The 41,329-nt window shown below is 38.3% G+C and carries 43 protein-coding genes and 1 other RNA gene; 4 read left to right on the top strand and 40 right to left on the bottom strand.

Annotated features, from left to right (window positions below):
• Positions 1 to 84: 84 nt before the first annotated feature.
• The 15 genes from FC64_RS02035 to ccpA all read right to left on the bottom strand — a co-directional run bounded on the left by FC64_RS02035 (position 85) and on the right by ccpA (position 9,900).
• Positions 85 to 720, bottom strand: a complete 636-nt coding sequence (locus tag FC64_RS02035) for a TIGR01906 family membrane protein (protein ID WP_057906310.1) — start codon at positions 718 to 720, stop codon at positions 85 to 87.
• Positions 707 to 1,498: a TIGR01457 family HAD-type hydrolase gene (locus FC64_RS02030; protein WP_057906309.1), complete on the bottom strand. Its 792-nt coding sequence runs from the start codon at positions 1,496 to 1,498 to the stop codon at positions 707 to 709. Before FC64_RS02030 ends, FC64_RS02035 begins: the two co-directional genes overlap by 14 nt.
• The gene (locus FC64_RS02025; protein WP_057906308.1) at positions 1,488 to 2,087 is read right to left on the bottom strand and encodes a YutD family protein; all 600 of its coding nucleotides are present in this window, start codon (positions 2,085 to 2,087) and stop codon (positions 1,488 to 1,490) included. Before FC64_RS02025 ends, FC64_RS02030 begins: the two co-directional genes overlap by 11 nt.
• A 95-nt stretch (positions 2,088 to 2,182) precedes the next feature.
• Positions 2,183 to 3,187 carry a class I SAM-dependent methyltransferase gene (locus FC64_RS02020; protein WP_057906307.1) on the bottom strand — a complete coding sequence of 335 codons (1,005 nt, stop codon included), beginning with the start codon at positions 3,185 to 3,187 and terminating at the stop codon, positions 2,183 to 2,185.
• A 69-nt stretch (positions 3,188 to 3,256) separates the two neighbouring features.
• Positions 3,257 to 3,544, bottom strand: a complete 288-nt coding sequence (locus FC64_RS02015; RefSeq protein WP_057906306.1) for a hypothetical protein — start codon at positions 3,542 to 3,544, stop codon at positions 3,257 to 3,259.
• Entirely contained in the window at positions 3,534 to 3,983 is a 450-nt protein-coding gene (locus FC64_RS02010; RefSeq protein WP_057906305.1) for a competence type IV pilus minor pilin ComGF, read from the bottom strand. The genes FC64_RS02015 and FC64_RS02010 overlap by 11 nt, the downstream gene beginning before the upstream one ends.
• Entirely contained in the window at positions 3,970 to 4,233 is a 264-nt protein-coding gene (locus FC64_RS02005; RefSeq protein WP_057906304.1) for a hypothetical protein, read from the bottom strand. The genes FC64_RS02010 and FC64_RS02005 overlap by 14 nt, the downstream gene beginning before the upstream one ends.
• Complete coding sequence (locus FC64_RS02000) at positions 4,214 to 4,510, bottom strand: hypothetical protein (protein WP_057906303.1); 297 nt, start codon at positions 4,508 to 4,510, stop codon at positions 4,214 to 4,216. The genes FC64_RS02005 and FC64_RS02000 overlap by 20 nt, the downstream gene beginning before the upstream one ends.
• An 18-nt stretch (positions 4,511 to 4,528) precedes the next feature.
• Positions 4,529 to 4,633, bottom strand: a complete 105-nt coding sequence (locus FC64_RS07310; protein WP_081035611.1) for a prepilin-type N-terminal cleavage/methylation domain-containing protein — start codon at positions 4,631 to 4,633, stop codon at positions 4,529 to 4,531.
• On the bottom strand, positions 4,623 to 4,937 hold the full coding sequence (locus FC64_RS01995) for a prepilin-type N-terminal cleavage/methylation domain-containing protein (RefSeq protein ID WP_057906302.1): 315 nt from the start codon (positions 4,935 to 4,937) through the stop codon (positions 4,623 to 4,625). The genes FC64_RS07310 and FC64_RS01995 overlap by 11 nt, the downstream gene beginning before the upstream one ends.
• The gene (comGB, locus tag FC64_RS01990; protein WP_057906301.1) at positions 4,937 to 5,968 is read right to left on the bottom strand and encodes a competence type IV pilus assembly protein ComGB; all 1,032 of its coding nucleotides are present in this window, start codon (positions 5,966 to 5,968) and stop codon (positions 4,937 to 4,939) included. Before comGB ends, FC64_RS01995 begins: the two co-directional genes overlap by 1 nt.
• A complete protein-coding gene (gene comGA, locus FC64_RS01985; protein WP_057906300.1) occupies positions 5,961 to 6,944 on the bottom strand; it encodes a competence type IV pilus ATPase ComGA in 984 nt (327 codons plus the stop codon). Before comGA ends, comGB begins: the two co-directional genes overlap by 8 nt.
• Before the next feature lie 108 nt (positions 6,945 to 7,052).
• On the bottom strand, positions 7,053 to 7,976 hold the full coding sequence (rbsK, locus tag FC64_RS01980) for a ribokinase (protein ID WP_057826896.1): 924 nt from the start codon (positions 7,974 to 7,976) through the stop codon (positions 7,053 to 7,055).
• A gap of 102 nt (positions 7,977 to 8,078) precedes the next feature.
• Positions 8,079 to 8,810 carry a YebC/PmpR family DNA-binding transcriptional regulator gene (locus FC64_RS01975; protein WP_057906299.1) on the bottom strand — a complete coding sequence of 244 codons (732 nt, stop codon included), beginning with the start codon at positions 8,808 to 8,810 and terminating at the stop codon, positions 8,079 to 8,081.
• A gap of 85 nt (positions 8,811 to 8,895) precedes the next feature.
• The gene (gene ccpA / locus FC64_RS01970; RefSeq protein WP_057906298.1) at positions 8,896 to 9,900 is read right to left on the bottom strand and encodes a catabolite control protein A; all 1,005 of its coding nucleotides are present in this window, start codon (positions 9,898 to 9,900) and stop codon (positions 8,896 to 8,898) included.
• Positions 9,901 to 10,180: 280 nt separating this feature from the next.
• On the opposite strand from ccpA, the gene FC64_RS01965 reads away from it, so the two are divergent.
• Positions 10,181 to 11,284 carry a M24 family metallopeptidase gene (locus FC64_RS01965; protein ID WP_057906297.1) on the top strand — a complete coding sequence of 368 codons (1,104 nt, stop codon included), beginning with the start codon at positions 10,181 to 10,183 and terminating at the stop codon, positions 11,282 to 11,284.
• A 50-nt stretch (positions 11,285 to 11,334) separates the two neighbouring features.
• On the opposite strand, the gene FC64_RS01960 is transcribed toward FC64_RS01965, so the two are convergent.
• Positions 11,335 to 11,823: a hypothetical protein gene (locus FC64_RS01960; protein ID WP_057906296.1), complete on the bottom strand. Its 489-nt coding sequence runs from the start codon at positions 11,821 to 11,823 to the stop codon at positions 11,335 to 11,337.
• A 44-nt stretch (positions 11,824 to 11,867) separates the two neighbouring features.
• The gene (locus FC64_RS01955; protein ID WP_235804828.1) at positions 11,868 to 12,290 is read right to left on the bottom strand and encodes a DUF948 domain-containing protein; all 423 of its coding nucleotides are present in this window, start codon (positions 12,288 to 12,290) and stop codon (positions 11,868 to 11,870) included.
• Between the two features lie 253 nt (positions 12,291 to 12,543).
• Between FC64_RS01955 and FC64_RS01950 the strand changes: the two genes are divergently transcribed.
• Complete coding sequence (locus tag FC64_RS01950; RefSeq protein ID WP_081035614.1) at positions 12,544 to 13,395, top strand: mechanosensitive ion channel family protein; 852 nt, start codon at positions 12,544 to 12,546, stop codon at positions 13,393 to 13,395.
• A gap of 39 nt (positions 13,396 to 13,434) precedes the next feature.
• Here the strand turns inward: FC64_RS01950 and cbpB are convergent, their stop codons facing one another.
• The 3 genes from cbpB to FC64_RS01935 all read right to left on the bottom strand — a co-directional run bounded on the left by cbpB (position 13,435) and on the right by FC64_RS01935 (position 16,455).
• Positions 13,435 to 13,902 (bottom strand): cyclic-di-AMP-binding protein CbpB, encoded by a 468-nt coding sequence (cbpB, locus tag FC64_RS01945; RefSeq protein WP_057906293.1) that lies wholly within the window; start codon positions 13,900 to 13,902, stop codon positions 13,435 to 13,437.
• Between the two features lie 135 nt (positions 13,903 to 14,037).
• Positions 14,038 to 15,390 (bottom strand): glucose-6-phosphate isomerase, encoded by a 1,353-nt coding sequence (locus FC64_RS01940; RefSeq protein WP_057906292.1) that lies wholly within the window; start codon positions 15,388 to 15,390, stop codon positions 14,038 to 14,040.
• A gap of 195 nt (positions 15,391 to 15,585) precedes the next feature.
• Positions 15,586 to 16,455 carry a GRP family sugar transporter gene (locus FC64_RS01935; protein ID WP_057906291.1) on the bottom strand — a complete coding sequence of 290 codons (870 nt, stop codon included), beginning with the start codon at positions 16,453 to 16,455 and terminating at the stop codon, positions 15,586 to 15,588.
• 263 nt (positions 16,456 to 16,718) lie between these two features.
• Between FC64_RS01935 and FC64_RS01930 the strand changes: the two genes are divergently transcribed.
• The gene (locus FC64_RS01930; protein ID WP_057906290.1) at positions 16,719 to 18,947 is read left to right on the top strand and encodes an LTA synthase family protein; all 2,229 of its coding nucleotides are present in this window, start codon (positions 16,719 to 16,721) and stop codon (positions 18,945 to 18,947) included.
• A gap of 80 nt (positions 18,948 to 19,027) precedes the next feature.
• Here FC64_RS01930 and whiA read toward each other — a convergent pair whose 3' ends face one another.
• From whiA to trhA, 19 genes are all read right to left on the bottom strand, one after another.
• On the bottom strand, positions 19,028 to 19,969 hold the full coding sequence (gene whiA, locus FC64_RS01925; protein WP_057906289.1) for a DNA-binding protein WhiA: 942 nt from the start codon (positions 19,967 to 19,969) through the stop codon (positions 19,028 to 19,030).
• Positions 19,970 to 19,984: 15 nt separating this feature from the next.
• Entirely contained in the window at positions 19,985 to 20,977 is a 993-nt protein-coding gene (locus FC64_RS01920; protein WP_057906288.1) for a gluconeogenesis factor YvcK family protein, read from the bottom strand.
• Positions 20,974 to 21,861, bottom strand: coding sequence for an RNase adapter RapZ (gene rapZ / locus FC64_RS01915; protein ID WP_057906287.1), 888 nt, complete (start codon positions 21,859 to 21,861; stop codon positions 20,974 to 20,976). Before rapZ ends, FC64_RS01920 begins: the two co-directional genes overlap by 4 nt.
• Positions 21,862 to 21,929: 68 nt before the next feature.
• Positions 21,930 to 24,758 (bottom strand): excinuclease ABC subunit UvrA, encoded by a 2,829-nt coding sequence (uvrA, locus tag FC64_RS01910; RefSeq protein ID WP_057906286.1) that lies wholly within the window; start codon positions 24,756 to 24,758, stop codon positions 21,930 to 21,932.
• A 15-nt stretch (positions 24,759 to 24,773) separates the two neighbouring features.
• A complete protein-coding gene (uvrB, locus tag FC64_RS01905) occupies positions 24,774 to 26,777 on the bottom strand; it encodes an excinuclease ABC subunit UvrB (RefSeq protein WP_057906285.1) in 2,004 nt (667 codons plus the stop codon).
• A gap of 141 nt (positions 26,778 to 26,918) precedes the next feature.
• Positions 26,919 to 28,646, bottom strand: coding sequence for a phospho-sugar mutase (locus FC64_RS01900; protein WP_057906284.1), 1,728 nt, complete (start codon positions 28,644 to 28,646; stop codon positions 26,919 to 26,921).
• 74 nt (positions 28,647 to 28,720) lie between these two features.
• Complete coding sequence (lgt, locus tag FC64_RS01895) at positions 28,721 to 29,554, bottom strand: prolipoprotein diacylglyceryl transferase (protein ID WP_081035609.1); 834 nt, start codon at positions 29,552 to 29,554, stop codon at positions 28,721 to 28,723.
• A gap of 15 nt (positions 29,555 to 29,569) precedes the next feature.
• Positions 29,570 to 30,508, bottom strand: a complete 939-nt coding sequence (gene hprK / locus FC64_RS01890; protein WP_057906283.1) for an HPr(Ser) kinase/phosphatase — start codon at positions 30,506 to 30,508, stop codon at positions 29,570 to 29,572.
• Between the two features lie 69 nt (positions 30,509 to 30,577).
• Positions 30,578 to 30,922, bottom strand: coding sequence for a phage holin family protein (locus tag FC64_RS01885; protein ID WP_057826879.1), 345 nt, complete (start codon positions 30,920 to 30,922; stop codon positions 30,578 to 30,580).
• A gap of 14 nt (positions 30,923 to 30,936) precedes the next feature.
• Entirely contained in the window at positions 30,937 to 31,263 is a 327-nt protein-coding gene (locus FC64_RS01880; RefSeq protein WP_057906282.1) for a PspC domain-containing protein, read from the bottom strand.
• A gap of 15 nt (positions 31,264 to 31,278) precedes the next feature.
• The gene (locus FC64_RS01875) at positions 31,279 to 32,379 is read right to left on the bottom strand and encodes a PDZ domain-containing protein (protein ID WP_057906281.1); all 1,101 of its coding nucleotides are present in this window, start codon (positions 32,377 to 32,379) and stop codon (positions 31,279 to 31,281) included.
• A 12-nt stretch (positions 32,380 to 32,391) separates the two neighbouring features.
• Positions 32,392 to 33,511, bottom strand: a protein-coding gene (gene prfB / locus FC64_RS01870; protein ID WP_235804827.1) for a peptide chain release factor 2 whose coding sequence is annotated in 2 segments (ribosomal slippage) — positions 32,392 to 33,438 and positions 33,440 to 33,511 — 1,119 coding nt in all. Because the reading frame shifts where the segments join, the coding sequence is not laid out codon by codon here.
• Between the two features lie 113 nt (positions 33,512 to 33,624).
• A complete protein-coding gene (locus FC64_RS01865) occupies positions 33,625 to 35,148 on the bottom strand; it encodes a sensor histidine kinase (RefSeq protein WP_057906279.1) in 1,524 nt (507 codons plus the stop codon).
• Position 35,149: 1 nt separating this feature from the next.
• The gene (locus FC64_RS01860) at positions 35,150 to 35,866 is read right to left on the bottom strand and encodes a response regulator transcription factor (RefSeq protein ID WP_057906278.1); all 717 of its coding nucleotides are present in this window, start codon (positions 35,864 to 35,866) and stop codon (positions 35,150 to 35,152) included.
• A 79-nt stretch (positions 35,867 to 35,945) separates the two neighbouring features.
• Positions 35,946 to 36,314, bottom strand: a transfer-messenger RNA (tmRNA) gene (gene ssrA, locus FC64_RS07305).
• Between the two features lie 79 nt (positions 36,315 to 36,393).
• On the bottom strand, positions 36,394 to 37,791 hold the full coding sequence (locus FC64_RS01855) for a L,D-transpeptidase family protein (protein ID WP_202987236.1): 1,398 nt from the start codon (positions 37,789 to 37,791) through the stop codon (positions 36,394 to 36,396).
• Between the two features lie 213 nt (positions 37,792 to 38,004).
• Positions 38,005 to 38,682, bottom strand: coding sequence for a ribonuclease H family protein (locus FC64_RS01850; RefSeq protein ID WP_057906277.1), 678 nt, complete (start codon positions 38,680 to 38,682; stop codon positions 38,005 to 38,007).
• Between the two features lie 80 nt (positions 38,683 to 38,762).
• Positions 38,763 to 39,098 (bottom strand): ArsR/SmtB family transcription factor, encoded by a 336-nt coding sequence (locus FC64_RS01845; protein ID WP_057906276.1) that lies wholly within the window; start codon positions 39,096 to 39,098, stop codon positions 38,763 to 38,765.
• 95 nt (positions 39,099 to 39,193) lie between these two features.
• Positions 39,194 to 39,823: a PAQR family membrane homeostasis protein TrhA gene (gene trhA / locus FC64_RS01840; RefSeq protein ID WP_057906275.1), complete on the bottom strand. Its 630-nt coding sequence runs from the start codon at positions 39,821 to 39,823 to the stop codon at positions 39,194 to 39,196.
• A 166-nt stretch (positions 39,824 to 39,989) separates the two neighbouring features.
• On the opposite strand from trhA, the gene FC64_RS01835 reads away from it, so the two are divergent.
• Complete coding sequence (locus FC64_RS01835; RefSeq protein WP_057906274.1) at positions 39,990 to 40,475, top strand: DUF1836 domain-containing protein; 486 nt, start codon at positions 39,990 to 39,992, stop codon at positions 40,473 to 40,475.
• A gap of 89 nt (positions 40,476 to 40,564) precedes the next feature.
• On the opposite strand, the gene FC64_RS01830 is transcribed toward FC64_RS01835, so the two are convergent.
• The coding region (locus FC64_RS01830; protein WP_202987235.1) for a mucin-binding protein at positions 40,565 to 41,329 on the bottom strand (765 nt) is incomplete at its 5' end.

Raw genomic sequence — 41,329 nt, 5'->3', positions numbered from 1 at the left:
TTATCTTGTTTTGTTAAACGCATAAAAAAACACCCCAAATCCTGGATTTATTTTGTTCAAGATTTGGGGTGCATATCATTGTACTCATCTTGCTTTTTTTAATTCACGTTTACCATACCAAATTAGCCCCAATCCAGCTAAAATCCAAACCAAAAATGCCCAAAGAAAACACGCTTCAAAAAAGTTTTCTGGCAACGCCTTTATAATCGGATCAGTTTGCGGATTGAAAATCCAGTCACGATTTCGAAATAAAACCTCATGAAACAAAATAAAAATTCGATTGAAGGCAATCATCAAAATGAAAATGAATGTTCCTAACAAGGTTAATGCCATTTTAACAGGCAATATCAGTTGCCACATCTGTCGTTTCCTTACTCTATTAGTAATTACAACTCCTGCTAATCCTCCAAAAAGAATCAAAATTAAATTATTAAATTCAATTAACCGCTTAACATCTGCAAAATGGGTCAATCCCTTTGAAGATAAAGCAAGACTTGTTTGCCAATGATGGATCCATCCACATTGAAGGTAGCTGATTAGATAACGATAATTAATCATTAATTCATAATTGCTCAACCCCACGAGCCGTCCGAGGTGGTCACGCACGACAAAAAAATGATATAACCCTGTAAAATTGACTGTTATAAAAACTGAAAGAGATATAATTGCGATTCCAATCGTAATCATATCTCTTAGTAAAATCAAATTATTTTTCTTCATCAGATACTTGCCATTCATCTAACGAATCAATTTGATGGGTTGGTTGGATCTTTTCGCATGCGACTTCTTCCTTAGTTGATAATCCAGTGTAGACGATAATTGTATCCATTCCAAAGTTGATTCCTGCCATGATATCTGTCCGGTAATTATCGCCAACCATCGCAACCTGATCTTTAGGAAGATTCATCTTTTCAAGCGCTTTTTCCATAATAATATTTTCGGGTTTTCCAACATATGTTGCCTTTTGTTGGGTAGCATATTCAATGCATGCAACAACTGCTCCGGCACTTGGAATCATTCCCCGTTCACTTGGCAAATTCGAATCTGGATTTGTTCCGATAAACTTCGCGCCGTTCCGGATTGCAAGCGTTGCAAGTTCGAGTTTATGGTACGTTACATCAGTATCCAACCCAACAACAACATAATCAGGATCCTGTTCATTAAACCGAAAACCACGATCCAGCAAGGCCTGTTGTAATCCTAACTGACCAACCGCATAAACCTGCCGTTTTTGTTTATCTAAATCAGCAATATAGTCCGCCGTTGCAAGAGCAGAAGTATATACATTTTCCTTTCCAACGTGAATATCATAGTTCTTACTTAAATTTTCAACAATTTGTTCCGGTGTCCGAGTACTATTATTTGTTACAAATAAAAATGGGATTTCGAACTTTTGCAGCCGTTCAACAAACCGTTTAGCTGCCGGGATTCGTTCTTTTCCACGATAAATTGTTCCGTCTAAATCAATCATGTATCCTTTATATAATTTATTTGACATTTTGATCTCTCCGCTTACTATTAGTATTATTTTTCTTCTTTCGAATTACAAAATGGCGACTTCCTTGACGACGGTTCTTGGATTTAACCGTCTGAATCTTTGATTTCCGGTTATTATAATTCGAATTTTTATCTAAACGCTTACGATTTGGATTTGTTCGTGACCGTGAATTTTTCCGTCGCTTCTTTTTCCGGGTTGCTGGAGCAGGAAAACTGTCATGGACCTCACAGTTCTTCAAAATAAAATATGCACAACCAAAATTACAATATTCATACAAATAGTCTTGCAAATGGCTGATTTTTTGTACTGGTTGAACTTTCCGCTTATCATCATAAAATCCACGTAATCGTAATTGGTCATATCCCATATCGCCAACAATATAATCAAACTTGGTTAAAATTGGACTGAAACGTTCACGCAACTTATCAACCTGAAAACCTTCATGATAGTTTTCAACCAATTGATACTTGCATCCATCAATGATCACATCCGTATCATTCGGTGTAACGACCGTACTTGCATATTCTTCAATCGCCTTAGCCTTTTTCGCAAGCTGCTCTTCCATCTTTTCACGCCGCTTTTCGTTCACAATCTCACCTCCAACTTAGACTCTTCTTCTAAAATTATACACTAAAATGAATAACTAACAAAAAAGCCGTGACAACCGTCACAACCTTTTCAAAATTATTGATTCTCCTTTACCCACGCATTGATTTCGTCAAGGAACCCATTGAATTCTTTTTTATTTTTCAACGATGGAAAATCTCCCAATAAAATTTGCGAAGCTTGATGAGCATGATCGCCCTTTTTCTGAACCATCAAAATTGCCTTGCGTGACTTCTCAGATACAAATAATTCACGAGGCAAGTTTAGCAAACCTTGTAAGTACCCATTCTTCTGAATCATTTTTAAAAGCGGTTGAGCCTCTTTAGTTTCAAAAATCCCACTTGGGACAACAAAAAGCCCCCATCCATTTTCTGTAAGCTTCTCAATTCCCCGTTCAATTAATAAATGATGAGCAAACGAATGTCCTTCAGCAGCGTGCGTTTCAAATTGCGCTACACGTTCATCAAGCGGATAGTATCCCACCGGTAAATCGCTAACAACAAGATCAACTTGGGGAAGCATCAAATTATCCAATGCATCCTGATGAAAAAGTTCAACATTATTGATTCGTTGAAGAGCAAGGGAAACATCTGCAATTGCTAATAGCGTATCGTCATTATCAATCCCATATGCTTTTAAATTTTGATTTCCTAAAGCTTTTAGGTTATTCAAAATCACGGCAAGTAAATTTCCTGTTCCAATCGTCAAATCTAACATTGAATTTATTTTTTCATTCGAAGTTATTTTCTCAATTAAGAAGGTAATCAAATATCCAATTGAATCCGGGGTCATTTGATGATTAGGCTGAACTCGTTCTTTTTTATATGACCCTAATAATAACAATTGAATGACTTGTCGAATTTCTTCTGATGAAAATTCATTCAAATCTAAATGCCGGTATAATTTTTCCAATTCAGCAACCGTTGAATCGTCAATTTCTTCCTTTCCGTTAATTTGGTTTTCAAGCAAATCACTCAATGCTTCAATCAATGCGTCAAAGTATGAAAGATCAAGTTGTTTTTGGAAAATCTCGATAATTTGACTTAATGTTTGATATGCTTGTTCAATATCTTTTAATTCCACGCTTTAACCCTCACGTTCTAATCAATATTCGTGTAACAGTTTAACGAGTTCCCAATCCGATTGCAAGCTTTACTTAAAAGCTTCAAATGAATAGTACTGTCCATTTTTCAGTGTAATTTCATACCGTTGTTCATGAAAACGGACCTTTCCTGTATTAAACTTTAATTCCTGATTATCATGAAGATGATGGGTTTGTGCCATGTTTCGCATTGTTTGTGCTTCTTTCATATTGATTTCTGCGCGATAAAAGCTTAACTGATTATCATAAAATTCAAGCTGTCCCAGAAAAAGCGCACTCAAGAAAATTAAAAATAAAATTCCACTTGCAAACAATGATCCGTTAACTTTATTTTTCATTATTTTCCCTCTGCATTACAATTTTTCGATAATATTGATGACCATGAACTTTGACCCAGATTTCCAAAAACGGCTCTGAATAATGATAACGAAATCCATCAATATTCATCATCAATGGCATAAAGCCCTGACCATTCGTCCCTTGTAAGATTAAATTTCGGCGATTTTTTTTTAGCAAATAATCATTTCGTTGCGTCTGGCAATATAACAATGGGAGCCCGTCTTTCTGATTTCCTTTCCATTGGAAACGCATTTGTTCTGATTCAAGCGTTGAAACCAGTTTTTCCCATTGAATTCGTTCTTTGCTGCCAGAATTGGAATTTAACTGACGATGAATGCCATAGATTCCTCCATTGATCAGTAATAATCCCAAACTTGAAATGATCAATGCAATAATGACTTCAACCAATGAAAAAGCCTTAATTCTATTTTTCAACATTAACTTGATATTCTCCTGCATCCGAATGAACTTTAATTTGGCCTAATGGCTCTTTTTGATTGATTCGCAATATACTTTGCTGAAAGGCTTCTTGAACTTGAAGATTTTTTAAATACAATTCATCTTCATTTTTCATAAAGCATGATTGGTTAAAATAAAACGTTGCAATTGCTAATGAAATCAAGGTTAAACCAATAATCGCATCACTGATCAAGAAAGCTGAAACTTTATCACTCTTGCTTGGCAACACGATATACACCTCCAAAACTAAGCTCAAAAATTAGATTATACGAATAGTGTGCTTTTTTAGAAACAAGCGTAATCGTGGTTGGGCGGGTCACGCCTGAAGGAGAAATATAAACACTTTCAGCACCATATTTAATTAATGTTGGCGGATATTCTAGTTTCTCCGTTTTTCGCCCGATTAAAATTTGAACATTCTCTTTTCCAAAAAAAGCCCGTACAATTTGATGATGTTCTTTTCCTTGCATCGCTGCCTTGTCTAACTTGCTTGTTAAATTTTGCATAAACTGCTCTTCCTTAATTTATGCCGAACTACGCGGAGCAAGAAAAAAACTCAGCAACAAAAATAAGCATGCCAATGCAAGAACGATCGTTGTTTCCAGTAACGTAAACCCCTTATTTTTCATTTAAAACATCTTGAACAGTAATCTTTTGGTTTGCTAATTTCTTCGCTTGTTGATTCGTTAAATAATGATCCGTCACTAGCATATTCGTCGTTAATGCCGAAGCTTCCGTATTAGGATGTTCTGACAAATAAAGCTGTGCTTGCGTCCGGAGTTCCGTTCGCATGGCATTTGAATTAACATTGACTGCGTTTTTCCGCTGGTGGTTAATATTTGGAATAATAATTAAAATCAACAAGCTGATAATAAATAAAACGATTGCCATTTCAATTAAAGTAAAACCCTTTACTTTTCTAACTTCATTCATTATGACATTCCTCCTAAATTTGAATAAATTGGAATCAAAATTGAAAGATAAATTCCGACAATGATGATTGCAATTATTAAAAATGCGATCGGCTGAATCAAATTAATTAAACGATCAACCTTCTTTAATAACCTTTGATACATTGTATTGGCATAAATTAGCAAATCCTCGCTCAATTCTGCATTCGTTTGTCCTTTATTTAAAAAGATATTTAATTCTGATGGGATAAATGCATAACGCTTAATAAACATTTTAATTTCTTTTCCCGAAAGCAAATGCTGATTTAAACTTTCACCTAGTTGATAAAGCAATGTTTGCGGCTCAAATCGTAACAAAAAATTACAAATTTCATGAAAACCAAGACCGCTTTTTAAAAGCAGTGCCAAATTAAAAGACAAATAGTAATGCGCATAACAGCAATAAATATTTCCAATCAATGGTAATCGACTTAACCATTGGTGACGGGCAATTGTGGGCTGTTTCTTTAGCCAATAAACTCCGTATAAGAAATATAGGATTATAATTACCATCAGTCCGATTCCTGCAATTTTAACGCCGTAAATTACCCATTGAGTAATTTCAGAACTTTGCTTACCTTGTTCATTCAACATCATAATTGTTGGACGTAGCCACGTTAGTAAAACCGTGATCATCATTACTAACAAGCCAAATAAAATGCATGGATAAAATAATGCCGCTCGAATTTTTTCACGTTGTTCAACCCGTTGTCGCATATATTTTCCCAACTGCAAAACGCTCAACTCTAATTGACCATGACTTTCCGCAAGCATTAACTGGTAATAAATTTTTGAATTTAAAAACTGATGAATACTTTCACTAAATGTTTTTCCACTTTCAAGCTGCGTTAATGCTTCGTTAAAATCATTTTTCTGTGCTGGATACAAAATTGCAAGATTAACCAGACATTGTTTTAATGAAAAACCGCTTCGAAGCATATCAGCAAGTGTCTCAAAAAATGCTGCTTGATTTTTTAATTTCCATTTGGAACTATTAACTATTTTTTTACCCATAAAGATACCTTTCATAATCTTGATGTGTAATTTCTTGGCGATGATAAATTTTTTTGAGATTATGTTCCCATTCCAGAGTCATTCCACGTTGCTCTAAAAGCGTCTTCAGTTGAATATTTTTTAAATCTGTCTGGTCAAATAGCACCTTTGTTTCATGACCGGTTGTTGGAATCAGTCGCTGATAATTAACTAATTGCAATGTTTGTTCAAGGTCTGTTAATGATGTTCCTAGATTGCATAACCGGGATACGACCCCGAAACAGTTTGCCGCATGAACCGTACTTAAAACCAAGTGACCGCTTAATGCGGCTTGAATCGCAATTTTAACCGTTTCTTGATCACGAATTTCACCAATGATCAAAATATTCGGGTGGTGACGCAACGCAACTTTGATCAAATCCCGATAAGTCATTCCGGCCTTTTCGTTTACTTGCAATTGCAAAATGTCGGGGTGAAAAATTTCAATCGGATCTTCAATACTTAAAATCTGCTGATCACCAAATTGCTCCGCTAACTTATACATTGAGGTCGTTTTTCCTGAACCCGTTGGCCCTGAAAAAATAACTAATCCACGGCGCCGACATGCGGTCTTAATTATTTGCCATTGCTCAGGAATAAAGTACCGTTGATTGGTTAACTGTGCAATCGTATAAATCAGTCGAATTACCAGACTTTCACGTCCTTGAAAATCGCCAACGCTTGATAACCGACAATCAACTGCTCTTTGTTTAGTTAAATACCGCCAGGCTCCAAGTTGTGGTCGTCGATGCTCACTAATATTCATATGAGCTTGAAATTTAAGATAATTAATACACTCCAATGCGATTGTCGGCTTCAATTTTTGATAATGAATATCCAGACCATCAACATTAAAGTTGATCAGATATCCATCACGATGCGGTAAGAAGTAAATATCGCTTGAATGACGCTGGATCGCATTCTCTAAAATTTCAATCACTGTTTGCTGACTTTCCATTTGTACTAATCTCCTTTCACTTATAAATACGCTAAAAGAAGATTTTTTTTATAAAAAAAAGAGGAAGTTCAAAACTTCCTCGGTATTTAATAATTAGTTTTATTTAGTTTATTTTTCAGCTTCTAAAGCAGCTTTGACCTGTGCTTCAGTTGGAATTGAAGGAATTGCGCCAACTTTTTGAACAGCAATTGAAGAAGCCTTGCTTGCATAAATAATTGACTCTTCAAGATTACTAAAGTCTTTATTTAACCGTGAAACCAATGCTCCAAGGAATGTATCACCCGCTGCAGTTGTATCAATCGCGTGGACCTTGAACGCTTTTACCAACTTTTCTTCGGTTGCAGTCTTAAAGTATGCTCCTTTACCGCCTAATGTGATGATCACATTCTTTGCACCTAATTCTTGAAGACGCGTAGCAGCTTCATGGGCCGTAATTTGATCAACAACTTTAATTTCCGTTAAAATTTCTGCTTCCGTTTCATTAGGAGTGATCAAATCAACGTTTTGTAATAATTCAGGATCAACATTCTTATGTGCAGGCGCTGGATTTAAGACCGTTACAACCCCTGCTTCCTTCGCAATTTTGAAAGCATGCGTTGCTTGATCAAATGGAGTTTCAAATTGAGTAACGATAAAATCAGATGACTGAATCATTTCGCGAGCGTTTTCAATATCCGCGTCTTTAATTTCTTGATTAGCCCCACCATAAATAATGATACTGTTTTCGCCACTCTCTTGAAGCATGATAAATGCTTGACCAGTTCCCTTGCTTGAAACCGTGACCTGTTCAGTATTAATCCCAGCATCCTTTAAGAAACTGAGCATCATCCGACCGTTTTCATCATCACCGATTTTACCGATAAATGAAGTTGCTGCCCCTGACCGGGCTGCCGAAATGGCTTGATTGGCCCCTTTACCACCACCAGCACTGCGCTGATCAGTCATTGCTAAGGTTTCACCGGGTTGCGGCAACCGGGGGATTTGAAGAATCGTATCAACGTTTAAACTTCCTAAAACAGTAACTTTGTTCAAAGTTATTTCCTCGCTTTTCCATTTAATTCTAAGTTATCAGTTAAAAATAAACTATCCTTTAATAAGAAAAAGCCGGACCAATTCCGACTTTTCATTCTCATATTAATCTTCTTCAGGAAATTCAGCTGTCGTGAAGACTTCTGAAACATCATCTTCATCTTCAAGCTTGTCAATCAACCGTTGAAGTTGTTCAACCTTGTTAGCTGGAACTTCCGTTGTAGTTGTTGGTACCATTGTTAATTCAGCGGTATCTAAAGCATAATCTTTTTGAAGTGCATCCCGAACACTGTCAAAGTCTTTTGGATCAGTATAGATTTCAAAAACTTCATCAGAAGTTTGAACATCATCAGCACCAGCTTCGATTGCTGCTAATTCCATTGTATCTTCGTCAATATCTAAATCTTCACGTGAGATTGCAATGTAGCCTTTCCGATTAAACATAAAGCTGACTGAACCGGATTCACCTAAATTACCGCCATTACGGTTAAAGTCACCACGAACTGCTGAAGCTGTCCGATTCCGGTTATCAGTCAAGGCATGTACCAAAACAGCAACCCCTGCTGGGCCATAACCTTCATATGTGATTTCTTCGTAGTCTGCACCGCCAGCACCCGTTGCCTTATCAATCGCACGCTTGATATTGTCCTTTGGCATGTTAGCAGAACGAGCTTTATCCATAACTAGCCGTAATTGTGGGTTTCCGTCTGGATCAGGACCACCTGCCTTAGCAGCCATGTAAATTTCTCGTGAGATTTTTTGGAAAATTTTTCCACGCTTTGCATCCTGGGCGTTTTTCCGTCCTTGGATATTATGCCATTTTGAATGTCCTGACATTTCGAATACCTCTTTCCAGTTTTAGAATTTGACAATTACAGTCATCTTAGATGATAACAAAAAAGTTGTTACTTATCAATATCAATTAGCGAGTTGAACCGCGTTTAATGAATCCGTATTGAAGTTCAACTGTCTTATCTAAATCCTCGTCTTCCTTATTCATCATCTTTGTTAAGCACCGCATTGCAACCGCACCAATATCATAAAGCGGTTGGGTGATCGATGATAATTTTGGCCGAACAATTTGAGTCAATTTAGAATCATTTCCGGTAATAACTTCAAATTCAGCTGGAATTTGAGCACCGGCATCAACTGCACCGTTCAAGACACCCGTTGCCAATTCATCATCAGCAACAAATGCAGCATCTGCGTGGGCAGCTGACAATGCTGGCCACAATGTTTCACCAGCCCGATAACTATCATTTGTTTCAAAAACAAGGTCCTGATCAAATTCGATTCCGTTTTCATCAAGGGCCTCTTTATATCCCTTTAACCGATATTCACCGTTGATTGGATAATTTAATGGACCTGACACAAATGCAACCCGCTTGTCACCATGCGCAAGCATGTTATTTACGGCTTCTTTTACGGCCTTCACATAGTCAACGTGCACACTTACAATTTCGTTTTTATGGTCGATTGATCCAGCAAGAACAACCGGCGTCTTCGAGCGTTTGATTTGTTCACGAAGTTTTTCGGTCAAATGGGTTCCCATGTAAATGATCCCATCAACTTGTTTTGCAAGCAATGTGTTGAATACTTGAATTTCTTTTTCTTCATTTCCATCTGAATTTGCAAGAATAATATTGTATTTGTACATTGTTGCAACGTCATCGATTCCGCGTGCCAATGATGAAAAGTAAACATTAGTTACATCTGGGATAATAACGCCAACCGTCGTTGTCTTCTTACTTGCCAATCCTCGAGCAACTGCATTTGGACGGTAGTCAAGTTCGTCAATGACTTCCATGACTTTTTTCCGAGTTCCGGGTTTAACATTTGGATTTCCGTTTACGACCCGTGAAACGGTAGCCATTGAAACCCCGGCTTTTTTTGCAACATCATAAATTGTAATTGATTGTTTTTCCATAACTTGGTCCTTTCATTTAGTATTGTATATTTTTATTTTCAATAATCCATATATAAATCTATCAAGCTTTCATAAAAAATGCAAACGTTTCATTTAATGTTAAACCGTGTTTGATTTCCCTCTAGGAATTCATTTTTCGTCTAGAATTTTCATCAATAACCATCTAATTTTCTGAAAATATTTTTGATTAAAATTTATCTTTCTTTTTTCTCATCAGATTCTTATCTTAGCTTTAAACTATGGTATACTTAAACTAATTTAAGATGAAAGGATGAGTTAAATGTCACATATTGATACTGTTCAACAATGGCTTGCTCAAAATAATTACGATATTGCATATATCAGCAACTATAAAACAATTGCCTACTTTACAGGTTTTGAAAGTGATCCGATTGAACGGACCCTCGCCCTCTTTATTTTTCCCGATCACGAACCATTTATTTTTGCTCCTGCGCTTGAAGTCGGTTCTATTAAGGAAACTGGATGGAAATATCCGGTATATGGATACCTTGATCACGAAGATCCATATGCATTGATCAAGAGTCATATTGACAAGATCAATCCTGAGCCGCAAAAATGGGCCATTGAAAAGGAAAACCTGACCGTTGAACGCTTTGAAGAAATTCAAAAACAGTATCCGAATGCTCAATTCGAAGGTGACTTAACTCCCCTTATCCAACATGAAAAACTCTTTAAAACTCCTGAAGAAATTGAAAAATTGAACCAAGCCGGTAAATGGGCTGATTTTGCATTTGAAGTCGGATTTAACGCGTTACAAATAGGACGGACTGAACAAGACATTGTTGCCGAAATCGAATATGCATTAATGAAAAAAGGTATCATGCAAATGAGTTTTGATACCATTGTTCAAAGCGGAGCTAATGCAGCTGACCCTCATGGTGCTCCAAAACAAATGAAGCTTCAACCAAATAAACTTTGCTTGTTTGACTTAGGTGTAATGTATAAAAGTTTTGCTTCAGATGCTTCCCGGACAGTTGCATTTGGAAAAATCGACGATCAGCAACAAGAAATTTACAAAGTCTGCCTTGAAGCTCAATTAAAAGCGCAAGCTGCTGCTAAACCTGGGGTGACCGCTGAAGAACTTGATCACGTCGCCCGGAAGGTAATTACCGATGCTGGATACGGTGAATACTTCATTCATCGGTTGGGTCACGGCCTTGGTCAAAGCGACCATGAATTTCCATCAATCATGGAAGGAAATAAGATGGAATTACAACCCGGAATGTGTTTCTCAATTGAACCCGGAATTTATATTCCAGGATTTGCAGGCGTTCGAATTGAAGATTGTGTTCACATTACCGAAAACGGCTGCGAACCATTCACCCATACTTCAAAAGAATTAAAAGTTATTCCGTTAAATTAAAATAATAAAAAAGCTGGATTTAAAATCCAGCTTTTTTATTTATCCTCATTTTATAATTGAGGTTCGTTATTGTCATCTAAACTCTTTTCAGGTTCTTTCCATCCTTCTGGGAAAAATGTAACCGTCTTTAATTCGTCTTCTTCACCGAAGTTCGGATCATCAATGAAAATATCATCTTGCATTACATCATCATGATCTTCAAATGGTTGGTCGATGTCATCTTTACTGTCTTGAATGTAAGTCTTTAAATCTGATGTTGCCTGTTTCAATGAAGAAAACGCATCTGAAACAACCGATTCATCTTTCAAATGATTAAACCGGTCTGAAATACTTTGCTTAAAATTATTGATCGTATCCCGGTTTTCATCAAGATAGTCATGAGCATACTTATCATACTTTACAGCTGTATCGCGTAAATTAAGCAATGTTTCATCGATTTTCATTGCAATCCGATCTTTTTGTGATTCAGTCAACTTTTTAGAAATCACAAAAGCTGAAGCGGCTGCGGCACCTAAACCTAATAAAAAGCTCTTTTTCATTATAAGCTCCTCCATTCTTTTTCCAATAACCTAACGATTACGCACTATTTTTTACTTTTCTTTGACTTGGCTTTGTTAATTGCGTTGAATGCATGCTTGCCAACACTGAATATTGTTGAAGCCTGCTTTATTTTCGAAGTATCCTTAGCAGTTGCAGCAATTTTGCTTGCCATTCCGCGACTTGCTTCATTTAAATCAGAAACACTTTCACTTAAATCAACAATCGTATCAAATAACGGCTCTACCTTTTGTGATTTTTCATTAATATCTGCCATTAACGTATTGGTCTTATCTAATAATTGTTCAATTTGATCTGAAATGTTATCAGCATCTTTTGTCAGTGAACTCATTGATTCTGTAAGTTGTGAAACCGTCTTTACAAGTCGTGATAATACCCGACACATAAACACAACTAAGACAAGGAATGCAATTGCGGCAATTATTCCAGCTAATTGTCCAAATGTCATTGTCACGCCTATCCCTCCTGTCTTAATAACTACGATTTTAGAATAGCATTTAATGTGCTAAACCGCAATTATTATTAAATTGCCTAATAATGTCATTATACCAAATTTATCCAAAAAGCGGATGGTTCTTTGATATAATACAAACAGTTATTTAATTTTTGAAGGAGGAAATTGCGTGAACCACTTTATTCTGACTGCAATTGCTGTAAACGCTGTAAAAAATTCAAAGATCGCAAAAGAACCCGGTATTTGGATGCGGTTCATCGAAAAAATCAACTGGGACAAAATCATTTCGCTTGTAATTTCAAAGACGCTTATCTTGGTCCTGATTTGTTTTACATTCGTGGTGATCAATTCGCTTGGAAAAAAATTAATTCGAAAATTGATCTTACATACCACAAAAAAAGAAAAGAAAGGCAGTTACATTGCCGATGGACGAATTCGAACGATCTACACCCTTGTAAATAACATTTTTCACTACACGATGCTTTTCTTCTTAATTTACGCATTGCTTTCACTTTTTGGAATTCCCGTTGGAACATTGATTGCCGGTGCCGGAATCGCGAGTGTTGCCCTTGGGCTTGGAGCCAAAGGATTCGTTACGGACGTTGTAAATGGTTTTTTCATTTTACTTGAACAACAGTTTGTTGTCGGTGACTCCGTTAAAATTGCCGGAATCGAAGGAACAGTCCACGCAATCGGACTGCGAACAACGCAACTGATCAGCAGCGACGGAACCCTTCATTTCATTCCTAACCGCGAAATCACAACGGTTGCGAATATGTCCCGCAATCCAATGCGAGCCGTTATCAACATTCGTATTCAACCGCAAACTGATATTCAGAAAATGACAACGATTATCGAACAGGTCAATCAAAAACTTGATCCTGATGATAATCAGAACATTGTCAGCGGACCGAATATTCAAGGACCGGTTGATGTTGGTAAAGGCGAATTAGTTTATCGCGTTGTCATTATTGCGAAAAACGGCGCCCAAGCAATTATTCAACGTGAATTTTTACATGCTTACCTTGAAGCCCTCACAAAAGCCGGAATTAAAGTCCCGACAAGTCCCATTGAATTTTCAACAGATCAAAAAGAATAAAAAATAATGAGGATGCACTAATAGCATCCTCATTATTTTTTATTCGCGTTTTTCAATCTGATACTGATGATCCAGCTCATGAACCATATAGTTGACCGCCTTCATGATCTCCCGCCGGGTAATAATTCCCTGAAAAATATTTTGCTGGTCAGTAACAACCAAAAATGACTGATCCACAAGCAGATGCAACAGCTCTTCAACACTTTCTGTATTCGTAACTGTCGGGACATCGCGTTGCATAACATCCGCAACCGTTTGTTCACTTAATCCGGTTGGATCGATTCCATTTAATCCCAACATTGAATCGGTAATCATCGCTAATGAGATCAACCCCTTAAAATGCTGTTCGTTGTCTAAAACTGGAATCTTAGAATATCGTACTTTGGTTAAAACTAAAAAAGCATGGTTTAATGGATTACTTTCAAAAACATTTGCGACCTTATCCGCCGGAATCAGAAAATGTTCCCGTTGATTATCAATTAGCGTTTTAGCTGCACTTGCAATCATCACGTTTCTCCCTTCCACTCCTCTTTCTTTTATTTTACATAACAATTACGAATTTTGTGAGGAAAAAATAAGAAACAGTTTTTACAAAAAAGGAGACGGAATCAAATTCCGTCTCCTTTTAATTTCAATCAACGATTATTTGTTTAACCGTTCGTCTAATTCTTTTGTCTTTTCTTCGTAACCTGGACGACCTAAGAGTGCAAACATGTTTTGTTTGTATTCTTCAACACCTGGTTGGTTGAATGGGTTAACCCCGTTCAAGTAACCTGAAATTGCAACGGCGATTTCGAAGAAGTACATTAAGTAACCTAATGTGTATTCTGTTTGGTCAGGAATGTTGATGAGCATTTCTGGAACACCACCATCAGTGTGAGCAACGACAACCCCTTCACAAGCTTTCTTGTTAGCATCATCCATTGTCTTACCTTTCAAGTAGTTCAAGCCATCAAGGTTTTTATCGTCCATTGGAACATCAATGTTGTGATTTGGATTTTCAACATTGATAACTGTCTCCATCAAAGCACGCCGACCTTCTTGGATGTATTGACCTAATGAATGCAAGTCAGTTGTAAAGTTAGCTGATGATGGGTAAATGCCCTTGCCATCTTTACCTTCTGATTCGCCCATTAATTGCTTCCACCATTCTGTGAAGTACATCAATGATGGTTCGTAGTTTTCAAGTAATTCAATGTTGTAACCTTTGCGGAATAAGATATTACGTAAAGCAGCATATTGGTAAGCTTCGTTCTTTGATAAGTCTGGATCTGAGTATGCTTCACGAGCATCTGCAGCACCCTTCATTAATTGGTCAATATCAACGCCTGAAGCAGCGATTGGTAACAAGCCAACTGGTGTTAATACTGAGAACCGACCACCAATGTCATCAGGAATGATGAATTCTTCATAGCCTTCATCGTCAGCTAATGTCTTTAATGCACCACGAGCACGGTCTGTTGTTGCGTAAATCCGTTCACGGGCACCTTCCTTACCATACTTTTCTTCCAATTTTTGTTTAAAGATCCGGAATGCCATGGCTGGTTCCAAAGTTGTTCCAGATTTCGAAATAACGTTAACTGAGAAGTCACGGTCGCCGATAACTTCTAATAAGTCATATAAGTATGATGATGAAAGTGAGTCGCCGGCAAAGAAGATTTGAGGAGCATTACGTTTGTCAGCGCCAATTAAGTTGTAGAAGTTGTGGTTTAAGAATTCAATTGCAGCCCGAGCACCTAAGTATGAGCCACCGATTCCTAAAACAACTAATACTTCTGAGTCTGATTGAATCTTCTTAGCAGCTTTTTTGATTCGTTCGAATTCATCCTTATCATAATCAACCGGTAAATTCAACCAACCTAAAAAGTCGTTTCCTGCGCCTGTTCCCTGACGCAATTCTTCATCTGCAGCATTAACCATTGCTTGCATTTGTCCAAGTTCATAATCATTAACGAACTTGCTTAAGTTTGAGCTATCAAATTTAATGTGAGCCATCGTAATATCTCCTTTTCCTAAAAATCATTACGCTTACATTATACAATATTTTTCACTAAATGGCACAGAAAAAACACGATAAATTATTATTTATGCTTATAAATCCTTAAAAATAAATGATTTGATTTTAAAATCTTCTTTGATTAATTCCAAAAAAGACTGCAACCAAATTTGGCGCAGCCTTTCTATTATTTCCTATTTAAGAATCCCTAAAAGAAATCCACCTAAAATCACCATTAATGATCCGATGACAACGTAAACCCATTCACGCTTCGTTTTCTTTTCACCCAAGAAAAAGATTGAACCAAAGGTTGAAATTACGATTCCCATTTGTGAGAATGAAAAACTAATTGCCAACCCAACCATTGTTGTGGCTTCAAACATGAACAGATTCCCCGTTCCCCATACTAAACCGGTAAGAATATTTTTGTAAGTTTCCTTCCTAAATGCATTCTTTCCAAGCGCAAACATTGAAGCCCCTAAAACCATTCCGATAGCTTGCGGCAAAACCATTGCCCGGGTATCAACATTCGCCCAGTGAACAACGACGGTGTAGCCTAAATATCCAAGAGTTGATAAGATCAATGCCCGAGCCCCGCCATTCCAGTCTTCACTGATTCGTTCAGCGTTTACGGCAGCATTCTTTTTATCACGTAAGGCCGTCAACGTTGCCCCAATAATAAGAACGATCAAAGCAAGTGAACCAATTGATAATTGACGCTTCGTTGTCCATTCATGGAACAAAATTACGCCGGCTAACGCATTGGTTACTAATTGGGCTCCGGTTGAAATTGGAATTGCCTTTGAAACCCCAATCGATTTCATTGCATGGAATTGTTGATTCTGACCAAGACTCCAAAATAATCCTGAAATCAAACCAACGATCCATAATTTCCATGTACAATTAGCTATAAAATGTCCCCAACTGCACAAAGTCATAATAATTGCAAACAACAAGGCTCCCCATGTCATTCCGAGTGTTTGTTGATTAGCAGTTCCCCCCAGTTTTCCACTAATTAACCCAATGCTTCCCCACGCTAATGCAGGAATTAAGGCAATAAACATTATATAAATTCCTCCTTCTAAATGTAATCCCTTCCATTCAGTATTCATCAAATATACATGAATTTTATTTTTTACGCAAGGGCTTTCAAGAATTAAATATTCACTAAATCGTAAAAATTGCTTAACTAAATAGTCCAATCTGGGGTATTATGTAGTAAGTATATTGAGGAGAGTTAGGAATTTTTCCTATCTCTCCTCTTTATCCATTTTTAAATCTAAATTTGTATATTTGGTTTAAATTTAAAGGAAAGGACGCTTTAATCGTGCGTTTTAAAAAATTTCATCAATTTTTAAACACTCGATGGGGTTATTTTACGTTACTTGCCTCACTATTTTGGCTAAAAACAATTTTAGTTTACCTCATTGATTTCCGCCTAGGTGTCAAGGGAATATATGAATATTTAGTCTTGCTAATCAATCCAATCGCAACCACGTTGCTTTTGCTTGGATTAGCACTTTATGTCAAACGGGGCGTTCCCGCTTATATTTTCATGACGTTAATTGACATTGCCAATACCGCATTACTGATGTTCAATGTCATTTACTATCGTGAATTTACTGACTTTATGACGATTAACGTGATTTTTGGATACTCGTCTGTTTCTGAAGGATTAAGCACCAGCTCACTTGCCCTCCTCAAACCGCAGGATCTGATCATCGTTACCGACTTGATTTTGATTGCAATTGGATTTATCACCCGTTTCTTAAAGGTTGATCCAAATCCGATACCGAAAAAGCAAGCCGTCGCAATGACTTCATTTTCAGTTTTCATGTTGCTTTTTAACATTGTATTAGGTGAAATCAGCCGGCCACAATTACTTACCCGGACATTTGATCGTGAATACCTGGTTAAATTTCTTGGGCTGGATTCATTTACTGTATATGATGCAATTAAAACAGCGAAGAACAATCATGCGCGGAATAGCGCTACGAGTTCAGATTTAAATAAGATTCTGGAATTCAATAAAGAAAACTACGCCAAGCCGAATCCGAAGATGTTTGGGATTGCCAAGGGTAAAAATGTTATTATTATTCACTTGGAAAGTTTCCAACAATTCTTGATCAACTATAAATTGAACGGCCAAGAAGTTACCCCGTTCTTAAATAGTTTATATAACAGCAATCAATTTTATAGCTTCGCCAACTTCTTTAATCAGGTTGGCCAAGGAAAAACGTCTGACGCTGAAAACATGTTGGAAACCGGAACGTTTGGTCTGCCACAAGGTTCCCTCTTCTCTGCAATTGGGACTGGAAATACCTTTGAAGCTGCTCCAGCAATCTTAAACCAAACTGAAGGATATACAAGTGCCGTTTTCCATGGAAACAATGGATCATTCTGGAACCGGGACAACGTATATAAGAACATGGGTTACCAATATTTCTTTGATTCAAGCTATTACAATACAAGTTCAAATAACTTAACTGAATATGGATTAAAGGATAAATTGATCTTCCATGATTCGATCAAGTATCTTGAACACTTGCAACAACCGTTTTACGTAAAATACATTACACTGTCGAACCACTTCCCATTTGCAATCGACCAAAAGAATCAATCGATTCAACCGGCAAATACGGGGGATGCATCAGTTAATAATTACTTCGTAACAGCCCACTACTTGGATCAAGCACTGCAGCAATTCTTTGATTATCTGCATAAATCAGGATTGTATGATAATTCAGTGATCGTCCTTTACGGTGACCACTATGGAATTTCTGATACCCGGAACTTGAAACTCGCTCCATTACTTGGAAAATCAGCTTCGACCTGGAATAATTTTGACAATGCGCAAATGCAACGGGTCCCATTAATGATCCACATTCCAGGCGACAATAATGGTGGCGTTCAATATCAATATGGTGGTGAAATCGACTTCTTACCAACGTTGCTTCACCTTCTCGGAATCAATACTCAAAAGTACATTCAATTCGGGACAGACCTGTTCTCACCGCAACATAACCAAGTAGTTGCATTCCGAAATGATAACTTTGTAACGCCGAAATATACAGTTGTTGGAAATACAATTTACGAAAACAGTACCGGTGCAGTGATTACTCACCCATCTGAAAGCGTTAAAAAACAAATCGCTAAGGATCGAAAACACGTTAATGAACAGCTAACCTTATCAGATTCGTTAAATAATAAGAACCTCTTGCGATACTACGTTCCAGCTGGATTCAAACCGGTTGATCCAAAAGATTACAACTATCACAATGACTTTGCCAAGATTTTAGCACGTGAAGCTCAACTCGGAAATAAGTCAGATAGTCTTTGGACGTTAAATCATGATAAGACAACGATTAACGATTACAACAGCGATGCGCCTGAACTTCAAACAACCGATAAGAACACAGCAAACGTTAAAAGTGCGGACTCATCGGCATCAAAGTATTTCAGTAAAATGCACGAATACACTGGATTAATGTCGAAGATCGAACAGGGGCAAGAATTAGATTCTTCTTCATCTTCAACATCGGATTCATCAAATTAAAAAAGAAAATCGGATTGGAAAAATTCCAATCCGATTTTTTGATATTAAAAAAGCTTCAGGAATCTTCCTGAAGCCTTTTATCAAACCTTTTCACCCTTTTGCAACTTTGCTGCCATCTCATTAATTTTTCGAAGCCGATGATTAATTCCAGACTTCGAAATTGGACCGCCAGGAACCAATTCGCCTAATTCCTTTAAACTTAGTTCTGGATGAGCTACCCGAACATAAGCGACTTCCTGAAGCTTATCAGGCAGTTTATCGAGCCCTAAATGTTCATCGAGGTATTTAATATTTTCAATCTGGCGGTTGGCTGCATCCGCAACTTTATTCAAATTTGCTGTTTCACAATTCACGATTCGATTAACTGAATTACGCATATCACGGACGATTCGAATATCTTCAAACTTCAACATTGAATTGGTTGCCCCAATCAAAGAAAGAAAGTCTGCAATCCTTTCGGCTTCTTTCAAATAAGTAATATACCCGCTGCGTCGCTCCGTTTTTCGTGCATTCAAATGGTACCGATTCATCATTTCACAAATCGTATCATTATGTTCCTCATAAAGCGAATAAATTTCCAAATGATAACGCCCGGTTTCCGGGTTATTAACCGATCCGGTTGCTAAAAATGCTCCCCGTAAGTATGAACGCACCTTGAGGTCATTATCAAGAAATTTAACGGGAACCGTTTGTTTGATTTGAAATCCATCTAAAATATTCAAATCATTCAAAACACGTTCACTATTATTGCGCAGCTTAACAATGTATAAATTATTCTTTTTAAGTTTCATTTTTCGCCGAACGATCAATTCACTTTCAATTTGGTAAAACTGTTTTAACAATGAATAAATTCGTCGAGCCGTTGCCGGGTTTTCCGTTTGAACAGCTAAAACAAAATGGTGATTTTCAATGCTTAATGATCCGTTCATCCGAATCAAAGCCATCAATTCAGCTTTACCGTTCCCCTCTTCATGAATCTCAAGTGTTGTGAGTTCCTTTTTTACATCACTTGCGTAGGACAAATGAAATCATCCTTTCTAATTAATCCATGAATTTGGTCGTCCGATCAGTTGCATTAACTCTTCAACCACCTGCGTTCCATTGTGAAATACACCATGATCACGCAGTTCAAGGAAATTATCCGAAATTACGCGGCATCCCTGCGCACGCAACCCTTTAAAGTCATGTTTAACTTGATCCAAATATTCATCATACTTTTGCCGGTCCATATAATTTTGTGGCACTGGTTCCGTATTAACTAAAACCGTATTAATAAAATTATGGTGCAAATGATCATGCAACACACGCACGTGCTGGGCATCCGTAAAATGTTCCGTTTCACCTTTCTGTGTCATGATATTACAAATATAAACAACTTCGGCCTTACTTTTAAGAACCGCTTCACCGACATTGCTGATCATTAAATTCGGCAAAATACTTGTAAAAAGACTTCCCGGTCCTAAAACGATTTGATCAGCATTTAAAATTGCATCAATCACTTCAGGAACAGCTTGCGGTTCAGTATCATCAATGGCAGTGACCCAGACCTTTTCAATTGTCTTCCCCGCCGCTGAAATTTCAGATTCACCGGCTAAGTGGGTTCCATCTTTGAACTTAGCATTCAGTGTTAACGGCGTATTGGATGCCGGATAAACATGACCATCGACCTGCATCATCTTTGAAAGCTGCTGAACAGCTTCAAAGATATCATTATTATCCATTTCGGATAACGCCGCAATAATCAAATTTCCAATCGCATGTCCTGAGAAAAATTGATCATCCGTTTTGAACCGATATTGAAAAATCTTTTTGTATAACTCAGGAACATCTGACAACGCAACCATTGCATTACGAATATCTCCTGGCGGAACCACGTTAATGTAGTTCCGAATCACTCCTGAAGAACCGCCGTCATCCGCAACGGTCACAACCGCGGTAATGTCAACGTCTTTTTTACGCAACCCCTTTAAAATTACTGGTAGACCAGTCCCTCCGCCAATCATTACAATCTTTGGTTTTATCTTACTCATGAGCGGTTTACAGTCTCCTTTCTGCGATTAACATCCCGATGAGTGATCGATACGTGATAGTCTTTTTTGAGGAATTCGCCTGTTCGCTGGGCTAGGGCAACTGAACGGTGTTGTCCGCCAGTACAGCCAATGGCAATAACAACATTTGTCTTGCCTTCTTTAATGTATCCGGGAATGACGGTTTGCAACAACGCTTCAAAATGATTAACAAATTCTGTTGTCTTATCAGAATCCATGACATAGTTATAAACTTCCTGATCAAGTCCGGTCTTATTCCGAAGTTCAGGAATATAGTATGGATTTGGTAAGAAGCGAACATCCATTACAATATCTGCATCAATTGGTAACCCATATTTAAAACCAAATGACATCACATCAATATGGAATGGATACTGGCCTTCATCCGTTTGAAAACTATGGAAGATTTCTTCCCGTAACTGTCGCGGCGAAAGTTTGCTGGTGTCAACAACCAACTGCGCCTGGGTTTTGATTCCAGAAAGCAATTCTCGTTCGCGCCGAATTCCGTCTAACGGTCGGCTATCGCGCGACAGCGGATGAGATCGCCGAGTTTCCTTATAACGTGCAACCAATTCTTCGTTTGAAGCATCAAGGAATAAAATTCGAATATCAATTCTTAAATTGTGTTTTAGTTCTGATAAAACTTCATTGATTTCATCATAAAAATTCCGGGCCCGTAAATCAATTACAAGTGCTACCTTATGAATTTTTCCGGTTTCCTTAATCAATTCCCAAAATTTAGGAAGCAATTCAGGGGGCATGTTATCAACGCAAAAATACCCCAAATCTTCGAAACTTTGCATTGCAACTGTTTTACCAGCCCCACTCATCCCTGTGACAATTACCAGTTCATCTGATTCGCTCATCATGATTTCCTCCCTTGTTCATTCAGCACAATCCTTAATCTAATTATTATAATACATTTAACATTAATTTACCGTTTCTTTAAAAGATCTTTTAAATATTTTCCCGTATAGCTGCGCGGGTTAGTGGCAACTTCTTCCGGCGTTCCCGTTGCAACAACCGTTCCGCCACCCTCACCGCCTTCAGGTCCAAGATCGATCAAATAATCAGCGCTTTTAATAACATCGAGGTTGTGTTCAATCACTAACACCGTATTGCCCTTATCAACTAAGCGTTGTAATACTTTCAACAGGCGATTAATATCATCCGAATGCAGTCCTGTTGTCGGTTCATCGAGGATGTAGAGCGTCTTACCAGTAGCTTTCTTATGCAATTCTGAAGCTAGTTTCATCCGTTGGGCTTCCCCACCGGAAAGCGTCGTTGCTGACTGTCCTAATTGAACGTATCCTAAACCAACATCTGAAATTGTCTGCAATTTCCGTTTGATTTTCGGAATTGCATCGAAAAATTCAAGGGCTTCATCAACCGTCATGTTCAAAACTTCCGCAATATTTTTTCCTTTAAATTCAACTTCAAGGGTTTCAGAATTAAACCGCGAACCATGGCATACCTCACAGTCGACGTAAACATCCGGCAAAAAATTCATTTCGATTTTAATGATTCCGTCGCCCTTGCACGTTTCACAACGTCCGCCCTTAACATTAAAACTAAATCGGCCTTTATTGTATCCGCGCATTTTAGCCTGATTCGTTTGAGCAAAAAGCCCCCGGATATCATCAAATACCCCAGTATACGTTGCAGGATTGCTTCGTGGTGTCCGACCAATCGGTGACTGATCAATGTTAATTACCTTATCAAGATTTTCAACACCGGTAATTTTCGAATATTTTCCAGGCTTGTCAGTTGAATTGTGATTAATTTTTTGGGCCAATACCCGCTCAAAAATTTGATTGACCAATGTTGATTTTCCTGAACCAGAAACTCCAGTTACAGCGATGAACTTTCCCAGGGGAAATTCAACATCGATGCTCTTTAAATTATTTTCCGCAGCCCCATATAATTTAATTGATTTTCCATTTCCTTCACGCCGGGTTTCAGGAACCGGAATGTACTTCTTTCCTGATAAATATTGACCGGTCAGTGAATTTTTGACCTTCATTACCTCTTGTGGTGTTCCAGCAGCCATCACCTGACCGCCGTTTGCTCCCGCTCCTGGACCAATATCAATTAAATAGTCAGCAGCACGCATTGTATCTTCATCATGTTCAACGACAATCAACGTATTACCTAAATCCCGCATTGATTTTAGTGATGCAATTAACCGATCATTATCACGTTGATGCAATCCGATTGATGGTTCATCAAGCACATAGATCACTCCTGACAAATTCGATCCAATCTGCGTTGCTAATCGAATTCGTTGGGCTTCCCCACCAGAAAGCGTGCGCGCTGATCGGCTGAGCGTTAAATAATCTAATCCTACATTTTTCAAAAACGTTAACCGATCATGCAATTCTTTCAAAATTGGTCGGGCAATTATTTCCTTTTGCTCACTGAATTTTTGCTTATCAAAAAATTTTAACGCCTGATCAACCGGGAGATCTGATACCTCGCCGATATGCATCCCATCAATTTTGACCGCTAATGCCTGTGGATTAAGCCGGTATCCATGACATGCTTTACATTCTTGACTAGTCATATATCGCCGTAAAATATTCCGATTAAACATACTGCTTGTATCACGGTATCGACGTTCAAGATTAGGAACAACCCCTTCAAAGGTCATATCAACATCACGTTTGCTTCCAAGGTCATTTTCGAAATGAAAATGAAACTTCTTTGTTCCGGCACCATACAGCAATGTTTCTTTTTGTTTGGCTGTCAACTTGCTAAATGGCTTATCCATCTTGATTTTCTTTGCTTTACAAAACTGACTAAGCAGTGAATAATAATATTTCGAACTGTCCGGAGCCCATGGCGCAATCGCACCTTCTTCAAGGGTTTTACTTTTATCTGGAACAACTAGATCCGAATCAACTTCAATTTTTTCACCAAGGCCATCACATTCGGGACAAGCCCCAAACGGCGCATTAAATGAAAATAGCCGTGGTTCAAGTTCCTTAATTGAAAAGCCGCAATACGGACATGCTAACTTTTCAGAAAACTGTAACACCTGATCGCCAATCACATCAACGGCAACATAACCGTCTGTTAATTTCAATGCAGCTTCAACTGAATCAAAAAGCCGTGACCGTATTCCAGCCTTGACAATTATCCGGTCAACTACAACCGAAATTGAATGCTTTTTATTTTTATCAAGTTCAATTTCATTACCAATTTCATGCATTTCGCCATCAATAATGACCCGCACAAAACCAGCACGTTGAATTTTCTTCAAGACTTCCTTATGTTGTCCTTTTTTATCCTGAACAATGGGGGCAAGAATTTGAATCTTTGACCGTTCCGGAAGAGCCAAAATTTGATCAACGATCTGTTGCGGTGATTGACTAGTGATCTGATGACCATCATTAGGGCAAATCGGCGTTCCGACCCGCGCCCATAACAGGCGCAAATAATCAGTAATTTCAGTAACCGTTCCAACCGTTGACCGCGGATTCTTTGACGTTGTTTTCTGATTGATTGAAATTGCCGGTGACAATCCATCAATTGAATCAACATCCGGCTTTTCCATCTGGCCTAAAAATTGGCGCGCGTATGATGATAAACTTTCAACATACCGCCGTTGTCCTTCGGCATACAGCGTGTCAAATGCTAACGAACTTTTTCCTGAACCGGATAGGCCGGTTATGACAACTAATTTGTTTTTCGGAATTGTCACATCGATATTTTTCAAATTATGGGCGCGCGCACCATGAATTTGAATTTGATCTTTTGCCATATCAATTCCTCCTTCTTATTCAATTTCAGCTTCTAATTCAAGAATCATATCCCGAAGTGAAGCTGCCTCTTCAAATTTCAAGTCTTTGGCTGCCTGCTTCATTTGCGTCTTCAGCCGGTCAACCATTTCTTTCTGTTCTGCCTTAGTCATCTTGGTGAATTCAACTTCATCACTTGCTAAATCTTTAGTTTCCTTATCTGGATTATCAAGCACTGAGATTTGATTTCGAATATCTTTTTTGATTGTTTTCGGTGTAATGTGATGCTTCCGGTTATATTCTTCTTGGATATGCCGCCGCCGTTTCGTTTCATCGATCGCCGCTTGCATTGAATCCGTGATCTCATCGGCATACATAATTACATGTCCGTTAACATTCCGGGCAGCCCGTCCGATCGTTTGGATCAATGACCGTTCATTCCGTAAAAATCCTTCTTTATCTGCATCCAAAATCGCAACCAATGACACTTCCGGTACGTCAATTCCTTCCCGTAAAAGATTAATTCCGACGAGCACATCAAATTTACCAAGTCGCAAATCGCGAATAATTTTCGTCCGTTCAAGCGTTTTAATGTCGGAATGCAAGTATTTGACCTTAATTCCAAGTTCCTTAAAATAATCGGTTAAATCTTCCGCCATCTTTTTGGTCAGCGTTGTCACAAAGACCCGTTCATTTCGCTCGACTCGCTTATTGATCTCGCCAACAAGGTCATCCATTTGGCCCATAACTGGTCGCACTTCAATTTCAGGATCAAGCAACCCAGTTGGTCGGATGATCTGTTCAACGACATGATCAGTCTGTTCCTTTTCGTACGGTCCCGGAGTCGCTGACATGTAAATAATCTGATGAACGTGCTTTTCAAATTCTTCAAGCTTTAATGGCCGGTTGTCAAGCGCACTCGGAAGCCGAAAACCATAATCGATCAGCATCTGTTTCCGTGAAATATCAGCATGATACATTCCTCGAACCTGCGGCATTGTAACGTGCGATTCATCAACGACGATTAGAAAATCTTTCGGAAAGAAATCCAACAGCGTATATGGCGGTTCGCCCGGTTTTCGTCCATCCATGTGCCGGGAATAGTTTTCGATTCCTGACGTATAACCCATTTCCTTTAACATTTCAATGTCATACGTTGTCCGTTGCTTTAACCGTTCTTCTTCAAGCAATTTTCCTTGAGAATGTAATTCCTTTAATCGGTCATCAAGTTCATGCTGAATCCCGTCAATTGCTCGTTCAAGCTGATCATCATTCGTCATAAAGTGGGTTGCCGGGAAAATTGCAACGTGATTCCGATCGCCGAAAACTTCACCAGTTAATGGATCGATTTCTCGAATCCGGTCAATTTCATCCCCGAAAAATTCAATCCGAAGTGCCCGCTCATCATGTGAAGCAGGAAAAATTTCGACCACATCGCCATGAACACGGAATCGTCCCCGTTGGAAATCGATATCATTACGTTCGTATTGAATATCAACCAACGATTGTAACAACTTATCACGTTCGATTTCTTGACCAACTCGAAGTGAAATCGTGTGCTTTTGATATTCAAACGGGCTCCCTAACCCAAAAATCGATGAGACTGACGCAACAACAATCACATCGTTACGTTCCAACAAAGCACTTGTTGCCGAGTGCCGCAATTTATCAATTTCGTCATTAATGCTTGAATCCTTTTCAATGTAAGTGTCACTGGAAGGCACGTATGCTTCTGGTTGATAAAAATCATAATAACTAACAAAGTATTCCACCGCATTATGCGGGAAAAATTCCTTTAACTCGCCATAAAGCTGTCCCGCTAACGTTTTATTATGAGCAAGGACCAAAGTCGGCTTGTTATTATTTTTTATTACATTTGCAATCGTAAATGTCTTTCCAGTTCCGGTTGCTCCAAGCAAAATTTGAGATTTTTCACCTTTTTGCAATCCTTCTGTAAGCTCTTGGATTGCTTGCGGTTGATCACCAGTTGGTTTATATGGGGCAACCAAGTCAAATTTACGATCTGCTTGTCGTTCGATCATTTTCATTCTCCTTTCTCAATCAGATTGTTATCAACATTTTATCATAACGAACATATTTTCGCATTTTAAAAAACTTAATTCCGGCAAGCAAAAAGGCTGGAAATCCACCAGCCTTAAATACTTTTCTATTTAATTATTCGATTAGCCTTTGACAAACGCCATCACTGTATCTTCAAACTGTTGCCGCTTAGCAAATGCTTCGTCTTGTGAATCAGCTTGCGTTCCAATATAGAATTTGATCTTCGGTTCTGTTCCTGAAGGCCGAACAGCGATCCAAGTCCCATCTTCAAGCAAGTACTTCAATACGTTTGACTTTGGAATCTTGATTTCTTCAACCGTTCCGTCAGCATTCGTCTTCATTGACTTTTTAAAGTCTTCTAAGGCAACGACCCTGTAACCAGCAAATTCCTTTGGTGATTCTTCACGGAACTTTGTCATCAAGTCTTCAATTTCCTTAGCGCCTTCAACCCCATCAAAGGTCAATGAAATTGTCTTTTCAGCGAAGTAACCATACTTTTTAAAGAGTTCTTGCAAACCATCATAAAGATTCATGCCTTGCTTCTTGTAAAAGGCAGCAACTTCGGCAAGCATTACTAATGATTGAATGGCATCTTTATCACGAACGAATGGACGAATCAAATAGCCGTAACTTTCTTCGAAGCCAAACATAAATGTGTGCGAACCATCAGCTTCAAAATTCTTAATTTGTTCAGCAATAAACTTGAAGCCCGTTAAAACGTTGATCATCTTAACGTTAAAGTTGGCAGCGACTTTAGTTGCAAATTCACTTGATACGATTGATTTAACAGCCACTGCATTTGATGGCAATGTACCAGCATTTTTCCGGGCCGTCAAAATGTAGTTCAAAAGAATGGCAGCAATCTGGTTCCCAGTCAATAACTTGTATTCACCATCTGGTTGGCGAACTGCAGCGCCTAAACGGTCAGCATCCGGGTCAACCCCGATCAACAGGTCAGCCCCTTCTTTTTTACCAAGTTCAATTGCCAAATCAAAGGCAGCCGGATCTTCTGGGTTTGGCTTTTTAACGGTTGAAAATTCCGGATCTGGTTCAGCTTGTTGCGGAACCATCGTGAAGTTTTCAAATCCGGCTTGTTTCAAAGCCTTTTCCCCTAACATTGCTCCCGTACCATGAAGCGGTGTAAAGATCAACTTCATTGTTTTGCCTTCTTCGGCAACCAATTCATGATTGATTGTTACTTGGTTAACTTCTTCTAAGTATGCCTTATCGACTTCGTCACCGATAATCTTAAGGGTACCATCTTCGATCAACGCATCCTTATCAGCAACTTTAACGCCAAAAATGTCCTTAACTTGACGAATATACTTAGTGATCATATCTGATTCTTGAGGTGGCATTTGTGCCCCATCTTCGCCGTAGATCTTGTATCCGTTGTATTGCTTTGGATTATGACTTGCAGTGATCATAATTCCAGCATATGTATGTAAATGACGAACTGTAAATGAAAGTTCTGGAGTTGGACGTAAACTTTCAAAAACAAATGTTGGAATTCCATGGGATCCTAAAACCCGGGCAGCATCAAATGCAAATTCTTGTGAATGGTGCCGTGAATCATAACTGATTGCAACCCCGCGTTGCTTAGTTGCATCATCAAGAGTGTCCATAAAGGTTGCAAGGCCCTCAGTTGCTTGACGAACGGTATAAATGTTCATCCGATTGATTCCAACACCTAAAATGCCCCGCATTCCAGCAGTGCCAAATGAAAGCGGTTCGTAAAATGCATCTTCCAATGCCTCTTGATTATTTGCTAATTGATCTAATTCAACCTTTAAATCAGCTGCTAATTCAGGATTATTTTTCCATGTTTGATAGTTTTCTTCCCAACTCATTAATATCACCTTCCTAAATACCACTTTAATTTTACTATAAAAGCGTTTTTATCGTAACTATTTTTGATTAAATTTTATTTTTTAACCGCATTCTGGTCTAAATACCATGGTTGATCAAATTTCTGCCGCCGAACGATCCAGATTGCCAATGCACTGAAAAAGAAAATAAATGACAACCATTGTGAAATCCGAAGCGGACCTAACATTAAGCTGTCTGTCCGCATTCCTTCGATAAAGAAACGACCGAATGAATACCACATTACGTACGTCAAAAAGACTTCGCCACGCTTAAACAACTGTTTCCGATGCCGGAGCACCATCAGTAAAATAAACCCGGCAATATCCCATACCGATTCATACAAAAATGTCGGCTGGTAATATATCCCATTGATACACATTTGCTGAACGATAAAATGCGGTAAGTGCAATGTATTTTGCAAAAATGCAAGTGACGTTTCAACTCCATGAGCTTCTTGGTTAACAAAGTTGCCCCACCGGCCAATTCCTTGAGCCATAATCACAGTTGGGGCAACAATGTCTAAAAACTCCCATGATGAAATCCCACGGTGCTTGCAAAAGATAATCAACGTGATTGCCGCGCCAATTAACCCACCGTAAATTGCAATTCCGCCATCCCAAATCCGATAAATCATTTCGGGATTAGCTGAATAGTATTGCCATTGAAAAATAACGTAATAAATTCGGGCACAAATAATCGAAATCGGTAACCCAACAATTAAATAATCGTAAATGTTTTCTTCATCAAGTCCGCGACGGTTCCCTTCCCGAACTGATAAAATAACCGCAAGCAAAACCCCAGTTGCAATAATAATTCCATACCAGTGAACCATGATCGGTCCAATTGTAAATGCAATTCGATTAATAATCGCTGTTGCTGAAATATTCAAAACTTTCCATCTCTCTTATTTATTCTGAGTTGAATTTTCTTTAATTAAATTATTCAAGTTTTCATCAAACGTCTTCGTTGCATCATAGCCCATTGTCTTTGCCCGGTAATTCATTGCCGCTGCTTCAACAATAATAGCCATGTTCCGTCCGACTTTGACTGGAATCGTGATCTTCGGAATCTTAATTCCTAATAATTCTTGTTCTTCTTCGCCGCTTCCTAGGCGATCAAATTGTTTATCCTTACTCCAATTTTCAAGGTGAACAATCAGTGAAATATGAGCATGCGTCCGGACAGCTCCTGCACCGTATAAGTTCATCACGTCGATAATCCCAACTCCCCGAATCTCAAGCAAATGAGCTAAGATTTTCGGCGGTTCACCATAAACCGTAAATTCATCCTTTTTATAAACTTCAACCCGGTCATCAGCAATCAACCGGTGACCACGCTTGATCAAATCAAGGGCAGTTTCAGATTTTCCGACTCCAGAATCACCGGTAATCAAAACCCCTAATCCATAGATATCAACCAAAACTCCGTGAAGCGATTGCCGTTCTGCTAGTTGACCTTGTAAATAATACGTGATCCGTGAAGCAATTCGCGAAGTTGATGACTTCGTTCCTAAAATTGGAATATTTTTTTCGGCAGCTGCGGTTGCCATACTTTCAGGAACCGGTAATGACCGTGAAACAACCAAGCATGGCGTTTCATCAGTACATAACTGTCGCATAACCTTAAGTTGATTTTCAGACGTTAACCGTTGTGAAAATGAAATTTCTGTCATTCCGAAAAGTTGGACCCGTTCAGCCGGATAGTAATCAAAATATCCAGTTAGTTCCAATCCTGGACGAGAGATATCATCGGTTTTGATCAACCGCTTATCAAGATATTCTTGTCCTGAATACACGGTCAATCCACATGCATCAGCTAACTGTTTGACTGTTACACTTCGCATCCTCATTCCTCATTTCTGAAAGCCTTTTTATCTAATATTTTACCATTAAATTTAATCAGTGCCGATTAATTATTCGATAAAATGGTCGGAAACGATCATATTAACCACACTGATAATGATTGCAGTCACTAACGTTGCGCCAAAACTACTGAAGGCAAAATCAGGTTTTAGCGCCCATGAAGCAAGTTCAAGCATAAACGCATTGATCACCACATAAAACAACCCGAATGTCAGCGCAGTGATCGGCAATGACAGCAACACAATAATCGGTTTAACAAAGCGATTCAGCAAACCGACAACGACTGCCGCCACAAATGCCATCCAAAGACTTGAAACGTGAAACATCGATGGAAAAAATCCGGCAATCGCAATAAAAATCAGCGTATCAAGAATTGCTTTTTTCCAGAATCCCATGAATGATTTCCCTTCTACTTTTTAATATCTTTTTCCTTAACGTCCCGAATAACTTTTCGACCTTGATTATTTGGCCGTGCTGGACGATTCGTCGTTTGATTTCCAAAAAAAGAACTAAAACTTTTTACCGATTGGTTTGGATTAAGCGGCATTGCTAGGGCTAAAATAACATAAATGCCGACCGGTAAAATCGAAAGCCGGGCAAACATTGAACAAATTAAAGCAAAAATCAAATAACCAATTCGGATGTATTTTGGATCAATTCCAAAATAATCCGCAAAACCGCCGCATACTCCAAATAAAATTCGATGCTCGTTTGAACGGTAAAGTTTCTTTTTCATTCAAATCCTCCCACTTTAATTCAGCTTACGAAATTGGACGATTCCAAGCTCGTATGGTGAATCATTATAAATTGCTCCTTCAGTGATCTTCAAATCACCACTCATTGTCTTGACTTTCAAATGGCAATATGCAGAGTCAAGTTGTAATGCCGCATAAAATTGATTCTCATTCATAACTGGTTGGTTATTGCATGTCAAAATCACATCGCCAGGATTAAGGCTCATTTTCGCAGCTGGCGTTCCTGGGCGAATCGCAATTACCCGAATGCCTTCGCTTACTTCAATATATTGAGCCCGGTTTTTATTTACCTGTAAATAATGATAGAGATGAATTCCAACCGTCAACGCCAACATTAGTATGATCCACCAAATTCCCAGATGCGGCAACAACCATGCCACAACGGCGAGGACAAATGCTCCAACCGCCAAAATCAGATTCTGCTTTTGCACCGCTTGCATCCGAGTTTCAATTTGTTCACCACGAATCCGACCTGCACTGCTGACAAAAAATGGCAAGATAAATAAACCGAAGTGGACTTCGCCAAAATGAAACAACGGCAAAAAATGAAACAGCTTTTCCATTAAAGTCCCTGGAATATAAACCATTAATGGTAAAACTATAAACTCGCTCCAGCGGTAAACTGCCAACCGACGTTTTCGCCGATTTTGCTTGATTTGCGGCGTAAACCAGATTGTATTTTCGCCATGGGTCAATCGTCCTTTAACAAAGTAATTAAACCCTAATAGCAATAGAATCACAGGTAAAATTGTTGGATGCCGCAGAACCGCCAAAATTCCCAAAATATATAGCGGAACAGTACTTAAATCAATACGTGACGTGCAAAGAATCGCCACCGCTGCCAAGATTTCGTACAAGACAATTATTTTCATTGGTAAATAACACCCAATAATCAAACTGATCAATGAGCCAACGATTCCCCACAAAATACCTCTCTTAATAAAATGGCGAATTTCAAAAAAATCCTTATTCAACGCAATTTTAAAGTTACGGCGATCACCGCGAATTCGAAGCGAATAGCAGATGATCGTCCACAAAATTCCCAGCCACAATAATGGTTGAATCAAAAATGTTCCAATTAATTTTAAAAATTCCATTCATATCCCTCTTTATTGCGGATTTTCCTGTTGCAACTTCCATTGAAGATAGGCGTTAATAAAGCCATCAAGATCGCCATCCATTACTGCCTGGTTGTTAGCCGTTTCATACCCAGTCCGGTGATCTTTGACCATTGAATACGGATGAAACACGTAAGACCGAATCTGCGATCCCCAGCCAATATCCATTTGCTCACCTTGAATCTCAGCTTTTTGCCGCTGCTTTTCTTCTAATTCGCGTTGATAAAGTTTAGCCCTTAACATGCTTTCTGCCGTTGCCCGGTTTTGAAATTGCGACCGTTGTGCTTGACTAGAAACAACGATCCCGGTTGGAATGTGGATCAAACGCACCGCTGATGACGTCTTATTGATGTGTTGTCCTCCAGCACCGCTTGAACGGAAAACTTCCATTTTAATATCTTCTGGTCGTAAATCAACTTCAACACTGTCATCAAGTTCTGGCATGACGTTAACAGACGCAAATGAGGTGTGCCGTCTGCCAGCCGCATCAAATGGGGAAATCCGAACCAGTCGGTGAACACCTTTTTCACTGCGCAGATAACCGTATGCATTCGTTCCCTTGATCATTAAAGTTACACTCTTGATCCCAGCTTCTTCACCAACTTGATAATCAGCAACTTCAACCTTAAAGTTATGCTGTTCGGCCCACCGCATGTACATCCGCATCAGCATTGAACCCCAATCTTGCGATTCAGTTCCCCCAGCCCCAGGGTGAATTTCAAGAATTGCATTATCCTTGTCATACTTACCATTCAACAGCAAGGATAATTGATACTTCTCAAGTTGCGCTTGGGTATCATTCAGTTGGGTTTCTAATTCTCCCCGAAGATCCACATCCGTTTCATCTTCCTGAACTAATTCAAACAAAACATCTAAATCGTCAATTGATTGTGAAAGTTGATGAAAGTTATCAAACTTATTCTTTAATTCATTATTTTCATTAATTAATTTTTGAGCAGCTGTTCCATCATCCCAGAATCCAGGTTCAGCCATCTTCGACTCATTTTCAGCAATTTGCTCTTCAAGACTTTCTAAGTCAAAGAGACCTCCCGAACTCAGAGATCTGATGGTTCATTGCTTCGATTTTATTTCGATAATCAGCAATTTCCATTTTGATTCTCCTTTGATATTAATTCTCTTTCATTATACATGAATCGCTTTTGAACGAAAACTACCATAAAATGCAGAAAAGGGATCGTGGCACTCACCACGATCTCTTTTTTCCTATTTTTTCTTTGCGGTTGCAATTTCTCGATCTGGGAAGAATAACGTAAACGTTGTTCCTTTACCTTCGGTACTTGTAACCTTGATTTTTCCTTTATGCTGTTGAATCAATTGGTGAACGATTGCAAGTCCCAATCCAGACTCACCTTTTGTCCGAGCGCGTGACTGATCAGCCTTATAATAGCGTTCCCAAATATTATCCAACTGTTCCTGACTCATTCCGATTCCAGTATCTGAAACCTTAATTTCTGTTCCAGTTTGCTTTTCACGTCGTTTAACGACCACTTTGATTGTTCCATCAGTTGTAAACTGGATCGCATTTTGAATGATATTATAGAAAATTTGCGTGAAACGATCATAGTCTGCACACACGGGAATGTCTTCCTGCGTCTGCATTTCAAAATGGTCATGTGCTTCATCTGCCTTTGGAGTTAATTGTCGCATGATTTTATTCAAAGCCTCGGTTGCATTAAATTTTGTTAAATTAAGCTGCATTGAACCTGATCGAATTCGCTCATAGTCAAGATTATCATTGACAAGTCGAATCAGTCGTTTTGTTTCATCACGCATTAAGTCAATACTTTCATCTTTTTTATTTTCTGGAATTGCATCATATTTCAAGCCTTCAAGAAGCCCGTTAATTGTCGTTAATGGTGTTCGCATTTCGTGAGCAGCATTTGCAAAAAACTCTTTTCGCCGTTGTTCTTGGCGTTGAATTTCTTCTGATGATTTTTTTAACGAACCAACCATTTGATTAAGATCAATTGCCAGTTCGTCAAGTTCATCCTGATTACCATGTTGAATTTGAACATCAAAGTTTCCTTCCGCAACTTGCCGAGTTGCAGCCTGCATTTTCTTTATTCGTTTAGTGATATAACGAGCAATTAAATAACTAATAATAAACCCTAAAACTGTGCAGATCATTAATGCAACTATTAAGTTTTGCTGAACTTTACGAAAATCATTATGAATATTTGAAACGGCTGATGCAACTGAAATTACCGCCACAAGTTGGCCATTAACATCAAAACATGGCATAAAGATATCTGTCATTCTTTGTTTAGGCATAAACCTAGAATGTACTTTAGGATGTGATCCATGATCATCCTTAAAAAGTCTACCTTTCCCTGCAAGATCGTCACGACGCTTTAAAATTTTGCCACTTTGAAGAGCTTTCCAATCATTCTTTGAAATTGTTGATTTAAAGCCATATTGCGGATAAAGAACCTGATCAGGACTTACATATATCGTAAAGTGGACATCGTTATTTTTTAATATCATTTCACTATCATGAAGTACTTCTGCGTCTAAGGTAATCTGTGTTTTTCCTTGACTATCTGTAGTTAACTTCAATGCATTATCGCGAATACTTTGAGCATAGCCCTCCATGCGTGTCCAAGCATCTTGATATACATTCTCTTTAGTTAAATGAAAAAGTAATACTCCAACAATTGCAAGAAAACAAACAATCATTGTAAAAAATATTGCCATTTGCTGATACAGAAGTTTGAACTTAAACTTCATTTTACTTTACCTCTGAATCATCAAATTTATAACCGACACCCCAAACAGTTTGAATAACTTGCGGTCCGACTTTTTCAATTTTTTGCCGGATTTTTTTAATATGGGCATCAACTGTTCGCTCATCGCCGTAGTATTCATAATCCCATACAAGTTGCAGTAATTGTTCTCGAGAAAAAACTTGACGTGGCTTTTGAGCTAGGGTCTTTAAAAGGTCAAATTCCTTTGGTGTTAAATTATTTAACGGTTTACCATCCAAAAAAACTTCACGTGTTGTCGTACTTAATTTTAAATGATCAGTTACAACATCGAATTTTTCAGCCGTATTCGTATCTGCTTTATCATCACCATTCATCATTGCTCGCCGATGCAGTGCTTTAATCCGGGCGATTAAAGTAATTGGTGAAAACGGCTTGACAACATAATCATCCGCTCCCATTTCCAATCCTAAAACTTGGTCGCTTTCTGAATCTCGAGCCGTCAAAATGATAATCGGAACGGTTTTTGAAATTTTCCGAATTTCAGCGTTAACTTGCATTCCATCCATTTTTGGAAGGTTCAAGTCCAACGTGATCATATCCCAGCTATTAGGAGTCGCCTTGAATTTTTCAATCGCTTCTTCACCATCGTAAGCATATGTGGCATCCCAGTTTTCTTTTTCAAAAAACATCGACATCATTTCACAAACAGACTTGTTATCTTCAATCATTAAAATCTTCATTAAAATCTCTCCTACCTAATTATCAAGCTGAATTTAACAAAAAAGACTGAAGAAGGATTATTCCCTAGCTTCAGCCCTCTTATGGAGATGGCGGGAGTCGAACCCGCGTCCAAGCATATCGCCACCTAAACATCTACGTTCATAGTCACACTATTTAAATTTCATTGATAACTCCGCCGTGTAACATAGCCACCGCTACCAACTAGCCTGGTCGATCTCTTTTGCCAATTTCAGACGGGAACTGGCAACGTAGTCCACTGCATATAAAACCTCAATCAGAACGTGGACGATCCTAATCAAGATTTACGCTATACCGCGATTAGGCAGCTAAGGCGTATGAATTATTATTATTTTTTGCAGTTATATTTAACTGAGCGTTTTATAGTAGTCGCAACCTACTAAGCGCAGTTTAAGCTCGACCTATACCTGTCGAATCCTAAACATCCCCAAAATCTATTACATTAGTATTTTATCATAATCATACCAAAAAACAAATTTTGTGCTTGCCATCCCTTTATCTTTTCTTATTAATACACAATTACCGGTTCATTAACTGAAAGTGAATTATAAACTTGGCTAGCTTGGTCTGGACGAATATTAGCACACCCGTCCGATCCTTGAGTCAAATATGCATCTTTTGACCAATTTGTCCGCCACGAAGCATCGTGGAACCCACAACCATCATTTGTAAATTGAGCCCAATATTGAACTTTACAACTGTACGCCTTGCCATTATAGCCAACACCTTTCAATGTTGAAGGAGATTGCTTATACATAATATAATAGACCCCTTTGGGCGTATCATTATGTGATTGAACGTTCCCAGTTACCACATCAACCTGATCAACTAATTTACCATCACGATAAAACCATGCGTGTTGATCAGCAATTGAAAGTTCAGCGTAGGTATCACCAATGCCATCGTTTGATGTTACACCATAACCCGTTCCGTTTTCATTGTAACCAATGCCATAAATATTATTCTTAGCATCCACGGTCTTCGTGCCATTTTCATAAGCTTTCAAAATACTTGCAACCGCACTCTTCGTATCAATTGCCCAGCCATATGTTTTGCCTTGGACTTGAATGGTATTGCCGTTTGAGGTCTTAAAGTTGAACTTCTTGCCAAGAGTCGATTGACTCTTGTTGATTTGATCAATCTTATCTGCAAGCGCCTTTGAATTAATTTGATACTTACCGTTAACATATTTAGCCGATGTAATCATCTGCTTAGCTGGTAAATTGTAATCTTGATTTTCAACCTTGTAATCAACCGTTGCATTTGCCAAATCCTGCAACTTCGCCTTTTCAGTTTGAACTTGTTGACTTGATTCAGTTACTGGCTTGGCAATGATGGCTTTCAAATCAATGTGATCATCATTGACTTGATTATCGTATTCCTTCATCATTGCCTTAACGTTGTATTGTTTTCCGTCTTTAGCCTTTTCAACTGAAACTGTTCCGTTTTTCAAAACCGCACATGCATCCCGGGCAGGTGTCCGGTCAGCGTTCATTGCCGTTAACTTTTGTTCAACCGCATTACGCAAATCGGTTGTCCGGTATTGATTATTTTGATTTGATGAAACGTTGTAATTTTTTGTTTTACTTGTTGGAACCAAAGTAAATTGTTTCTTCAAAATTGCTTTGACTTCTGGTTCATCCTGAGCGGTAACTCCGGATGCAGTTTGTTTTCCCTGGTAAATTACCTGATTACCAACTTTAACCGTATTATCTAATTTTCCGTTCTCGAGTTTTGACATTGCTTGACTTGCAGTCAATCCCCCAACATTAACTCCATTAATGGCAACTTCTTTATTAAAATGGTTTGCTTGATAAGCTGCCATTCCACCGAATGCAATGACAATTACTGCGATTACAACATCCGCAATAATTGCTCCTTTCTTTTTCGCTTTGATACCTATCAATCCCTCCATTAGTTTACTTACCTAATTATAGCTTTTAAAATTAAGTTTTCAATCCTTAATTTAACTAAATTCATTGAATTAAAAATGGAAAATTTATGACCGTTTTCTAATAAATTTATAATTCCTCATAAACCGCAATTAAATCTAATTAACAGACCTTCAAAGCTCAAATATTTTTAAATCACGTATTGTAAATTCCTTGTCCTATTAAAATTACATCTGGTCCATTTTGGCATTCAGCATTTGATCAACAATCACATTTCCCTTATTATCTGCATGGCCTTTGGTCCAAATAAATTTAATTTGTGAAAAGTACGGTAAAAGCCGATCGATTTCTTGCCATAATTCTTGATTAGCTACTGTTTCACCAGATGACTTGCGCCACCCATTTCGTTTCCATGATTGCAGCCAATTTTTTTGAATCGCTTGCAAAACGTACCGCGAATCTAAGATTGCATTGATTTTTTCGTGATTCCATCCGCGTTGTCCAAGAACCTTCAATGCATTTCTTAAAGCCATCAATTCCATGCGGTTATTAGTTGCGCCATATTCTCCGCCGGTCCCGCGTACATTATGTCCATCCCGTCGAATCAAGAACGCCCAGGCTGCCTTATCATCGGCATGTACATGATCTCCCGCGTGATTGCCGTGATTACGGGATCCGCCGTCAGTAAATAAGAGAATGTCTGGATTCTTCCAACCACTTTGGACGGCTGAAGACTTCTTTGGGGGATTTGAAACTTCATTTTTTTGAAGATAACTTTCTGCATCAGTTCGTTGGCGAAAGCTTTTATATTCTGCTTTGGGAAATCCCTTAACTTGAGTTTCACACTCACTCCAAGTTGAATAAATTCCTGGTTTGCGTCCTTTGCGCACAGCGTAAAATTTCATTGTAATTCCCTTCTAAAATAAAAAATGAGGCTGCGCTCATCGCTCAGTCTCGCATAAGTCTTTAATTTTTTACCTTTTAATTACTTTTCAAACTTCGTCCGTAACCCCTTTAAAGATTGTTCTAATCTCTTTAACGGTTCTTTGAGTGTTAAATAATAGACACTTTGAAGCCCTTTTTTATGAAACGAAACAATCCCTGCATCCCGCAAAATCTTAAGATGATGCGAAACCGCGGGTTGAGTAATTGCCATTCTCTCCGTGATTGAAGTTACTGTCAACCCATCATCTAAGTGGTGAGCAAGGAGTACGATGATTTTTTGCCGATTTCGATCTGCCAATGCATGCATTACATTAAAGTCTTTTTCAAACGATTTAATCGCAGCTTCTTGCTGTTGATTTAACTTGCTAACTGCCATCCTTCCCCACTTCTTTCATAAACCAATTTCAATTATAGAGTACCATTATGATTTGATAACAGCAAGCGTTTACACCACAATTTTATAAATTTAAATTAAATGAACAGATAAATCGACAAAAACATGCATGCCGTCCCGCCCATCACCAGCAAATGCCAAATTACGTGCGCAAATCGTAAATTACGAATACTGTAAATCAATGCTCCAAGGGTAAAAATTACTCCACCAGCAACCAATAACCACGATGAAGTGATTCCTAAACTCGTTAATAGCGATTTGGCTCCCAGTAAACACATCCATCCCATTAAAATGTACAAAAGAGTTTCAACCTTTTGCTGCCGGTTTTTAGCAAATAAATGATAGGCCATTCCGCCAATGGCAAGTGCCCAAATCACAACCAGCATTCCGATTCCCAGCCAGCCGCGAATTGCCAGTAAACAATACGGTGTGTAAGTACCAGCAATCAATAAGTTAATCCCGCAATGATCAAAACATTGGAAAATTCGACTAAATTTTGTAAAGTACAACGAATGAAAAAGGGTTGAAAACAAATATAATCCGATTAACGTTATTCCATAAATGATCACCGTAACTGCAACCAAGATCGAATTCGTTCTGATTCCTTTTAAAATCAATAACACTAATCCCCAAATACTTAAGCCAATTCCAATTGCATGGGTAACTGCACTTAATATTTCATTGATAATCTGTTCTTTATGTGTCATATTATCGCCTCCAAAATATATAACATAATTATACCATATCTAGACTTTAATTCTAGATGAAGCGAATTAAAATAACAAACAATTTCAAAGCAAACATTTAATTTTCAATTAAAATTTTAAAACATGATATAATAAGACTAAATTAGTTAAAGAAGGATTTAATATAATGAAGACTGATGAATTACTTGCAAACGCTCCTCACCTTCCGCAATGGAAGGAACTACCAGATCTAGCCCTTTATATGGATCAGGTCGTTAATCTTGGAAACCGATACCTTCAATCGCTTATTTCAGTCCCGATTACCGCGTCGATGGTGAACAGCTACGTCAAAAAAGGATTAATGCCTAAACCAATCAAAAAGAAATATTCACAAGAACACGTTGCTTCGCTGATTCTAATCACCATCATGAAACAGGTCTACTCGCTTGATGATATTCATGAATGGCTGATTTCCAACGTCCAAGATAATTACCAGGAAAATTACAATTCATTTTGCAAAGCTTTCAACACTGCATTTGCAGATCTTGATTTGCACCACTTTAATCTTGAACTGCATTTTGATGAATCTAGCCGGGCCGAATTAGCATTGAACCTTATTATTCAAACCGTGATTTGTAAAATTATCAGTGAACATTTAATCAATGAGCATTAAAAATTCCGTTAAGCAGCAACTGCTTAGCGGAATTTTTATTTTTTACAAAAAAAACGCCCCCATTACTGGAGAGCGTTTTTTATTTGCCACTATTCTTCTTTATCTTTTTTTCGTTTTCCGATTCCAAAGAATCCAAGCAATCCTGAAAGAACGAGCAACAATTCACCAAACAACGAATGATTTGATGAATCTTCACCGGTTTGCGGCAAAGTATTCTTATTTTCATTTGGTTGAGTAGCTAAATTATTTGGTGTTTGCTTTTCAATCTTGGTTGATTGCTCTACAACACGAACCGTTCCTTCATTAGTTGATGAAACTGTCTTCTTTACCACTTCAACCTTCGATGATTGACTTGCTACTGTTTTAGCAGTTTGAACAGGTTTCTTCAATGGTTGAACGTGTTCAGTCGACTTTTCAACTGATGCCTGAGGCTTCTTAGCTGGTTCGCTCGGCTTTTGTTCTGGTGCTGCCGGCTTCTTGGCTGGTTCGCTCGGCTTTTGTTCTGGTGTTGTTGGTTTATCAACTGTGTAGACAACATTAACAACTTGATTAGCAGAATTTACTGAAACATTGTTTTCAGCTTCAACTGTCTTTTGAGTTGGTGTGTAGTCTTTAACAATTGGTGATTCAACAGCATCGTAACCATCGTTACCGCTTGATTGCCAATTGCTGTAAGTTACTTTACCAGTAACTTTGTTAACCGTTGCGTTCCGGGTAAACGTAATCGTTTGCGTTACGTTTGGTGCTAATTGTTTACCATTAGCATCTACGTAATTGATCGTCCGGGTAACCTTCTTGGTCAAATCTAAGTTGTCTGGGTTGTTATCCGGTGTGATTGTCGTTGTCCCTTCATT

It is taken from the genome of Ligilactobacillus araffinosus DSM 20653 (assembly GCF_001435375.1).
Taxonomy (GTDB): Bacteria; Bacillota; Bacilli; order Lactobacillales; family Lactobacillaceae; genus Ligilactobacillus; species Ligilactobacillus araffinosus.
The sequence above is the reverse complement of the archived record's forward strand: the minus strand, read 5'-3'. Positions and strand labels throughout refer to the sequence as shown.

Coding starts and splice junctions, on each gene's coding strand:
- FC64_RS02035 (WP_057906310.1), bottom strand. CDS start 720: ATGAAGAAAAATAATTTGATTTTACTAAGAGATATGATTACGATTGGA.
- FC64_RS02030 (WP_057906309.1), bottom strand. CDS start 1,498: ATGTCAAATAAATTATATAAAGGATACATGATTGATTTAGACGGAACA.
- FC64_RS02015 (WP_057906306.1), bottom strand. CDS start 3,544: ATGAAAAATAAAGTTAACGGATCATTGTTTGCAAGTGGAATTTTATTT.
- FC64_RS02010 (WP_057906305.1), bottom strand. CDS start 3,983: ATGTTGAAAAATAGAATTAAGGCTTTTTCATTGGTTGAAGTCATTATT.
- FC64_RS02000 (WP_057906303.1), bottom strand. CDS start 4,510: ATGCAAAATTTAACAAGCAAGTTAGACAAGGCAGCGATGCAAGGAAAA.
- FC64_RS07310 (WP_081035611.1), bottom strand. CDS start 4,633: ATGAAAAATAAGGGGTTTACGTTACTGGAAACAACGATCGTTCTTGCA.
- FC64_RS01995 (WP_057906302.1), bottom strand. CDS start 4,937: ATGAATGAAGTTAGAAAAGTAAAGGGTTTTACTTTAATTGAAATGGCA.
- comGB (WP_057906301.1), bottom strand. CDS start 5,968: ATGGGTAAAAAAATAGTTAATAGTTCCAAATGGAAATTAAAAAATCAA.
- comGA (WP_057906300.1), bottom strand. CDS start 6,944: ATGGAAAGTCAGCAAACAGTGATTGAAATTTTAGAGAATGCGATCCAG.
- FC64_RS01975 (WP_057906299.1), bottom strand. CDS start 8,810: ATGTCAGGACATTCAAAATGGCATAATATCCAAGGACGGAAAAACGCC.
- ccpA (WP_057906298.1), bottom strand. CDS start 9,900: ATGGAAAAACAATCAATTACAATTTATGATGTTGCAAAAAAAGCCGGG.
- FC64_RS01965 (WP_057906297.1), top strand. CDS start 10,181: ATGTCACATATTGATACTGTTCAACAATGGCTTGCTCAAAATAATTAC.
- FC64_RS01960 (WP_057906296.1), bottom strand. CDS start 11,823: ATGAAAAAGAGCTTTTTATTAGGTTTAGGTGCCGCAGCCGCTTCAGCT.
- FC64_RS01955 (WP_235804828.1), bottom strand. CDS start 12,290: ATGACATTTGGACAATTAGCTGGAATAATTGCCGCAATTGCATTCCTT.
- FC64_RS01950 (WP_081035614.1), top strand. CDS start 12,544: ATGCGGTTCATCGAAAAAATCAACTGGGACAAAATCATTTCGCTTGTA.
- cbpB (WP_057906293.1), bottom strand. CDS start 13,902: ATGATTGCAAGTGCAGCTAAAACGCTAATTGATAATCAACGGGAACAT.
- FC64_RS01940 (WP_057906292.1), bottom strand. CDS start 15,390: ATGGCTCACATTAAATTTGATAGCTCAAACTTAAGCAAGTTCGTTAAT.
- FC64_RS01935 (WP_057906291.1), bottom strand. CDS start 16,455: ATGTTTATTGCCTTAATTCCTGCATTAGCGTGGGGAAGCATTGGGTTA.
- FC64_RS01920 (WP_057906288.1), bottom strand. CDS start 20,977: ATGAGTAAGATAAAACCAAAGATTGTAATGATTGGCGGAGGGACTGGT.
- rapZ (WP_057906287.1), bottom strand. CDS start 21,861: ATGAGCGAATCAGATGAACTGGTAATTGTCACAGGGATGAGTGGGGCT.
- uvrA (WP_057906286.1), bottom strand. CDS start 24,758: ATGGCAAAAGATCAAATTCAAATTCATGGTGCGCGCGCCCATAATTTG.
- uvrB (WP_057906285.1), bottom strand. CDS start 26,777: ATGATCGAACGACAAGCAGATCGTAAATTTGACTTGGTTGCCCCATAT.
- FC64_RS01900 (WP_057906284.1), bottom strand. CDS start 28,646: ATGAGTTGGGAAGAAAACTATCAAACATGGAAAAATAATCCTGAATTA.
- hprK (WP_057906283.1), bottom strand. CDS start 30,508: ATGCGAAGTGTAACAGTCAAACAGTTAGCTGATGCATGTGGATTGACC.
- FC64_RS01885 (WP_057826879.1), bottom strand. CDS start 30,922: ATGGGATTCTGGAAAAAAGCAATTCTTGATACGCTGATTTTTATTGCG.
- FC64_RS01880 (WP_057906282.1), bottom strand. CDS start 31,263: ATGAAAAAGAAACTTTACCGTTCAAACGAGCATCGAATTTTATTTGGA.
- FC64_RS01875 (WP_057906281.1), bottom strand. CDS start 32,379: ATGGAATTTTTAAAATTAATTGGAACATTTTTGATTCAACCATTATTG.
- FC64_RS01865 (WP_057906279.1), bottom strand. CDS start 35,148: ATGAAGTTTAAGTTCAAACTTCTGTATCAGCAAATGGCAATATTTTTT.
- FC64_RS01860 (WP_057906278.1), bottom strand. CDS start 35,866: ATGAAGATTTTAATGATTGAAGATAACAAGTCTGTTTGTGAAATGATG.
- FC64_RS01850 (WP_057906277.1), bottom strand. CDS start 38,682: ATGAAATTTTACGCTGTGCGCAAAGGACGCAAACCAGGAATTTATTCA.
- FC64_RS01845 (WP_057906276.1), bottom strand. CDS start 39,098: ATGGCAGTTAGCAAGTTAAATCAACAGCAAGAAGCTGCGATTAAATCG.
- trhA (WP_057906275.1), bottom strand. CDS start 39,823: ATGACACATAAAGAACAGATTATCAATGAAATATTAAGTGCAGTTACC.
- FC64_RS01835 (WP_057906274.1), top strand. CDS start 39,990: ATGAAGACTGATGAATTACTTGCAAACGCTCCTCACCTTCCGCAATGG.